Source organism: Streptomyces aureoversilis, assembly GCF_042657885.1.
Classification (GTDB): domain Bacteria; phylum Actinomycetota; class Actinomycetes; order Streptomycetales; family Streptomycetaceae; genus Streptomyces; species Streptomyces aureoversilis.
Genome location: NZ_JBHSKJ010000026.1, coordinates 55,961 through 103,526, shown reverse-complemented (window position 1 = coordinate 103,526; position 47,566 = coordinate 55,961). Strand labels below are relative to the sequence as shown.

General features: G+C 73.2%; 33 protein-coding genes. 18 read left to right on the top strand and 15 right to left on the bottom strand.

Features of this window, described 5'->3' with window-relative positions:
• Nucleotides 1-1,474: AfsR/SARP family transcriptional regulator (locus ACFPP6_RS32770; protein WP_382050029.1), on the bottom strand; the 1,474-nt coding region annotated here is incomplete at its 3' end.
• Nucleotides 1,475-1,638: 164 nt separating this feature from the next.
• On the opposite strand from ACFPP6_RS32770, the gene ACFPP6_RS32765 reads away from it, so the two are divergent.
• From ACFPP6_RS32765 to ACFPP6_RS32740, 6 genes are all read left to right on the top strand, one after another.
• Nucleotides 1,639-2,865 (top strand): amidohydrolase family protein, encoded by a 1,227-nt coding sequence (locus ACFPP6_RS32765; protein ID WP_382050027.1) that lies wholly within the window; start codon nucleotides 1,639-1,641, stop codon nucleotides 2,863-2,865.
• Nucleotides 2,852-3,853 carry a TIGR03619 family F420-dependent LLM class oxidoreductase gene (locus ACFPP6_RS32760; protein WP_382050025.1) on the top strand — a complete coding sequence of 334 codons (1,002 nt, stop codon included), beginning with the start codon at nucleotides 2,852-2,854 and terminating at the stop codon, nucleotides 3,851-3,853. Before ACFPP6_RS32765 ends, ACFPP6_RS32760 begins: the two co-directional genes overlap by 14 nt.
• Before the next feature lie 56 nt (nucleotides 3,854-3,909).
• The gene (locus ACFPP6_RS32755) at nucleotides 3,910-4,701 is read left to right on the top strand and encodes an SDR family NAD(P)-dependent oxidoreductase (RefSeq protein WP_382050023.1); all 792 of its coding nucleotides are present in this window, start codon (nucleotides 3,910-3,912) and stop codon (nucleotides 4,699-4,701) included.
• 140 nt (nucleotides 4,702-4,841) lie between these two features.
• Nucleotides 4,842-5,963, top strand: coding sequence for an LLM class flavin-dependent oxidoreductase (locus tag ACFPP6_RS32750; protein ID WP_382050021.1), 1,122 nt, complete (start codon nucleotides 4,842-4,844; stop codon nucleotides 5,961-5,963).
• Between the two features lie 139 nt (nucleotides 5,964-6,102).
• Nucleotides 6,103-7,902, top strand: coding sequence for an N-acyl-D-amino-acid deacylase family protein (locus ACFPP6_RS32745; RefSeq protein WP_382050019.1), 1,800 nt, complete (start codon nucleotides 6,103-6,105; stop codon nucleotides 7,900-7,902).
• Nucleotides 7,903-8,097: 195 nt separating this feature from the next.
• On the top strand, nucleotides 8,098-9,666 hold the full coding sequence (locus ACFPP6_RS32740) for an APC family permease (RefSeq protein ID WP_382050017.1): 1,569 nt from the start codon (nucleotides 8,098-8,100) through the stop codon (nucleotides 9,664-9,666).
• Between the two features lie 28 nt (nucleotides 9,667-9,694).
• Here the strand turns inward: ACFPP6_RS32740 and ACFPP6_RS32735 are convergent, their stop codons facing one another.
• Nucleotides 9,695-10,558: a serine hydrolase domain-containing protein gene (locus ACFPP6_RS32735; RefSeq protein WP_382050015.1), complete on the bottom strand. Its 864-nt coding sequence runs from the start codon at nucleotides 10,556-10,558 to the stop codon at nucleotides 9,695-9,697.
• A gap of 69 nt (nucleotides 10,559-10,627) precedes the next feature.
• Between ACFPP6_RS32735 and ACFPP6_RS32730 the strand changes: the two genes are divergently transcribed.
• From ACFPP6_RS32730 to ACFPP6_RS32720, 3 genes are all read left to right on the top strand, one after another.
• Nucleotides 10,628-11,200 (top strand): YceI family protein, encoded by a 573-nt coding sequence (locus ACFPP6_RS32730; RefSeq protein ID WP_382050013.1) that lies wholly within the window; start codon nucleotides 10,628-10,630, stop codon nucleotides 11,198-11,200.
• A 195-nt stretch (nucleotides 11,201-11,395) separates the two neighbouring features.
• On the top strand, nucleotides 11,396-12,295 hold the full coding sequence (locus tag ACFPP6_RS32725) for a sigma-70 family RNA polymerase sigma factor (RefSeq protein WP_382050011.1): 900 nt from the start codon (nucleotides 11,396-11,398) through the stop codon (nucleotides 12,293-12,295).
• A gap of 541 nt (nucleotides 12,296-12,836) precedes the next feature.
• A complete protein-coding gene (locus ACFPP6_RS32720) occupies nucleotides 12,837-13,604 on the top strand; it encodes an SDR family oxidoreductase (RefSeq protein WP_382050009.1) in 768 nt (255 codons plus the stop codon).
• A 16-nt stretch (nucleotides 13,605-13,620) separates the two neighbouring features.
• Here ACFPP6_RS32720 and ACFPP6_RS32715 read toward each other — a convergent pair whose 3' ends face one another.
• Together ACFPP6_RS32715 and ACFPP6_RS32710 are read right to left on the bottom strand one after the other, a co-directional pair.
• Nucleotides 13,621-13,851: a DUF397 domain-containing protein gene (locus tag ACFPP6_RS32715; RefSeq protein WP_382050007.1), complete on the bottom strand. Its 231-nt coding sequence runs from the start codon at nucleotides 13,849-13,851 to the stop codon at nucleotides 13,621-13,623.
• Nucleotides 13,841-14,710 (bottom strand): helix-turn-helix domain-containing protein, encoded by an 870-nt coding sequence (locus ACFPP6_RS32710; protein WP_382050005.1) that lies wholly within the window; start codon nucleotides 14,708-14,710, stop codon nucleotides 13,841-13,843. The genes ACFPP6_RS32715 and ACFPP6_RS32710 overlap by 11 nt, the downstream gene beginning before the upstream one ends.
• Nucleotides 14,711-14,971: 261 nt before the next feature.
• Between ACFPP6_RS32710 and ACFPP6_RS32705 the strand changes: the two genes are divergently transcribed.
• Nucleotides 14,972-15,349: a DUF6415 family natural product biosynthesis protein gene (locus ACFPP6_RS32705; RefSeq protein WP_168092707.1), complete on the top strand. Its 378-nt coding sequence runs from the start codon at nucleotides 14,972-14,974 to the stop codon at nucleotides 15,347-15,349.
• 170 nt (nucleotides 15,350-15,519) lie between these two features.
• On the opposite strand, the gene ACFPP6_RS32700 is transcribed toward ACFPP6_RS32705, so the two are convergent.
• Together ACFPP6_RS32700 and ACFPP6_RS32695 are read right to left on the bottom strand one after the other, a co-directional pair.
• Nucleotides 15,520-16,020: a DUF7927 domain-containing protein gene (locus tag ACFPP6_RS32700; RefSeq protein WP_382050003.1), complete on the bottom strand. Its 501-nt coding sequence runs from the start codon at nucleotides 16,018-16,020 to the stop codon at nucleotides 15,520-15,522.
• Nucleotides 16,021-16,628: 608 nt separating this feature from the next.
• The gene (locus ACFPP6_RS32695; RefSeq protein ID WP_382050043.1) at nucleotides 16,629-18,176 is read right to left on the bottom strand and encodes a CehA/McbA family metallohydrolase; all 1,548 of its coding nucleotides are present in this window, start codon (nucleotides 18,174-18,176) and stop codon (nucleotides 16,629-16,631) included.
• Nucleotides 18,177-18,461: 285 nt separating this feature from the next.
• Between ACFPP6_RS32695 and ACFPP6_RS32690 the strand changes: the two genes are divergently transcribed.
• The 4 genes from ACFPP6_RS32690 to ACFPP6_RS32675 all read left to right on the top strand — a co-directional run bounded on the left by ACFPP6_RS32690 (nucleotide 18,462) and on the right by ACFPP6_RS32675 (nucleotide 24,646).
• Nucleotides 18,462-19,322, top strand: coding sequence for a TIGR03619 family F420-dependent LLM class oxidoreductase (locus ACFPP6_RS32690; RefSeq protein WP_382050001.1), 861 nt, complete (start codon nucleotides 18,462-18,464; stop codon nucleotides 19,320-19,322).
• 226 nt (nucleotides 19,323-19,548) lie between these two features.
• Nucleotides 19,549-22,143: a bifunctional FO biosynthesis protein CofGH gene (locus ACFPP6_RS32685; RefSeq protein ID WP_382049999.1), complete on the top strand. Its 2,595-nt coding sequence runs from the start codon at nucleotides 19,549-19,551 to the stop codon at nucleotides 22,141-22,143.
• Nucleotides 22,144-22,290: 147 nt separating this feature from the next.
• Nucleotides 22,291-23,502 carry a DUF8017 domain-containing protein gene (locus ACFPP6_RS32680; RefSeq protein WP_382049997.1) on the top strand — a complete coding sequence of 404 codons (1,212 nt, stop codon included), beginning with the start codon at nucleotides 22,291-22,293 and terminating at the stop codon, nucleotides 23,500-23,502.
• 34 nt (nucleotides 23,503-23,536) lie between these two features.
• Complete coding sequence (locus ACFPP6_RS32675; RefSeq protein ID WP_382049995.1) at nucleotides 23,537-24,646, top strand: ADP-ribosylglycohydrolase family protein; 1,110 nt, start codon at nucleotides 23,537-23,539, stop codon at nucleotides 24,644-24,646.
• 211 nt (nucleotides 24,647-24,857) lie between these two features.
• On the opposite strand, the gene ACFPP6_RS32670 is transcribed toward ACFPP6_RS32675, so the two are convergent.
• From ACFPP6_RS32670 to ACFPP6_RS32660, 3 genes are all read right to left on the bottom strand, one after another.
• A complete protein-coding gene (locus ACFPP6_RS32670; RefSeq protein ID WP_168092701.1) occupies nucleotides 24,858-25,061 on the bottom strand; it encodes a DUF397 domain-containing protein in 204 nt (67 codons plus the stop codon).
• Between the two features lie 300 nt (nucleotides 25,062-25,361).
• Complete coding sequence (locus ACFPP6_RS32665) at nucleotides 25,362-26,225, bottom strand: helix-turn-helix domain-containing protein (RefSeq protein ID WP_382050041.1); 864 nt, start codon at nucleotides 26,223-26,225, stop codon at nucleotides 25,362-25,364.
• Nucleotides 26,226-26,634: 409 nt separating this feature from the next.
• Entirely contained in the window at nucleotides 26,635-27,414 is a 780-nt protein-coding gene (locus ACFPP6_RS32660; RefSeq protein WP_382049993.1) for a GOLPH3/VPS74 family protein, read from the bottom strand.
• A 439-nt stretch (nucleotides 27,415-27,853) separates the two neighbouring features.
• Between ACFPP6_RS32660 and ACFPP6_RS32655 the strand changes: the two genes are divergently transcribed.
• Entirely contained in the window at nucleotides 27,854-30,538 is a 2,685-nt protein-coding gene (locus ACFPP6_RS32655; protein WP_382049991.1) for a D-alanyl-D-alanine carboxypeptidase, read from the top strand.
• Between the two features lie 156 nt (nucleotides 30,539-30,694).
• Nucleotides 30,695-32,554, top strand: a complete 1,860-nt coding sequence (locus ACFPP6_RS32650) for an MFS transporter (protein WP_382049989.1) — start codon at nucleotides 30,695-30,697, stop codon at nucleotides 32,552-32,554.
• A gap of 36 nt (nucleotides 32,555-32,590) precedes the next feature.
• Here ACFPP6_RS32650 and ACFPP6_RS32645 read toward each other — a convergent pair whose 3' ends face one another.
• From ACFPP6_RS32645 to ACFPP6_RS32630, 4 genes are all read right to left on the bottom strand, one after another.
• Complete coding sequence (locus tag ACFPP6_RS32645) at nucleotides 32,591-34,846, bottom strand: ABC transporter substrate-binding protein (RefSeq protein WP_382049987.1); 2,256 nt, start codon at nucleotides 34,844-34,846, stop codon at nucleotides 32,591-32,593.
• A complete protein-coding gene (locus tag ACFPP6_RS32640) occupies nucleotides 34,843-36,507 on the bottom strand; it encodes a VWA domain-containing protein (RefSeq protein ID WP_382049985.1) in 1,665 nt (554 codons plus the stop codon). Before ACFPP6_RS32640 ends, ACFPP6_RS32645 begins: the two co-directional genes overlap by 4 nt.
• A 101-nt stretch (nucleotides 36,508-36,608) precedes the next feature.
• Entirely contained in the window at nucleotides 36,609-39,122 is a 2,514-nt protein-coding gene (locus ACFPP6_RS32635) for a tetratricopeptide repeat protein (RefSeq protein WP_382049983.1), read from the bottom strand.
• Nucleotides 39,119-41,248 carry a trypsin-like peptidase domain-containing protein gene (locus ACFPP6_RS32630; RefSeq protein ID WP_382049981.1) on the bottom strand — a complete coding sequence of 710 codons (2,130 nt, stop codon included), beginning with the start codon at nucleotides 41,246-41,248 and terminating at the stop codon, nucleotides 39,119-39,121. Before ACFPP6_RS32630 ends, ACFPP6_RS32635 begins: the two co-directional genes overlap by 4 nt.
• Before the next feature lie 336 nt (nucleotides 41,249-41,584).
• On the opposite strand from ACFPP6_RS32630, the gene ACFPP6_RS32625 reads away from it, so the two are divergent.
• Nucleotides 41,585-42,214: a hypothetical protein gene (locus tag ACFPP6_RS32625; RefSeq protein WP_382049979.1), complete on the top strand. Its 630-nt coding sequence runs from the start codon at nucleotides 41,585-41,587 to the stop codon at nucleotides 42,212-42,214.
• A 381-nt stretch (nucleotides 42,215-42,595) separates the two neighbouring features.
• Complete coding sequence (locus tag ACFPP6_RS32620; protein ID WP_382050039.1) at nucleotides 42,596-43,204, top strand: class F sortase; 609 nt, start codon at nucleotides 42,596-42,598, stop codon at nucleotides 43,202-43,204.
• A gap of 84 nt (nucleotides 43,205-43,288) precedes the next feature.
• Here ACFPP6_RS32620 and recQ read toward each other — a convergent pair whose 3' ends face one another.
• Both recQ and ACFPP6_RS32610 read right to left on the bottom strand, forming a co-directional pair.
• Nucleotides 43,289-45,235 carry a DNA helicase RecQ gene (recQ, locus tag ACFPP6_RS32615; protein WP_382049977.1) on the bottom strand — a complete coding sequence of 649 codons (1,947 nt, stop codon included), beginning with the start codon at nucleotides 45,233-45,235 and terminating at the stop codon, nucleotides 43,289-43,291.
• A 149-nt stretch (nucleotides 45,236-45,384) separates the two neighbouring features.
• On the bottom strand, nucleotides 45,385-47,502 hold the full coding sequence (locus ACFPP6_RS32610; protein ID WP_382049975.1) for a restriction endonuclease: 2,118 nt from the start codon (nucleotides 47,500-47,502) through the stop codon (nucleotides 45,385-45,387).
• Nucleotides 47,503-47,566 lie beyond the last annotated feature (64 nt).

Here is a 47,566-nt window from a genome sequence, read left to right as displayed (position 1 = left end):
TCCAGGTGCGGCGGGCGGCGAGGCGGGAGGCGGCGATGCGGATGGCCAGCGGCAGGAAGCCGCACGCCGCCACGACGTCCATCGCGGCGTCCCGCTCGGCCTCCACCCGCTCGGCGCCCACGATCCGCGTGAAGAGCACCAGCGCCTCGTCCGGGCTCATCACGTCCAGGTCGACCAGGTGGGCCCCGGCCAGGCCCACCATGCGCGTCCGGCTCGTGACGAGCGCCGCGCAGCCTTCCGTGCCGGGCAGCAGCGGGCGGACCTGGGCGGCGTCGCGGGCGTTGTCCAGCAGGGCCAGGACGCGGCGGCCGTCGAGGGTGGAGCGGAAGAGCGCGGACCGCTCCTGGACGCCCTCGGGGATGGCGGAGTCAGGGATTCCGAGTGCGCGCAGGAACGATCCGAGCACTGCCTCCGGCTCGGCGGGCAGCGGTCCCGCGCCCTGCAGGTCGACGTAGAGCTGCCCGTCGGGGAAGTGGTGGCGCGCCGCGTGTGCGACGTGCACCGCGAGCGTCGTCTTGCCGACGCCGCCGATGCCTGCCACCGCGGAGACGGCCATCACCCCGCCGGAGCACGTCGCCAGCTGGTCGCCGAGCTCGTCCACGAAGGCCGCGCGCCCGGTGAAGTCGGAGACCGTCGCGGGCAGCTGCGCGGGCCGGATGAAGGCCGGGCCGGCGCAGGGCCGGTCGTCCGGGACGAAGGGCAGGGCGAGGTCGGCGTCGGCGTTGAGGATGCGCTGCTGGAGCTCGGACAGCTCGGGGCACGGATCGACGCCCAGCTCGTCGGCGAGGAGGCGGCGCGTGTCGGCGTAGACGGCGAGGGCCTCCGCCTGGCGGCCGCTGCGGTAGAGCGCGAGCATCAGCAGCTCGCGCAGGCGCTCGCGCAGCGGGTGGGCGGCGGTCAGGGCGGTCAGCTCCGATACGGCCTCCGCGTGGCTGCCGACCTCCAGGTCCAGGTCCAGGCGGGTCTCGATGAGCGACAGCCGCCACTCCTCCAGGCGCGTGCGCTGCGTCTCCGCGTACGGCCCGGGCAGACCGGCGAGGGGCTCGCCGTCCCAGACGCCGAGGGCCTCGTTGATGAGGTCGCGGGCGCGGTGGCGGTCGCCCGAGGCGCGGGTCTTCTCGGCCTCGGCGACGAGGTGTTCGGCCCGGTCGATGTCGAGGCAGCCGAGGCCGATCCGGATCGCGTACCCCCCGGACTCGCTGACCAGGGCGTCCGCGTCGGGCCCGAACGCCTTGCGGAGCCGGGAGGCGTAGGTGCGCAGCGCGGCGAGGGCGGCGTGCGGGGGCTCCTCCCCCCACAGGGCGTCGACCAGCTCGGGCGCGGTCGCGGTGCGGCCGCCGCGCAGCAGCAGGGCGGCGAGGAGCGCCCGCTGCTGGGGCGAGCCGGTGTTCAGCAGTTCCCCGCCGCGGCGGGCCCGGACGGGCCCGAGCACGGTGAATCGGAGCTGCTGCCCGTGCCCTGTGTCGCCGGCCATGGTGACCCCCTGCTTGTCCCGCTCGGTCGCACGGCCAGTCTGCCTTGTCGGGGGGCTCTGCGTCAGCAGGGGTCCGGCCTCTCCACAAGGCCTGCCGGAGACCGCCCCACGGCCCCGCACGCACCTTACTGACGGATCGTCAGATCGTCGCTAACGTGTCAGCCATGGAGAGCATCCCCAGGATCATCTCGGTGGACGATCACACGGTCGAGCCTCCTCACGTCTGGTCGGACCGGCTACCGGCGAAGTTCCGCGACGTCGGACCGCGGATCGTCCGCGCGCCCGTCAAGGAGTTGACCTTCGTCGGCGGGAGGTTCAGTCCGGTCATGGGCGCCGCGGGGGACCCCGGCCCGGAGGCGGACTGGTGGATCTATGAGGATTTGCACCGTCCGCTCACACGGCTGGATACCGCCGTCGGATACTCCAGGGACGAGGTCAGGCTGGAGGGAATCACGTACGAACAGATGCGGCCCGGCTCCTACAGCGTCCCGGAACGCCTGGCCGATATGGACCGCAATCATGTCCAGTCCGCGCTCTGCTTCCCCACGTTCCCGCGCTTCTGCGGGCAGACCTTCACCGAGGCGTCGGACCGCGAACTCGCCCTCCTGGGCGTGCGCGCGTACAACGACTGGATGGTGGAGGAGTGGTGCGGCCCCGAGGCGCACGGCCGCCTGATCCCGCTCGCCGTCGTCCCCCTGTGGGACGCGGAACTCGCCGCCGCCGAGGTCCGCCGCAACGCCGGGCGCGGCGTGCGCGCCGTCTGCTTCTCCGAGATCCCCCCGCACCTCGGCCTCCCCTCCGTCCACACCGACGCCTGGGACCCCTTCCTGCGCGCCTGCGCCGAGACCCGCACCGTCATCGCCATGCACATCGGCTCCTCCTCGCGCATGCCGTCCACCTCGGCGGACGCGCCGGCCGCCGTCGGCTCCGTCATCACCTTCGCCAACTGCTGCTTCTCCCTGGCCGACTGGCTGATGTCCGGCGCCTTCGACCGCTTCCCGGACCTGCGCATCATGTACGCCGAGGGGCAGATCGGCTGGATCCCGTACACCCTGGAGCGCGCGGACGTCGTCTGGGAGCAGAACCGCGGCTGGGGCGGCGTCGCCGGCAAGGTCCTGCGGCCGCCCTCCGAACTCTTCGCCGAGCACGTCCACGGCTGCTTCTTCGACGACGCCTTCGGGCTGCGCAGCCTCGACGCGATCGGCGTCGGCAACGTCCTCTACGAGACCGACTACCCGCACTCCGACTCCACCTGGCCCCGCTCCAAGGAGGTGGCCGAGGAGCAGATGGGGCACCTGGCGCCGGACGTCGTGGAACGGATCGTGCGAGGCAACGCGATCGAGCTGCTGGGGCTCACGGAGGAAGGGCTGTGGGCGCATGCGGCCGGGTGAGCGGCGGGCCGCGAGGGTGTCACCCTCGGGCCTGCAGGTGCTGCCCGAAGGCCGCCTCTCGTACGGCATGCAGCTGCCCGTCACCTCCCTCAGCACCCTCTACGCCGAGCCGTGGGAGGTCGAGGCGGGCCCCGCCGAGCTGCGGGAGGTCGCCGCGGCCGCCGACCGGCTCGGCTTCGCCTACCTCGCGACCTGCGACCACGTCGCCGTCCCCGTGCGCCTGGCCGCCGCCATGGGCACCGTCTGGTACGACCCGGTGGCCACCCTCGCCCACCTCGCCGCCGTCACCGAGCGCACCCTGCTGCTCAGCCACGTCGCCGTGGCCGCGCTCCGGCACCCGCTCGCGCTCGCCAAGCAGTACGCCACCGTCGACCGGCTCGCCGGGGGCCGGCTGGTCCTCGGGGTCGGCGCCGGGCACGTGCGCGAGGAGTTCCAGGCGCTCGGCGTGGACTTCGGGCGGCGCGGCGCGATCCTCGACGAGACGGTCGACGCGCTCAAAGAGGCCCTGGGGCCTTCGGAGTTCCCGCAGTTCAGCGGCCGGCGCTTCGCCTTCCGCGGCCTCGGGCAGGCGCCCCGGCCCGCCCGTACGCCGCGCCCGCCCCTCTGGGTGGGCGGCTCCTCGCCCGCGGCGCTGCGCCGGGCGGCGCAGCGGGGCGACGGCTGGCTGTCGCAGGGCGACCGGCGCGATCAGCTGCCGCAGCGCATCGCCACCCTGCGGCGGCTGCGCGAGGAGGCCGGGCTGGGCGGGCTCGGCGGCCCCTTCGCGGTCGGGGCGATCACCGAGGCGCTCTACGTGGGCACGCCCTCCTGGGACACGGGCGCCCGCACGCTGACCGGCCGCCCGGGCACGCTCGCGGAGTCGCTGCGGGTGTACGGGGCGATGGGCGTGAACCAGATCCAGGTCCGGTTCCGCTGCCGCGACCTCGGCGAACTGCTCGACCAGATGGAGGCGTTCGCGGACGGGGTCGCGCCGCTGCTGGACGACTGAGCGCTCCGCCAGGCCTTGCAGCGGTGCGATGAATGCGACGGAGGTAAAAACACGCCATGGGCAAACTCGACGGGCGTGTCGTGCTCATCACGGGTGCGGCGCGCGGGCAAGGCGAGCAGGAGGCGAGGCTGTTCGCCGAAGAGGGCGCGAAGGTCGTCCTCGCGGACGTCCTGGACGAGCAGGGGAGCGCCGTGGCCGGGGAGTTGGGTCCTGACGTCGCTGCCTACGTCCATCTGGACGTAGGCGAGGAGGCGGACTGGGCGGGGGCCGTCGCCACCGCCAAGGAGGCCTTCGGCGGACTCGACGGGCTCGTCGGCAACGCCGGCATCCTGCGCTGCAACCAGCTGGCCGACACACCCCCGCAGGAGTTCGAGGAGGTCTGCCGCGTCAACCAGCTCGGCGCCTTCCTCGGCATGCGCGCGGTTGCGCCCGAACTGGCGGCGGCGGGCGGCGGCACCATCGTCAACACCTCCTCGTACGCCGCGCTGGCCGGCATGCCCTTCCTCGTCTCCTACGCGGCCTCGAAGGCGGCCGTCCTCGCCATGACCCGGGTGGCCGCCCTGGAGCTGGCGGCCCGGGGCATCCGGGTCAACGCCGTGTGCCCTGGCGCGATCGACACCCCCATGACGGACCCGGCGGTCCTCGACCCCTCCGCCGACCCGGGCCGGGCGGCGGCCGCGGCGGCCGCGTTCTACCGGAAGGCGGTGCCCATGGGCCGGATCGGACGCCCGGAGGAGGTGGCGAGGCTGGCCCTCTACCTGACGGCGGACGACTCCTCGTACGTGACCGGGCAGCACTTCGTCGTGGACGGCGGATGGCTGGCCGGGGTTCCGCTGCCGGTGTCTTGACGCTCCCGTGCGCCGGTGCCAGAGTCTCACCCATCTTCCCAATCTGACGTTGCGTCAGAAAGTCTCGGGTGGACGAGCGGGCTGACGGACAACGAAACGGGCTGACGGGCAACGAGCGAGCGGACGGACGGTGAACCTCCGTGGAATTCGGGATCTTCGTGCAGGGCTACGTTCCGGAGGGCCGGCGGAGGGGTGACCCGCAGGCCGAGCACCACGCACTGATGGAGGAGACCGAGTACGTCATCCAGGCCGACAAGTCCGGCTTCAAATACGCCTGGGCCTCCGAGCACCACTTCCTCGACGAGTACTCGCACCTCTCCGCCAACGACGTCTTCCTCGGCTACCTCGCCCACGCGACCGACCGCATCCACCTCGGCTCCGGCATCTTCAACCCGCTGCCGCAGGTCAACCACCCGGCCAAGGTCGCCGAGAAGGCCGCCATGCTCGACCATCTCTCCCGCGGCCGCTTCGAGTTCGGCACCGGACGCGGCGCGGGCAGCCACGAGATCCTCGGGTTCCTGCCGGGCATCACCGACATGAACCGCACGAAGGAGATCTGGGAGGAGACGATCGCCGAGTTCCCCCGGATGTGGCTGGAGGACGAGTACCCCGGCTTCCAGGGGAAGCACTGGTCGCTGCCGCCGCGCAAGGTGCTGCCCAAGCCGTACGGGCCCGCGCACCCCGCCATGTGGTACGCGGCCGGGTCGCCATCGTCGTACGAGATGGCCGCCCGCAAGGGGCTCGGCGTGCTCGGCTTCAGCGTGCAGAAGGTCGCCGACATGGAGTGGGTCGTCGACTCGTACAAGACGGCGATCGCGGCCGCCGAGCCCGTCGGCGCCTACGTCAACGACAACGTCATGGTCACGTCCACGGCCGTCTGCGCCGAGACGCACGCGAAGGCCGTGGAGATCGCGGCCTCGGGCGGGCTGCACTACCTGCAGTCGCTGCTCTTCCGCTACCACGACACCTTCCCCCGCCCCGAGGGCATCCCGCAGTGGCCCGAGCTGCTGCCGGAGTACACCGAGGAGGTCATCGAACTCCTCATCGCCGAGGAGCTGATGATCTGCGGCGACCCGGACGAGGTGTTCCGCCAGTGCAAGCGGTGGGAACAGGCGGGCGCGGACCAGCTGGCGTTCGGGCTGCCGGTCGGGGTGCCGTACGAGGACACGATGCGCACGATCCGGCTGATCGGCGAGCACGTCATCCCGAAGATCGACACGGATCCCGTGCACCGGACGGCGCGGATGCGCCGGGCGGGCTGAGGGCCCCTTCCGGGCCCTTCCTCGTGCACCGGGGCGGCGTCTTCCCGGATCCGCCGCCCCGGCCTCCGGCCGTTCGCGCGCACCTCTTTCGCGCACACCTGTGTTACGGAAACTTCTTCTGGAGAAGGTGACACCGGCCATGCTCGACCACCTGATCAGGCGCGCCACCGTCGTCGACGGCACCGGAGCCCCCTCCTACGTCGCCGACATCGGCATCCGGGACGGGCGCATCGCCCTGATCGGACGGTCCCCGGCCCGGGTGAAGGCGGGCGGCAGGCTGGGGGAGCGGGCCCGTACCGAAGAGGACGCCACCGGCCTGGTCCTCGCCCCCGGCTTCGTCGACCCGCACACCCACTACGACGCCCAGCTCTTCTGGGACCCCTACGCCACACCCTCCCTCGGCCACGGCGTCACCACCGTCGTCGGCGGCAACTGCGGTTTCAGCCTCGCGCCCCTCAACCCCGCGCGGCCCGCCGACGCCGACTACACGCGGCGCATGATGAGCAAGGTCGAGGGCATGTCGCTGAGCGCCCTGGAGCAGGGGGCGCCCTGGGACTGGTCGTCCTTCGGGGAGTACCTGGACGCCCTGGACGGGCGGATCGCCGTCAACGCCGGCTTCATGGCCGGGCACTGCGCCCTGCGCCGGTACGTCATGGGCCCCGACGCCGTGGGCGGGCAGCCCGACGCCGCGCAGCTGCGGCGCATGACCGCCCTGCTGCACGAGGCGATGGACGCGGGCGCCTGGGGCCTGTCCACCACGCAGTCGTCCACCCACTCCGACGGCGACGGCCGGCCCGTCGCCTCACGGCACGCGCTGCCCGCCGAGCTGCTCGCACTGTCGGCCGCGGTCGGCCGGCACGAGGGCACCCAGATCGAGGCCATCGTCTCCGGCTGCCTCGACCGGTTCGAGGACGCCGAGATCGACCTGCTGACGGAGATGACGGCCGCCGCCGGCCGCCCCCTCAACTGGAACGTCCTCACCATCGACGCCGCCGTCCCCGGCCGCGTGCCCCGCCAGCTCGGCGCGAGCGCACGGGCCCGCGCCGCAGGCGGCCGGATCGTCGCGCTCACCATGCCGATCCTCACGCCCATGAACATGTCCCTGGGCACCTTCTGCGCGCTCAACCTCATCCCCGGCTGGGGCGAGGTCCTGGCCCTGCCCGTGCCCCACCGCATCACGGCCCTGCGCGACACGGCCGTCCAGGCCGACATGCTGCGCCGCGCCCGCAGCCCCGAGGCCGGCGTCTTCCGCAGGCTGGCCGACTTCGGGCGGTACGTGATCGGCGATACGTACGCGAAGGAGAACGACGGCCTGACCGGGCGCGTCGTGCGCGACATCGCCGCCGAGCGAGGCCTCGACCCGTTCGCGTGCCTGGTGGAGATCTGCGCGGCCGACGAGCTGCGCACGGTCCTGTGGCCGATGCCCTCCGACAACGACCCCGCCAGCTGGGAGCTGCGCCGGGACACCTGGGAGCACCCGGACGTGCTCCTGGGCGGCTCGGACGCGGGCGCGCACCTGGACCGGATGTGCGGAGCGCCGTACACCACGCGCTTCCTCGGCGACTGCCTGCGCGGCCGCAAGCTGGTGCCGCTCGAGCGGGCCGTACAGATGCTGACGGACGAGCCGGCGCGCCTGTTCGGCCTGCGCGGGCGCGGCCGGATCGCCGAGGGGTACGCGGCCGACCTGGTCCTCTTCGACCCCGGCCGCATCGACGCCGGGCCCGCCGCGCTCGTCCACGACCTGCCGGGCGACGGGCCGCGGCTGGACTCGAGGGCGGTGGGCGTGGTGAGCGTACGGGTCAACGGGGTGGAGACGGTGCGGCACGACGTGGTGACGGGGGCGCTGCCGGGGACGGTGCTGCGGTCGGGGCGGGACACGGAGACGGTGGGGACGGCAGGGCCGGCGGGGACGGGGAAAGCCCGAACGGGAAATTTTTGAAACGGGACAAAAGGGGTGGGGGTGCGGTTCCCGCACCGAGGGGAATGACCCATGCGGCCTTAGTGTTACCGGCCGTAACGCGCAAGAGCCCTTCGTTTGCCAGGTCAACTGATGCGTAAACGCCGGATGTTCAAGGTCCGGTTTCTGGATGTCGAGGCTCCGGATGCGGAAACAGCACGCCCTACCGTCCTGCCCATGGTTCAGGTACACCCGCGGCCCGGGGCCGGAGACACGGTATCGAGCGTCACCGATGCGGGGCCGCGGCCCGGCAAGGGCAAAGGCCTCGGCGGCAACTCCGTGGGCCTGCTCGGCAGCGCCGTCATCGGGATCTCCACCGTCGCCCCCGTCTACTGCCTGACCTCCACCCTCGGCCCGACCGTCGGCCAGGTCGGGGTGCAGATGCCCGCCGTCTTCCTGGCCGGGTTCCTGCCGATGCTGCTGGTCGCCTTCGCCTACCGCGAGCTGAACAAGGCCGTGCCCGACTGCGGCACGTCCTTCACGTGGACGGTGCAGGCGTTCGGGCCGCGCGTCGGCTGGATGTGCGGCTGGGGCCTGGTGATCGCCACGATCATCGTGCTGTCGAACCTGGCGGGCGTGGCCACGTCGTTCTTCTACCTCCTGCTGGGCGAGGTCACCGGCAGCGATGCGGTGGCCGCCCTCGACGGCAACCGCCCCGTGCACGTCGCCACGTGCCTCGCCTTCATCGCCGTGGCGACGGCGATCAGCTACCGCGGCATGACCGCGACGAAGGGCGTGCAGTACGCCCTGGTCGCCCTGCAACTCGCCGTCCTGGCCGTCTTCGCGGTCATGGCCCTGGTCAAGGCCCGCTCCGGCGACCTGCCCGCATCCATCGACTTCTCCTGGACCTGGCTCGACCCCTTCGCCGTCCGGTCCTTCGCGGCCTTCACCGCCGGGCTCTCCCTGTCGATCTTCATGTTCTGGGGCTGGGACGCGTGCCTGACCGTCAACGAGGAGACGGAGGGCAGCGCGAAGACCCCCGGCCGCGCCGCGCTCCTCGCCATGGCCGTCCTCGTCGGCTCGTACCTGGTCACCGCCGTCGCCGCCCAGATGTTCGCGGGCGTCGGCGAGGAGGGCACCGGCCTCGGCAACCCCGGCACCGCCGGCAACGTCTTCGCCGCGCTCGCCGACCCGGTCATGGGCACGGCGCTGGGCGTGCTGCTGTTCGTCGCGGTCCTGGCGTCGGCGGCCGCCAGCCTCCAGACGACGTTCCTGCCCGTCGCCCGCACCGTCCTGGCCATGAGCGCCTACGAGGCCCTGCCCCCGTCCTTCGCCCGCATCCACCCGCGCTTCAGGTCACCGGGCCGCGCGACGGTCGCGGCGGGCGTCGCCACCGGCGTCTTCTACGCCGCCATGAGCTTCCTCAGCGAGAACGTCCTCATCGACACGATCTACGCGCTGGGCCTGATGATCTGCTTCTACTACTCGATCACGGCGTTCGCCTGCGCCTGGTACTTCCGCGGGGACCTGGGCCGCTCGGTGCGCGACGCGCTCTTCAAGGGCGTCTTCCCCGTCCTGGGCGGCCTGCTCCTCGCCGCCGTCTTCTGCAAGACGCTGTACGACATGCGGGACCCGTCGTACGGCAGCGGGAGCTCCGTCCTCGGCGTGGGCTCGGTCTTCGTGATCGGCGTGGGGCTGCTGCTGGTCGGCGCGGTCCTCATGGAGCTGATGCGGCGGCGCAGCCCGGCGTTCTTCCGCGGCGAGGTGCTGACGCGGTCGACGCCGGCGCTGGTGGTGGAGGAGTAGGGGCACCGGACCTGTACGGTCCGGGGGCTCAGCCGCGGCCGCCGCACCTCGTGCCCCGCAGGTGATCGATGCCCATGCGGTCCGTCGTGTCCGCGGCGCCGCCGAGGCGGTGGACGAGGATCCAGCGGCCGTCCGGGAAGGCGCCGGCGAAGACGGAGGAGTTGCGGGTGGCGCCGTTGTGCCAGACGAGTTCACCCGCCCGCCGCCAGGCCGGGGCCGGTTCGCCCAGCACGCGTTCGACCACCAGGCCGGTGAGGAAGCGGGCCGCCGCACGCGGGGTCGCCCACATGCCGCCCGCGGGGAGTATCGCGCCGGTCATCGTCCACGGCCGCAGCCGGCGGCCGAAGAGGCCGGTCGGAACCAGGCTCCGGCCGGGCGGCGGCCGGTGCGTGACCTCGCTGCGTATGCCGAGCGGATCCAGCACGTGCGCGGCCAGCAGGTCGGCGTACGGGCCGCCCGCCGCTGCCGACAACGCGGCGCCGAGCACGGCGTAACCGAGATTGGAGTACTCCTCCTTCTCCCCGGGAGGAGAGACGACGAGGGTGTCCAGGCCGGCCGCGAGGAGTTCGCGCAGCGCCTGGTCGGTGAAGGGGCGGTACGGGTCCCAGCGGGTCGCGCCGGGCAGCGGAGGGGGCAGGCGGGGCAGCCCGGACGTGTGCTCCTGCAGGTGCCGCAACGTGATGCCCGTACCCGCGGGCGTCTTCAGCCACCGCTCCACGGGATCGTCCAGGGAGACCACGCCCTGGGCCGCGAGCCGCATCAGCAGCGTTCCGGTCAGCGTCTTCGTCAGGGAGCCGATCTCGACGAAGGCGTCGGGGTCGTGGCCCCGGTCGGTGTGGGGCGCGCAGAGGCCGGTGCTGCCCAGGACGCACGCAGGCGCGGAGAATTCCATGGCGCCCTATCCTGGCGGAAGGGGCGGAGCGGACCGTTCGGGGGTGGGGGGCTCTTCCCGGGAGGTGCCATGAGCAGCACCAGATGGTTCTTCGAGCCCGGCCACACCGGCGCCGAATTCCGCGCCAGGCACATGATGGTCACCTACGTGCGCGGGCAGTTGAAGAACGTACGCGGTTCGCTGGAGGTCGATCCCGACGACCCGGAGAACGCCCGCGTGGAAGCGGTGATCGACGCGACCGGGGTGTACACGGGCCAGGAACAGCGCGACGCCCACCTCCGCAGCGCGGACTTCTTCGACTGCGAGAACCACCCGGAATGGACCTTCACCGGGACGGGCGTCCATCAGGCGAGCGCGACCGAATTCGAGGTCTCCGGAGAACTCACCATCCGGGGCGTGACCCGGCCCGTGACGTTCGACGTCACGTACCTGGGGCAGTGGGACACCCCCTGGTGGGAGGACGGCCGCGACGCCGGCCCCAGGCGCAGGGCCGGCTTCACCGCCACCACCAGGATCAACCGCCAGGATTTCGGGGTGAGCTGGAACGACGTGGTCGACCGGGGTGGTGTGGTCGTCAGTGACATGGTCGACGTCACGGTTGACGTGGAGGCGGTGATGGAGAGCGCCTCCGTCGTCGCGTAGCGCGAGGCCTACCAGGTCGTCCCGGCCGGCTCCTCGACGGTGGTGTTGAGGCGGTTGAAGAAGTCGGTCGCGGGGTTCTTCATCCGAGCGGTCATGATCAAATCCTCTGTTGTGTCATGGTGGCCGGGGCGTCCTCCCCGGCCGCGGTTGTCGTCCGTCACTTCACTGACGGTTCGGAACAGGGGGATGTGACAGGTGAGCGAAAAAGATCTTCTTGCGCGGCGGTTCGAGGAGCACCGGCCGCACCTGAGGGCGGTTGCCTACCGGATGCTCGGCTCGCTCGCCGAGGCCGATGACGCCGTGCAGGAGACGTGGTTCAAGCTGAGCCGGTCCGACGTCAGCGAGGTCGGGAACCTGGGCGGCTGGCTGACCACCGTCACCGGGCGGGTGTGCCTGGACATGCTGCGCTCGCGCGCCACGCGGCACGAGGAGCCGCTCCACGACCAGGACGGGCAGGTCGTCCGCCTCCCCGACCCGGTCATCAGCGGGGCGGACCGCATCGACCCGGAGCAGGAGATCCTCCTGGCCGACTCGGTCGGCATCGCCCTCATGGTCGTCCTGCAGACCCTCGCCCCCGCGGAACGGCTCGCCTTCGTCCTGCACGACATGTTCCACGTGCCCTTCGACGACATCGCCGGCATCATCGACCGCACCCCCGCCGCCACCCGGCAGCTCGCCAGCCGCGCCCGCCGCCGCGTCCAGGGGCAGGCCCCGGCGCCCGACACCGACCTGGCCGCCCGGCGCCGCGTCGTCGACGCCTTCCTCGCCGCCGCGCGCGGCGGCGACTTCGACGCCCTCGTCGCCGTCCTCGACCCGGACATCGTGGCCCGCTCGGACGGCGGCACGCTGCTCCCGAGCGCCCTGCGCCGCGGCGCGCCCGACGTCGCCTCCCAGGCGATCACGTTCGCCCGCTTCGCCGAGGCGGCCCTCCCGGCCCTGATCAACGGCACGCCCGGCGTGGTCGCCGTAACGGCGGACGGCCGCCCGATGTCGGTCATGGCCTTCACGATCCAGGGCGGCAGGGTCACTGCGCTGGACATCCTGACGGACCCGGAGCGGCTGGAGCGGATCGATGTGAGCGTCCTGATGAAGTAGCCGGGTCGGCGGGGTGGGGCCGGGGGTCGGGTGGTGGGTTGTCGGCCGCCGTACTCCTGCCTTCGTGGATGCGGTGCGTAAGGAGACCGGACGCTCCGGCGGCGGCTGAGGCAGTCGGCTGCCATCTCGGGCCACTTATCCGCCGGGTGGTGGCCGGGCTGGTTGTTTTCCGGGCCTGGGAAGGCAGCTACCTCCACCAGGTCGCCTGATGGGGGTAGCTGAGGCACTCGGCTGCGATCGGAGGCCACCTAATCCGCCGCTGCTCTGGCGCAGGCCGGGGCCTTGTGAAGCAAGGGGGCGTTGTTGGGGCTGCTGGGATGGTCGGCGGCTATCCCGGGTCACTTATCCGCCGGGCTACGGGCGGGGCCGGTGGATTTCCGTCCCCATCGAGCCGCCATCCCCACCTGGCCTCCGCCCCTCCCCTGCTGCCAGCCTGTTTTGACCCGAGTTGGGACACGCCTTGCGAGGGCATGTCACATCCGGGGCCTCCGCCGTGTCCTTATCCGTGACAGCACCATCGGGCACGGGAGGTACTCCAACCATGAACAAGCCGATCCTGGTGACCGGAGGCACCGGCACCCTCGGCCGTGCCGTCGTCGCGCGGCTGCTCGCCGACGGCCTGCCCGTGCGGGTGATGAGCCGCCGGCCGCGGCGGGCGGGCGACGACCGCCCGTACGAGTGGGCGGTCTGCGACCTCGCCAAGGGCACGGGCCTCGACGCCGCCCTGGCGGACGTACGGGCAGTGGTGCACTGCGCCACCAACGCCCGCAACGACGTGGCGACGACCCGGCGACTGGTCGAGGCCGCGCGGCGGTCCGGGAACCAGGACCTGCACCTCGTCTACATCTCGATCGTCGGCATCGACAAGGTGCCGCTCCCGTACTACCGCTCGAAGCGGGAGGCGGAGCGGATCGTCCGGGAGTCGGGACTGCCGTGGACCATCCTGCGGACCACGCAGTTCCACGACCTGGTGGCGACCATGACCACGGTGCAGCGCCGGCTACCGGTGGTGCTGACACTGAGCGGCGTACGGGTCCAGCCCGTCGAAGTGACCGAGGTCGCCGACCGCTTGGTGGAGCTCGTCCAGGGCGCCCCGGCCGGCCGCGTGCCCGACATGGCGGGCCCCGAGGTCCGGGACGCCCACGACTTGGCGGCCGCCACGCTCCGCGCGACGGGCCTGCGGCGACGCGTCGTGCCGCTCCGACTCCCCGGCAAGATCGCCCGTGCCCTGCGCGCGGGCGGCATCCTCGCCCCGGACCGAGCGGTCGGCAAGGTCACGTTCGAGCAGCACCTGGCCGGTCGCGGGTGAGCCCCTCGCTTTGGCCCTACGCCGGCCAGCGCCCGGACCGCACCTGATGGATGAACGCGGTCCAGGCCACGGCCGGGGTTATGAAGGCGGGGCCGTTGTGTTGTTTGGAGTCGCGGACGGCGATGTGGGTGGCTAGCGCCGCGACCGATATGCAGCCGGCGCCGGTGTTGTCACCGCTGTGCGAAGACTTGAACCAGGATGATTCGCGGGCTATGTCGAGAGCGTTGAGGTAGCTGTTACTCGTCATCGATTTCTTTCGCCAGTCTGTGGAGGAACTCGGGTGTCGTCACCGGTGCCAGGGCGCCCTCACGCATCGCGTCGAACCTCCGGGTGTAGGCCCAGACCTCGCGTGGCTTGTCGGATACCGTCATGACTTGGGGGCCGTCCTCCATGACCACGGGATCGAGCTCGGCGTCGAAGTCGAGGAGCACGAAGTTCGCTCCGGACCGGTACGTTGCAAGGTCTTGCGGGAGGATCTGAACGGTCACGTGGTCGAGTGCGGCTACCCGCTCGATCTCCTCGTACTGCTCACGCATGATGTCGGGGCCGCCGACCATGCGCCGGAGCGCCGCCTCATCGAGGATCACGCGCAGCTCAATCGGATTGTCGCCGTGCACGATCTCTTTGCGCTCCATGCGGAGGGCGACGTTCTTCTCGACGAACTCGGTTGTCCTCTCGTCAACCAGCTTCGCTGTCATGAACAGCGCCCGGGTGTAGTTCTCGGTCTGCAGGAGTCCGAAGACCAGATGCGAATTCCAAGCGCGCATGGTGACGGCATCGGACTCCAGTCCCACGTATAGCAGGGCACCTGAAGGCATGAAGTTCTGATACGGCCTGTACCAGTCGGCGCTGAGCGAGTCCCGGTGAAGTGCCAGCAGGTGCTCACGGTCGCCGCGGTCGTTGACGCCGTACAGATCGAGCAGGTCTTCCAGATCGCGGACGCGTGGGAGCTGATTGTGTCCGGACTCGACCCTATGGATCTTGGTGTGTGAGCTCTCGATGGCCTCGGCGGCATCCTTTGCGCTGTACCCCTTCCTCTCTCGGAGGCGGCGGAGCTCCTTGCCCAGCTCCCTCCGACGGAACGTCGGACCGCGTCGTGCTGCCACTTTGAGCCCTCCCGGTGCTGTACCCCGTGCTGCGCCTCTGTACCCCGAGGGCGCGCGCATGCTGGTTCACGACAAGCCCCAGTTGTCCGCGAGGGCAGGTCTGTTGGCAGTCTTCCACCCCCTGTCCACTGCTGTGCAAGCCATGCCCAGGCTTAGGCATATGCCAATTCTTCTAAGAACCTTGAGGACGCTTGTGAGTGAACACGCCGCTGCGGGACCGTAGTTCGGCCAGCCCCCACACGCTCGCAAAGGAGCCGGACCATGCCTCCATTCCCCCGCACCGCCCACACCGGTGGAGGACTCACCTACGCACTCCCGCCCGCCGGGGGAACCGTCCTCGACTCCGTGATCCGCGACGCCATCGCCATGGACCGCTGGCTCCCCGCCCCCAGTCGCGTGGCCGAACTGGCCGACCGGCTCCGCGCCTGCATCGAAGCCGTCGTGCCCGCCGTCGAGGGCGCCGTGCAGGGCAGGCCCGTGGACGATCCCGTCCGTGTGGAGGTCCTGGCCACGGCCGCGGAGGCCCGCCACCGCCTCGGGCTCGGGCCCGGAGACGGCTACGCCTCGGCGATCACCTTCGCCAGGGGGCTGGGGCTGGTGGCCAGGGATCTCCTCCGGCTTCAGGAGGGGCTGCGGTGAAGGGGGCCTGGAGACGCCTGCGCGCATGGTGGCGTCGGCCCGTACCGCCCCGGCGGCCGGGTCCGACCCCGGCGGGCGCCGGAACGGGGCCGGGGCCCGCACTTGTCCCCGTGCCCGTTCCTCATACCGGCGGCCCGCCCGCGCTCATCCCCGCGCCGGGCTGTACCTGCCTACGTCGATGAGACCGGCGTGCTGGCCGCGCAGGCCGCGTCCGTGTTGCCCGACGGGCAGTTGTTGCCCGCGGTCGTGGAGGTGATCCGGTTGTCCAGGTGGTCGTCGCCCGTCGGCGGGTCGGCCACCCGCACCGAGTAGCTGATCGTCGCCTTGGCGCCGGAGGGCAGGTCGCCCTGCCACTGGAGGGTGGGGGACGAGTACGAGGTCGTGCCCCGGTCGGCGGAGGCGGAGTTGAACGTCGCGTCGTCCACCACGTCCGACAGGTCGTCGGAGATCGCCGCGCCGTCGATCGCCGTCGTGCCGGTGTTGGTCACCGTCACGGTGTAGGTGACCGTGTCCCCGGGGTGCGCCGACGTCCGGTCGACGTTCTTGGCGATTCTGATGGACGTCGCCATGGTGTCGAACGGCGCCGTCGGCACCATCGCGGCGCCGGTGATCACCCCCACGCCCACCAGGAAGGCGACGAGGGTCAGAACTCTGGGCAGACGATCAGGCAAGACGGTCCCCTCTCCCTGCACGCATTCAGTGGGGAGATGGCTTGCACCGGGACATGAGCACTACCCATAAACCGCCCCTAGGGGTGAACGCTCGCTCAGGCTGACACTCGTTTCACGGCGGCGTATGAGGAACTCGCCGCTCGCCCACTCGCGGAAGGGCTCGCGTGCGACGCGATCCCTGGGTAGCTTAGGGATCGACACAAAGAGGCCCCCGCCACGGGCCGGTACCCGGGCGAGGGCCAACCGTAGGGACGGTGGTTTGACCGTCAGCCCTCAGTCTGTGTGAGGACTGCCGGTCACCGTCCAGCGGTCACCTTTTGGTGCACCACCTCCACAGCTCGCGAACCACGGCCGCGATTCGCTCGTGCAGAGGCTTCTTACGGTGGCGCCCCACTGGCGCCCCCCTTCATCGGGATGCGGCCAGAATCCGGTGACCGCGCCGGAGGGAGCCCGGACCGGGACACCCTGGGCGAGAGCCCCGATGTCGGGACCTCTTGAAGGGGGGCGCTCTCGAAGCGCTGAGAGGGACTCTATAACCGCGAATCCCACCAAGTCACCTGATAGCACGGAAGGTTGATCGGGACTTTCTTGTGCGACTCGCGTTCGATCTAGGTTGGCTCTCCCAGGAACACCGGATTCGTCAGCGCCACCATCGCCCCCGGCATCCCCGAGCCCCCCGCCGCCGCCCGCCGCACCTCGGCCCGTACGTACGCCGCGTGCGAGGGCGTCGTGTGCCACTCGACCGTGGCCGTTCCCGACCCCGTTCCCGCCGCAGGCAGCGGCGTCTCGTACAGGCGCCCCTGGTCCGTGATGAAGGACGCCGTGGAGCCCTCCGGTGCCCCCGAGACCTTCAGGCGGATCGTCACCGGGGTGTCCCGGTCGACCGGGAGGCGTTCGCCGATGCCGGCGTGGCGGCCGCGGCCGCCCGTCGCCGTGAAGGACAGGTTCACCGCCGACGACTCCGCGATCCAGCTGCGGCCCGCGCGGAGGCCGGCCAGGAGGGCCTCGCGGGACAGGCCGTCCGCGTGGACGACCGTCTGCGGCATGCCCACCACCTGGGGCTCGCGGTGGGCGTCGCTGTTGCCCATGGCCGGGAGCCAGCGGCGACGGCCCTCGCGTACTGCCGCGACGAGGGACGCGTCCCACGCCGCGATCGCCATCTCGTCGTCCGGCGTGTACGGGCCGTTCCACACCTCCACCGCGTCCGCGTCCTCGTAGCCGAACTTCCAGTTGCAGCCGACGCAGGTCGCGTACGGGTGGGCGGGGACGACCAGGCCGCCCGCGCGGTGGATGGTGCGGGCGAAGCGGCCGAAGGCGGCGTCGCGGGCGCGGTAGCGCCAGTCGATGAAGACGCCGGGGTCCGTGCCGAGGGCGACCACGTGGCCGTTGCGGGTGGTGACCTCCTCTCCGGTCAGGATGAGGAGTTCGCCGTCGGGGTGGGGGCCCCACAGGCCCTCCCACGCCCCGTGCGACGACGTCGTGTTGTGCTCGGTGGTCGTGATCCAGTCCAGGCCGGCCGCCCGCGCCGCGGCGGCGATCTCGGCGGGGGTGCGCTTGCCGTCGGAGTGGACGCTGTGCAGGTGGTTGTCGCCCCGGTACCAGGCGCGGCCGCGGCCCCGGGCCCGCTGTGGCGGATACACCGGGCGCGGGGTCGCCCCGGGCGGCGGCGTCCCGTACCGCAGCGTCACCGTCACCTCGTACGCCAGGCCCTGCGGCGCGACCGTGTACGGGCCGAGGACGACGTGCCAGGTGCCGGGCCGCACGGGGCCGGCCAGGTAGCCGGGCGTGGCCCGCTCGGCGCCGATCGCGAACTCCGTGCGGGCGCCCCCCGACCAGCCGCGGAAGCCCGCACCGCCCAGCTCCGTGCCGCGCTCGTCGAAGATGCCGATGTCGCACGCGTTGCCCTGGGTGCCGGCGGGCACGGACGGTCTGTCGTACGCGTACGAGACGGCGATTTCGCGCACGCCGGGCGGCACGTCCACGGGCAGGTAGACGTAGTCGGGCGCTCCGGGCGGAAGGTGTCCGGTGACCTTCCGGGTCGCGGTCCGGCCCTCGGGGCCGTCCCCTGTGCTCGCGAACGTCACGGTATCGAGGGTAAGCACCGCCGCCGCGCCCGTGACGGCCGTGAGCACCGTGCGCCGGTCCGGTCGCTCCATCCGCTTCATCGCTCTCCTCCCGTGGAAGGGGCTCTGGCTCTTCGGGGGACTGGGGGCACTGTTGTACGCCCCGGTGGCGCGCAGGGGTACAGGAAGCCCCACGATTGCGACATTCGTATGGCGGCACCGCCCCGCCGGGGGCCTATGGGGCCCGTTTGGGCTTACGGTGAGCCCCATTCCCCGCAGGACGCGCAGGACACCGCAGAACACGAAGCACGCAGAACACCAAGCACGCAGAACACCAAGCACGCAGGACCACGAAGGACGCGAAGGAGGTGCCGCCCCGTGCGGATCGCAACCACGGTCTTCCTCACCGACGAGACGATCAGCCCGGTCCGGCTCGCGAGCGAGCTGGAGCAGCGGGGCTTCGACGGGCTGTACGTGCCGCAGCACACGCACATTCCGGTCAGCCGGGAGACGCCGGCGCCCATGGGCGACCCGCTGCCGCCGGAGTACGGCCGGGCCCTGGACCCGCTGGCGGTGCTCGCCCAGGCCGCGGCGGTCACCGAGCGGATCGAGCTCGGCACGGGCGTCCTGCTGGTGGCCCAGCAGGATCCGATCGCGCTCGCCAAGCAGATCGCGACGCTCGACTTCCTCAGCGGCGGCCGCCTGACGCTGGGCATCGGGTTCGGCTGGAACGTGGAGGAGGCGGCCGACCACGGCGTCGACTGGAAGAGCCGCCGCGACCTGGTGCGCGACCGGATGGCCCTGATGCGGGCGCTGTGGGCTGGGGAACCGACCGGCTACCGCGGCGAGTTCGGTGCGGTCAGCGCCAGCTTCGCGCACCCCAAGCCGCTGCGGACGCCGCGCCGGCGCGGCCCGGACGTGCCGCCGCTGGTGGGGCCGCGCACCCTGATCGGGGGCGCCGCCGGGCCGAAGCTGTTCGCGCACATCGCGGAGTACGCGGACGGCTGGCTGCCCGTCGGCGGCAGCGGGCTCAAGGAGACGATCCCTCAGCTGCACAGGGCCTGGCAGGAGGCCGGGCGGCCGGGCGAGCCGCAGGTCATCCCGTACGCGGTGCACCCGTCGGCCGGGAAGCTCGCGTACTTCGCCGATCTGGGGCTCACCGAGGTCGTGGTGGGGCTTCCGTCGGCGGGCGAGGCGGAGATCCTGCGGGCGCTGGACGCACATGCCGAATTCTTGTGAGGCGCACGCCGCATTCCTGTGAGGCGGGCTGGTCGAATGCCTGTGAGGGGGCGGGCCGAATTCCGTTGAGGGCGGCGGGCCGGACTCCTGTGAGGAGGGCCGGCCGGCCGGCGCGCCGGACCGCCGGAGGGCGCCTCCGGCTGGCGTGACCTGGGGTGACGAGAGGCACACGAATGACGGACGGACCTCTTCCGGGCGGGCCGCACCGCGCTCGTATGCTCGGACAATGACTTCCACCCCGCCGCCCCCGCAGGGACCCGCACCGACCGCCAACGCCATGCGGCGCGCCCTCAAGCGCGCCCGGGACGGTGTGGCCCTGGACGCCACCGAGGCCGCCGTGCTCCTCCAGGCCCGCGGCGCGGACCTGGAGGACCTGTGCGCGTCCGCCGCCCGGGTGCGGGACGCGGGGCTGGAGGCCGCCGGGCGCCCCGGCGTCATCACCTACTCGAAGAGCGTCTTCATCCCCCTCACCCGCCTCTGCCGGGACAAGTGCCACTACTGCACCTTCGCCACCGTCCCCGGCAAGCTGCGCCGCGCGGGCCACGGGATGTTCATGTCCCCCGACGAGGTCCTGGCCATCGCCCGCCGCGGCGCCGAACTCGGCTGCAAGGAAGCGCTCATCACCCTGGGCGACCGCCCCGAGGACCGCTGGCCCGAGGCCCGCGAGTGGCTGGAGGCGGCGGGCTACGACGACACCATCGCCTACGTCCGCGCCATCTCCATCCGCATCCTGGAGGAGACCGGCCTGCTCCCGCACCTCAACCCGGGCGCCATGACGTGGACGGACTTCCAGCGGCTGAAGCCGGTCTCCGCCTCGATGGGCATGATGCTGGAGACCACGGCCGAGCGGCTGTGGAGCGAGCCGGGCGGCCCGCACTACGGCTCCCCGGACAAAGAACCCGCCGTCCGGCTGCGCGTCCTGGAGGACGCCGGGCGCAGCTCCGTGCCGTTCACCAGCGGCCTGCTGATCGGGATCGGCGAGACGCCCGAGGAGCGCGCCGAGTCGCTGTTCGCGCTGCGCCGCGTCTCCCGTGCGTACCACGGCATCCAGGAACTGATCATGCAGAACTTCCGCGCCAAGCCGGACACGGCGATGCGCGGCATGCCCGACGCCGAACTGGACGACCTGGTCGCCACCATCGCCGTGGCCCGGCACATCATGGGCCCCTCCGCCTGCCTGCAGGCGCCGCCCAACCTCGTGGCGGGCGAGTACGAGCGGCTCATCGGCGCCGGCATCGACGACTGGGGCGGCGTCTCGCCGGTCACCCCGGACCACGTCAACCCCGAGCGCCCCTGGCCGCAGATCGACGAGCTCGCCGAGCGCTCCGCCGCCGCCGGCTTCCGGCTGCAGGAACGACTCGCCGTCTACCCCGGGTTCGTCCGGCGCGGCGAGCCCTGGCTGGACCCGCGCGTGCTGCCCCACGTCCGCGCCCTGGCCGACCCGGAGACCGGGCTGGCGAACGAGCACGCCGACGTCAAGGGCCTGCCCTGGCAGGAGCCCGAAGACGTCTTCGTCCCCTCCGGCCGCACCGAGCTGCACCGCGCGATCGACACCGAAGGCCGCACCGCCGACCGGCGCGACGACTTCGACGAGGTGTACGGGGACTGGGAGGCGCTGCGGGAGGCCGCCGCGCCCGGCATGGCGCCCGAACGGATCGACGCCGACGTGCGCGAAGCGCTGCGGCAGGCCGCCGACGACCCCACCCGGCTGACCGACCCCCAGGCCCTCGCCCTGCTGCACGCCGACGGGCCCGCGCTCGACGCCCTGTGCCGCATCGCCGACGACCTGCGCCGGGACGTGGTCGGCGACGACGTCACCTACATCGTCACGCGGAACATCAACTTCACCAACGTCTGCTACACCGGCTGCCGCTTCTGCGCCTTCGCCCAGCGGCGCACCGACGCCGACGCGTACACCCTCTCCCTGGACCAGGTCGCCGACCGCGCTGCGCAGGCGTGGGACGTCGGCGCCGTCGAGGTCTGCATGCAGGGCGGCATCCACCCCGACCTGCCGGGCACGGCCTACTTCGACATCGCGCGGGCGGTCAAGGAGCGCGTGCCGGGCATGCACGTGCACGCCTTCTCGCCGATGGAGGTCGTCAACGGCGCGACCCGTACCGGCATGTCCGTACGGGAGTGGCTGACCGCGGCGAAGGAGGCCGGGCTCGACACCATCCCCGGCACGGCCGCCGAGATCCTCGACGACGAGGTCCGCTGGGTCCTCACCAAGGGCAAGCTGCCCGCCGCCACGTGGATCGACGTCGTGCGCACCGCCCACGAGGTCGGGATCCGGTCCTCGTCCACGATGATGTACGGGCACGTCGACCAGCCCCGGCACTGGCTCGGGCACTTCCGCCGGCTCGTCGAGATCCAGCAGGAGACGGGCGGCTTCACCGAATTCGTCACGCTGCCGTTCATCCACACCAACGCCCCCGTGTACCTGGCGGGCATCTCCCGCCCCGGCCCGACCATGCGGGACAACCGGGCGGTCACGGCCATGGCCCGGCTGCTGCTCCACCCCCACATCACCAACATCCAGACCAGCTGGGTGAAGCTCGGCGCCGAGGGGGCGGCGGAGATGCTCCGCTCCGGGGCGAACGATCTGGGCGGGACGCTGATGGAGGAGACCATCTCCCGCATGGCGGGCTCCTCGTACGGCTCGTACCGCTCGATCCGCGACCTGGTCGCCATCGCGGAGGCGGCGGGGCGGAGGGCGCGGCCGCGCACGACGTTGTACGGGGAGGTGCCGGCTGAGCGGGTTGCTGTCGCGACGGCTTCGGACGGGCATCTGCCGGAGTTGCTGCCGGTGCTGGACGACTAGCGTCGGGCGGTTCGGGGGCGGGCCGGGGTGGTGGTGCTGTTGACGTTGCGGGCGGGTGCCGTTCGGTCATCGGCGCGTGCCAGATGTTGCCGTCTTGTCGCGATGCCTCGACCGGATGGCAATCGACGGGCGTCTAGGGTGGCCCGCATGTCTTGGCCTCAGAATCCTCAGCAGCCCCACCAGCCACCGCAGCCGCATCCGTCGCAGCCTCCGCAGGGCGTACCGCAGGGTGCACCGCAGGGCGGGGCGTGGGGTGGGCCGGAGGCCACTGCCGTCGACCAGCCGGCCGTCGCCCCGCCGCCCGGCGGGGTCCACGCGGCGCCCACCGCCTTCGCGCAGCCCGCGGTGACGCCGCCCGCCCCGGCGCAGGGCGGCGGCGCCCACGCGCAGCCGACCGTCTTCGCCCAGCCCGCCGTCCAGCCCCCGGGCCCCGGCGCGGCCGGATCCGTGCCGCCTCCGCCCCCGCCGCCGGGCGGCTGGACGGCCCCCGCCCCCGCACCGGCCCCCGCACCCGCCCCGCCGGGCGGAGGCAGTGGCGGTGGCGGCGGCAACAAGACCCTGCTCGCCGTCGTCGGCAGCGTCGTGGCCCTCGCCGTCATCGGCGGCGGCGCGTTCTTCTTCCTCAAGGGCGGCGACGACAAGAAGGACGAGAAGGCCGGCGGCACGTCGCAGGCCTCCGGCGCCCCGGCCGCCGGGAACCAGCAGCAGCCCGCCCCCGAAGGCGGCGCCAACAGCGCGGCCCCCTCGGGCGGCGGCCCGCAGGCCGTGCCCGCCGGATGGCAGACGCAGACCAGCAAGGAGCACAAGCTCCAGTACGACGTGCCCGGCACGGGGGAGAAGTGGAAGGTCTTCCCCCAGGACACGATGATCGCGTACACGGACGCGTCCGGTAAGCCGCAGATCTCGATGCGCGACACCGCCAACTTCAGCGAGGGCGGCTGCTCTTCGTCCGCCAACCCCAACTCGATCGGCGAGGCCGGCAAGGGCCAGCTCGCCACCGTCGGCACGGCGGGCGGCGACGCCTCCCTGAGCATCCAGGAGAACGCCCGCAACTGGGCGGGCAACTGGGGCGTCTACGCGTACGGCGGCCTGGGCAACAAGCCCAAGATCGAGGTCAGCCAGGCCAAGCCCTGGAAGCAGAACGGCATCGAGGGATGGACCGCGACCGCCAAGGTCAAGGTCCTCAACCGCCCGAGCCCGTGCGTACCGCCCACGGCCATCGTCAAGAGCATCGTCACCAAGCTCCCCGACGGCACCTTCAGCAGCTGGATCATGTACGCCGACCAGGGCGTCTCCGGCGCACTGCCGGAGTCCCGGATCGACGAGATCATGAAGACGGTCCGCCCGCTCAAGGGCTGACAACAGGGCTGAGGCCAGGAAGGGGCGGGACACCATGACCAGCACCGCACTGTGGAGCCGGGCGCAGCAGCAGGACTTCCGCGCCCGCGTCCGCGGCTGCCTGCTCGGCGGGGCGATCGGTGACGCCCTGGGCGCGGGTATCGAGTTCCAGTCGCTGCACGCGATCAGGGACGCCCACGGACCCGCCGGCGTACGCGACTACGTCCGGGCCTACGGGCGACGCGGCGCCGTCACGGACGACACCCAGATGACGCTGTTCACCGTCGACGGCCTGATCCGCGCCGAGATCCGGCGCGACAGCGGCACCTGGCCCGCGGCCGAGGAGGTGCACCGGGCGTACCTGCGCTGGCGGGTCACCCAGCGCTACCAGGAGCCGGACCCGCGCGACCCCGCCCTGGGCCGGCTGGGCCGCCAGCCGTGGCTCCACTCGCAGCGGGCCCCCGGCAACGCCTGCCTGTCCGGGCTCGACGACGACCGGATGGGCACCCTCGCCGCGCCCAAGAACCGGGAGTCCAAGGGGTGCGGCACCGTGATGCGCTCGGCGCCGTTCGGTCTGCTGGTGGACCGGGAGGCCGCGGAGGTCTTCCGGCTGGCCGCCGAGTGCGCCGCGCAGACCCACGGCCACCCCTCGGGCGTCCTGGCGGCGGCGGCCTTCGCGGCGATCGTGCACGGCATCGTCCGCGGCGGGACGCTGGAGACGTCGGTCCGGCAGGCGCTCGACCTGCTGGCCCAGTGGGGCGGCCACGAGGAGACGACGGCCGCGCTCCGGCAGGCGCTCGACGCCGTGCGTCGGGGGGCGCCGAGCGCTGAGCGGCTGGAAGCGCTCGGCCAGGGCTGGGTGGCCGAAGAGGCCCTTGCCATGGGCGTGTACTGCGCGCTGGTCGCCGAGGACATGCGGCACGGGCTCCTGCTCGCCGTCAACCACGGCGGCGACTCCGACTCCACGGGCTCGATCTGCGGCAACCTGCTCGGCGCGCTGCACGGCGAGACCGCGCTGCCGCCGGATCTGCTGGCCGAGCTGGAGGGGCGGGCGGAGATCGCCGAACTCGCCGACGACTTCGCCCTGGAGCTCACCCAGGGGGCGCAGCTGCACGGCCCGGACGTCGCCTCGACGGTCTGGACGGAGCGCTACCCGCAGGGCTAGCGGCCGTGGCGGCCGAAGGCGGGCAACCGTTGCGCGCCGAGGGCCGGCAACCGTTGCGATTGCACAACCCGGGGTCGCGGCCGCACGGTCGCGGCCTCCGGGACCGTGCCCGGATACGGCGGAACCCCCTCGGCCGGGACGGCGGACCAGTCGAGGGGGTTCTGCGCGGAACTGCCTTGGGGTGGTGAAGCTGTCGTATCGGGCGGACTTATCAGAAGTCGTACGCGCGACGGGAAACGGTCGTCACAAACGAGGACCAGGCGGCGGGCTTGAAACCGAGAATCGGCCCCTGGGGGTCCTTGGAGTCACGGACCGCGATGGACTGGGGGAGAGGGGAAGCGACCTCCACGCAGTCGCCGTTGGCCAGCGAGTACGAGGACTTGCGCCACGTGGTGTTTCCCTGCTGGATGGCCATGATTGCTCCCATGCCTTGGTGAGTATGTGCCTTGATCAGAAACGCCGGTCGGAACGCCGGTTTCCCGAGGTGCGACCGACGTTACGCGCCAACATCACCTGATGAACGGGCCATTCACTCGACCGGATGGCATATTCGGGAACGCCCTTCCCGGTTGACCGGTGGAGGGTGTACCGTGCGGCGGCCGCCCAGGAGACGGGGCCGGTCGGGGCCCCGCGGACTTGCCGGAGTTCGCTCCGAGCCGCCCTGAGCCGCCCTGAGTCGCCCAGGGTCCGGTCGGATCCGCTCGGGCCGCTGAGCTCAGAGTTCTGCCGCCCACTCCTCCGCGACCCGGTCGATGAACTGCCGGGAGTGATCCGCGTTGAGGGCCTGCATTCGCAAATGCTCGTACATCACGCTGTAGGTCTGCACATCGTTCGGCTTCTCCAGGTAGAGGTCACTGGTGATCCCCTCCAGATAGACCGTGCTGGCATCCTGCGGGTCGTTGAACTCAAGAATGGAGAACTTTCCGTACATGCCCGGATGCGCACCCACGTCGTACGGCAGCACCTGCACCGTGATGTGCGGCTCCATGCTGAACTGCACGAGCTGGCGCATCTGTTCCGCCATGATCTCGCGGCTGCCCACGATCCGGCGCAGCGCCGACTCGTCGATGACCGCCCAAAGCCGCAGTGGATTCTCCGGATCGGTGATCCGTTCCTGCCGCCACATCCGCACCTGCACGCGCCGTTCGATATCCGCGCCCGTCGCCTCCGGCCAGGAGCCCTCGGTCACGGCGCTCGCGTAATTGGGCGTCTGCAGCAGACCCGGTACGAGAGATGCCTCGTACACGCGCAGTGAGGCCGCATCCGTCTCCAGGCCGATGTAGACGCTGTAGGGAATGTCGCCGAAGGCGTGCCACCAGCCCTGCTGGCGCGACTCCTTGGCCATCTGCATCAGCGAATCGACAATGCGGTGGTCCTCGACCCCGTACACCCCGCAGAGATCGCGCACGTCGCGCTGGCTGATGCTGCGGCGGCCGTTCTCCAGGCGGCTGATCTTCGACTGCGAGACGAGCAGCCGCTCGGCGACCTCTTCGGCGGTCATGCCCTTGAGCTCGCGGAGCTTGCGCAGCTCCTGCCCCAAGCGGCGCCGCCTAACGGTGGGATTGACACTGGACGCCACGGGACGCACCTCCGGCTCCGTCATGCTGCTGTCTCCTGACCTCGCAGCCTGCCACCACATGCCGGGGCGGCGCTGGAAAATGCCACACAGAGTCCGCCTGCGGTGAAGGGTTGCCGGGGCCGGCCGCTGCGGACCGTGCATCGTCCCGTGCATGTGCACGCGGGGTGGTGGGCCGGACCGCCGTCCCGGGCGGCCGGCCCACCACCCCGCGCGATATCGCGGCTCCCGAACCGGGCCGGGGGACTGCGCTGCGGTCGGTCGAGCTCTGGGTGTGCTGTGGGTGTTGCTGTGCGGTGGTGCGGTGGTACGGCGATGCAGTGGTGCGGTGATGCGGTGGTGGTGCGATGTGCTGTGTTGCGCCGTTCTCCGGGCGGTCAGCGGTGCGGCCGGCGGCTTCGGCGGCGTCGGCTCAGGACGCGCCTGCCCGGGCCATCACGGCGGTCCCCTGGGCCACCTGCTGCCCGGACGACGCCGTACCCCGGACCGACGTGCGCCGCCCCGTGCCGCCGGCGCCGTGGGCGCCCGCGCCGGAACCGGCCGCCGCCGGGGCCCGCCGCGGCTGCGCCGCGACGCCGTTCTGCACGTCCATCACGGCGTGCGCCACGAGCCCGCCCATGGGGTCGTGCCTGATCAGATCCCGCAGCCGGGAGCGGGAGGACCGCCCCTCGTTGCCCGGGTAGAGGTGCTTGCCGAGACCCACCGCGTGGGCCAGGGCGGCGAGCGCCGCGGTCCGCGGGTCCGGCGGGACGCCGGTGCGGATCGCGCTGTCCAGCCGGGCCCTGATCTCCCGGCTGATCGCGGTGTCCGTCGCCTGATAGCGCGTCGTCGGCAGCACCCCGCACATCTGGCCCGCCACGGCATGCACCATGCCGCACCGCTCCAGGTGCGTGAGATACGTCTGGCGCAGCCCCAGCCGGGGCCCGCCGATCCAGTGGACGGCGCGGACCGGACTGCCGCGGCGGCGCAGCAGTTCGAGCGCGGTGTCCAGCGTCGGATCTCCTGTCGGCCGCGGCATCACCACGGCGATACGATCCCCGTCTGGGGCTATCCGTCCAGCCAGAGCCAGCTCCACTAGCTGTGCCCCGGCGAGACCCAGGTCGAGCGACTGCGGCTGCGCCGTGGTTCCCGTGGCCGGGTCCAAAGCGAGCAGCAGAAGCTCCTCCGGAATTGTTCTGCGGCTCCTGCCCATCCATGCCTCCCCGCGTGGATGACTGACAGGGTGACCCCTCTCACATTGGTCTGTCGAGAGTGCGTGGTGGCTTCGGGTGGGAACCGGTAGGTATGTCGTCTCGTCTAGCACGACGGTGAGGCCGGTCGATCCCTTCAAGCGGTGCGGTTGCGCGGTGACGGGGCTGCCACACATGACACTGGTAAGCGTTTGAGAAGGTTCGGCCTGCGGGGTGCGGAGCACCCCGCGGTGGCGTATCGCGTGGGAATTCGAGGAGGCATCGGTGGCGGGCGAGTCCCCCGGCAAGTCGGAGCAGCGGAAGTCGTCGGGGGAGACGGCTGGCGGCGAGCTCGACCCGCGACTCGGGGTTTTCCGGGAAACTTCCGGAAAGCCGTCCGGGAAAGCTGACGCGCCCGGGAGCGCGGATGCCGCGGATGCCGCCGAAGGCGGCCGTGAAGAAGTGTCCCCGGCGTCCGGTGAGGCCGATGCGGATGCAAAGGCCGAGACCTCTGCGGAGGACTCGGCGGAGGCCTCGGGGAAGGCCGGGACCTCGGCCGGTGCCCGCGCGGCGGCCGGCGGCGACGCCCGCCTGAAGGCCGCTGTGGCGGCGTGGGTGGCCGGTACGGACGAGGAAGAGGCCGAAGAGGGCTCCGAGGCCTCCGACGGCCCGGAGAAGGCCTCCAAGGCCTCCAAGGCCTCCAAGGCCCCTGCCGTGGACGGGACCGGCGAGGCCGGCGCGAACGGCGCCCCGTCGGGCAAGGCTAAGGACCCCGAGCCCGTCGACCGGGCGACGGCCGTCTTCCGTACCCTCCGGCCGAAGGCCGACGCCTCGTCCGGCGACGACGGGGACGGTGACGGCAAGGCCGCGAAGGCCGCGAACGCCGCCTCCGGCGAGGGCGACGACAAGGGCGCCTCCTCCGCGGGCCGGTCCGTGAACGGCGCCCCGTCCGGCAAGGACAAGGGCAAGAGCAAGGACGAGAGCTCCGCGCCCGTCGACCAGGCCACGGCCGTCTTCGGTGCGGTCCGGCCGAAGGCCGACGCCTCCTCCTCCGAGGCCCCGGCCGCCGAGCGCTCCGCCAACGGTGCCCCCTCGGACAAGACCAAGGACAAGGACAAGGCCAAGGGCAAGGACTCCGCGCCCGCCGACCAGGCCACGGCCGTCTTCCGTACGCTCCGGCCCAAGGCCGAGGCGCCCGCCGGCGACGGCGAGGTCTCGAAGGCCCCGGCCGCCGAGCGGTCCGCGAACGGTGCCCCGTCCGCCAAGGGCGACGGCGCCTCCTCCGGCAAGGCCAAGGACTCCGCCCCCGCCGACCAGGCCACCGCCGTCTTCCGTACGGTCCGGCCCAAGGCCGACGGGGCGTCCGGTGAGGCCGCCGGTGCCGCGAAGGCCCCGGCCGCCGACAGCGAGGACCGCGGGACCGACAACCAGGCGACCGCCCTGCTCAAGGCCCCCGTCGTCGGCGAGCCCGCCCGCAAGGACGGTGCCGCCAAGGACGGCGCCGCCAAGAAGGGCGGTGCCGCCAAGAAGGGCGGTGCCGCCCAGGGCGGGGACTCCGACTCCGAGCGCACCAGCCAGTTCGTGCCGCTGAAGTCGCTCGACGAGGCTGCCGCCAAGCCGGCCACCCCCGCCAAGACCCCGGCGAAGGCCCCTGCCAAGACGCCCGCCAAGGACGCCGCCAAGGCTCCGGCGAAGGCCGCCCCGGCCAAGGACGCCGCCAAGGTCCCCGCGCCCGCGCCCGCCCCGGGCAAGCCCGCCATTCCGGTCAGCGTCACTCCGCCCGCCCCCTCCGAGCGGACGCAGCAGCAGCCGTTCCCCCCGAAGCCGGGCGGCGGCGGCCCCACGGTCCCCCCGGCGGCGGGACAGCCCGCGGCGCCGCTGGACCTGCTGGCGCAGCTGACCAACACGCCTCCGCCGCCGGAGACGCCCACCCGCACGATCCTGCGCCGGGTGAAGATCTGGACGCCGCTGGTCGTGCTGCTGGCGATCATCTTCTGCGTGGTGCAGGCGTTCCGCCCGCTGCCGGAGCCGACGCTGGTGCTCACGGCGAAGAAGACGTTCAAGTTCGACGGCGACAAGGCGCAGATGACGTGGCCGGCGACCGGCCAGGCGTACGTCGAGGTGGACGGCCTGGGCGCGCTGGGCGAGTCCGGCGAGGAGAAGCCCGTCCCGATCGCGAGCGTCACCAAGGTGATGACCGCGTACATCACCCTTCGCGATCACCCGATGAAGAAGGGTGACAAGAAGGGCGCGCTGATGACCGTCGACGCCAAGGCGGTGAGCGACTACCAGAAGGGCAAGCCCGAGGGCGAGTCCCTGGTCCGGGTGACCGAGGGCCAGAAGCTCTCGGAGTACGAGGCGCTGGAAGCGCTGATGCTGCCGTCGGCGAACAACATCGCCAAGCTGCTGGCGCGCTGGGACGCCGGTTCCGAGGAGGCGTTCGTCAAGAAGATGAACGACACCGCCAAGGAGCTGGGCATGGTGAACACGACGTTCACCGACCCGAGCGGCTTCGACGCGACGACGAAGAGCACCGCGAAGGACCTGGTCAAGCTGGGCAAGAAGGCCATGGCGGACCCGGTCTTCAAGGAGATCTCGGGGCTGACGGAGTACATCGACAGCAACGGCGAGAAGCAGAAGAACTTCAACCCGATCGTTCCGCTGTACGGCACCGGCATCAAGACCGGCACGACCACCGCGGCCGGCGGCAACCTGCTCTTCGCCGCGGAGAAGAAGATCGGCGGCACCACGCAGCTGATCATCGGAGCGGTGCTGGCGCAGCACAAGACGCCGATCATCGACTCGGTGGTGGCGGCGACCAAGGACGCGATCGAGTCCGCGAAGAAGGCGCTCGAGGCGAAGACGGTCGTGAAGAAGGGCGACGTCGTGGGCGCCGTGGACGACGGCCTCGGCGGCCGCACCCCGGTCGTGGCGACCAAGGACGTCACGGCGGTCGGCTGGGCGGGCCTGTCCGTCGGCCTGGCGCTCAACGACGGCGGCCACAAGCTGCCGCACGCGGCGAAGTCCGGTGCCGAGGTCGGCATGCTGACCGTGGGCAGCGGCCCGGGCCAGGTCCGGGTGCCGGTGGCGCTGAAGGCGCCGCTGGCCGAGCCGGGCTTCGGGGCGAAGCTCACGCGCCTCGGCTGAGGTGCGCGGGGGCGGCGGTCGCCGTCCTTGCCGGGCCCTCGCGGCGTGCTAGCGTCGCGAGGGTTTGAGCACGGCCGCGCGCCGTGCCGCTACCCGCGGAACCCGGGCAGCGCGAAGATGGGGGAAGACCTCCGGGGGAAGACGGGGAGAACAGCAGTGACCACCGTGGACCCGGCACGGGCCGGCAAGCCCGACGAGCCGGGTGAGCAGGACGGGCGGGTTTCCGTCTTCCCAGGGGCCCAGGAGCCTTCCGGCGGCGCGGGCCTGCGCGGGCGGCTGAGGCGCGCGGGCCGCGCGGCGGCCGGCCGCCCCGTCCTGACCACCCTGTGCGTGGCGGCGGCGCTGCACGTGCTCTGGGTGTACGTGTTCGCGAACAGCGGCGGCGACCTGGCCGCCCAGGACGCGTGGGCCGAGTTCGTGGGCCAGCACCCGGACTCGGCGTACAACCTCGCCTGGTACGGCGGCATGCACCCCGTCTCGTACAGCGTGATCTCGCCGTACCTGATGGCCAGCATCGGCGTCCGCACCACGATGATGATCGCGGGCACGCTCTCGGCGGGCCTGATCGCCCTGCTGCTCGTGCGCAGCAGGGTCGTGCGCCGGCCGCTCGTGCCGGCCTTGTACGGCACCTTCGCGCTGACCTGCAACGCGATATCCGGACGGGTCACCTTCGGGCTCGGCACGATGTTCGGCCTGGCGGCCGTCGCCGTGATCTTCGCGTGGCCGATGCGCTGGCGCTCGGAGGGCAAGTACCGCTGGGGCCGGGCGGGGCTGGCCGCGCTGGCGGCCGCGCTGGCGACGGCGTCGAGCCCGGTGGCCGGCCTGTTCGTGGGCTTCGTGGCGGCCGCCCTGTGGCTGGGCAAGCGCCGCCCGGCGGCGTACGCGCTGGGCGTCTCCCCGGCCGTGGTGGTGGGTCTGTCGGCGTGGCTGTTCCCGTTCTCGGGCCACCAGCCGATGGCCTTCGCCTCGGCGATCCTGCCGCTGCTGAGCGGCCTCTTCGGGGTGCTGTTCGTCCCCAAGGAGTGGCGCACGGTCCGGATGGCCTCGGCGCTCTACGTCCTGGCCGTCCTGCTGGTCTGGCTCATCCCCTCCCAGATCGGCACGAACGTCTCCCGGCTCGGCATGATCTTCGGCGGGACGGTGCTGGTCGCGGCCCTGCCGGAGCTGAAGGTGCCGCGGCCGGCGGAGCTGCTCAAGAGCGGCCTGCGCTGGACGGCGCTCATCCTGGCCCTGGTCACGTGCACGTCGTGGCAGCTGGCCAACGCCATCGGCGACATCATCCACACCACGCCCGCCGCGTCCTGGGCGCGCGAGCTCGCGCCCCTGGTGAACCGGCTGCAGCAGACCGACACGGCGCGGGGCCGGGTCGAGGTCGTGCCCGCCCGCAGCCACCGCGAGTCCTCGGCCCTCACCCCGTACGTGAACCTCGCCCGCGGCTGGAACCGGCAGGCCGACCGCGAGCGCAACCCGCTCTTCTACGAGCCCGGCCTGCTCACCTCCTCCAGCTACCGCGCCTGGCTCGACCGCTGGGCCGTGCACTACGTGGTGCTGCCCACCGACGAGCCGGACCCCGCGGCCGTCGAGGAGGCCAAGCTCGTCGCCAAGGGCCAGTCCTACCTGCGCCAGGTGTGGTCCGACGACAACTGGCGGCTGTACGAGGTCGAGGCGCCGACGCCCCTCGCCGACCCCCCGGCGGTCGTGGAGCGCACGGACGCGGAGGGCCTCACGATCCGTGTGGACAAGCCGGGCCCGGTCCTCATCCGCATCCCGCACTCCCCGTGGCTGGGCCTGGTCGACGAGAACGGCAAGGACGTCAAGCCCCCGAAGGCGGGGCCGCGCGGCGAGCCGCCGGTCAACGTCAACGGCTGCCTGTCCAAGGAGGTCCAGGAGGCCCGCGAGGACCGGCCGGAGGACAGCTGGACGGTGCTGAACGCGCCGAAGCCGGGCACGTACCACATCGTGGCGCGCTACAAGCTGCCGCGCGGCACGGGCTGCCCGGACAACCTGGCGAAGTAGCGCCTCCGGGCACGCCGCACTCCGGGCACCTCCGGGTCACTCGCAGACGCGTGGCGGTGACCCGGCGGCCCGTGGCGGGGCTTTGAGGTCCTTCTGCACGCTGTCGAGGTAGTCCAGTACCTTCTGCTGCCTCCTCGGGCCGGGATCGCTGAGGTAGTCCAGGACGCCGTGCTGGAAGGCGAAGCGCATCCGGAGCGGCATGACGTCCGAGGCGTCCAGGCACTTGGGCCGCTGCCGGTCCCGGAGGGCCTTGCCGATGGCGTCGTTGACGCGCTCGGAGGGGCCGGGCTGCGGTGCGTTCGCGGTGACGAAGAAGGGCCGGCCGGGATTGCCCGGGTCCGCCGCGGCCTTGCCCGCCGCCCCCTGCTGCCCGCCCCCGCCCGGTCCGGGCGGTGCCTCGGCCCAGGCCCGCTGGCCCTGCGGGGAGGCCAGGAAGCGCATCAGGTCCCGGGCCGCCGCGCTCTTCCCGAAGAGGGTCGCGAAGTCCGCCGAGACCTCGGAGGAGGCGGGGCTGCGGGCGATGCCGGGGAGGACGTCCCGCGTGGGCGCGAAGGCCGCGCGGCGGGTGTAGTCGGAGTCGCGGATGAACGAGCCCTGGTGCTGCAGCGCGCACGGCGAGGAGAAGATGCTCTTCGCGAAGTCCTGGCTCAGGGCGGCCGTGGCCGGTCCCCGGTCGAAGAGCCCGCCGAACGTCCGCCAGGCCTCGGCCACCGCCCCGCGCGACCACTCCAGCTCGCCCCGGGCCCACTGCTCGTAGACCTCCTTGCCGCTCTGCTGCAGCAGGATGTCCTCGATCCAGTCGGTGCCCGGCCAGCCGGACGTGGCGTCGCCGCCCATGCCCGCGCACCACTGGCCGCCGCGGGCCGCGAGCGCGCGCAGGTCCTGCCGGCGGGCGGGGTCGTACCAGACGACGCTCTTCAGGTCGGCCTTGACCGCGATGGCGTAGACCTTGCCGCCGATCGCGGGGGCCCACAGCGGGCCGTACCCGTCCAGGGTGTTCCCCAGGACCGGGGCGAGCTCCCGCGGCGGGGTCTCCGAGCCGACGTACTCGCGCACTTCGCCGAGGCTCGGCAGGATCGCGACGTCCGGCGCGTTGCCCGCGTTCAGCCGGGAGAGCAGCACCTCGCGCAGGGCCGTGGTGCCCTGGTAGTCGACGTCGACGTGGTACTTCGCGGAGTACGCGTCGAGCACCTGGCGGAAGCGCGCCTCCTCGGTGTCCGTCCACGGGGCGAGGACGGTGATGCGCCCGTGGTGCTCGCTGCGCGCGTCGCCCGTGCCGACGGTGGAGAACAGCACCAGCCACAGGACGAGGACGACGGTCGCGGCTTCGAAGGAACGTATCCGCCGGCCGAGGCTCTGCGGCACCCGGGCGAAGCGGTACTCCTCGATGCGGGGCTGGAGGCCGAGGACGGTCAGGGCGGCGATGAGGACGCCCGCCAGGGGGATCCAGGCGGGGACGGCGGTCAGCCAGGAGGTGTCCTGCATGTGGCCGCGCACCGTATCCGGGACGCTGCCGGATACGTCCCCGCCGCGCGCCGCGCCGTAGGCCCGGCCCAGGTCGTCCTGGAGGTGCAGGGCGGCGGTCAGGAGCAGCGGCACGAGCCCCGCCAGCAGCAGGGTGGCCCCCGCGAGGGGGCCGTTGAAGCGGCGGCGGAAGCGGCGCCGGAGGAAGAGCTGCGTGTCGACGAGCAGCCAGGCCAGCGCGCACCACAGCAGGACCGCCGCGCCCCAGGCGAGCTTCAGCAGCCAGCCGGTCGACGTCTGCGACTTCAGCACCGCCGCCTGCCGGTCCTGGACGTCCGTGAGCCGGGCGATGATGCCGCTCTTCTTGCGGTTCAGCGTGCTGTCGGCGTAGTGCAGGTAGGCGTCGCGCAGCTTCTCGTCGGCCTGGCTGCGGGCGGCCTGCCCGACGAGGTAGTCGTACGAGGAGAGCTGGCCGGCCGCGGTGGCCAGGGCGCTCTGGCCGGCGGAGCCCGCGACGGTGGTGGCGGAGGCCTTCTCCAGGCTCCTGAAGGCGGCGTTGACCTTCGCGCGGTAGTCCTCGCCGGTGCCCTCCGTGGCGGCGGCCGGGCCGCGCAGGGCGGCCTTCGCGGCCTTCAGCGAGTCCTGCAGGGCCTTCTCCGTCGCGGCGACGTGGCCCATCGCCGGCACGGTGCGGTCCGGCACCTGGGCGGCGTCCCGGCTCACCCCGTAGTACGCCGCCAGGAGGGCGCCGCAGGCCAGCACGGTCGCCACCAGCAGGACGGCCGTACGGCGTATCAGCCAGGGCCTGGTGTCCGCGGGGGTGGTCATGCGGCCGGCTCCGGCGGCTCGTGCTCCGGCCGTTCGTGCTCCGCTCGCCGCTGCCGCTCCGGCGGCGCGGGCCGGTCCGTGAGGCGGTACCGGCACTGGGAGCAGACCTGTGCCGTGCCGGGGGAGACGCGCCCGCAGCGCGGGCACTGTACGTCTGCCCGGGCGGATGCGCCGGTCCCGCCGGACGTGCCGGAGGCGCGGGCGGCCGGTGCCGCGACCTGGGCCGCACCGGGCGCGCGCCGCTGCCCGTGGACGGGAGGCGGCGGGGCGGGCGGTCCGGGCGGCGCGGCCCAGGACGCCTGCGCCTGTGTGCTGTGGTCGGAGCCCACCCAGGCCGCGTGGAGGTCGCCGGCGGCGATGACGTCGCGCAGCCGGACCCGCCCTTCCCGGGCGTCGTCGACGTGCACCAGCCGCCGCAGCCGGCGCAGCATCTTCTCGTCGCCGAGGTCGTCGGCGAGCCGCACCGCCCGGCCCCACTCCTCCTCCGCGGTCGCGCGGCCGCCGCGCTCGTAGGCCTCGCAGCCGGCGTTGACCGCACGGCCCAGGTCGGCGTGGCCCGCGAAGTGGGCGACGCGCGGGTGGACGCGCGTGGACAGGGCGGCGTCGTCGGTCCAGTGGACGAGCAGGGGGACGGGCCGGGGCACGGAGACGACGGCCTCGGCGGGGTGGTCGCCGACGGCGTCGGCCACCAGCGACAGGGAGGCCAGCTGCATGTCCTCGCCCATCGGGTCGCCGGCGGGGTCGGCCGTGACGCACAGGTGGTAGTCGCGGGACTCGTCGCCCCAGGCCCCGGTCGGGAAGTCCCAGCTGCGCTCCCCGGACTGCACGGCTTCCGCGGTCAGGTCGAGCTCGGTGGGGAAGACCTGCTTGAAGAAGCGGAGCTCGCTGCCGACGCGCAGCCGGACGCGGATCCGTATGCCGGGCAGCGCTTTCGTCATGGCGCTGGTCATCATCGTGCGGAACTCCTCCTCCAGATCGGAGTCGCGCTCGACGGCGTCCGCCTTGCCGTGCAGCCGGGCGGCGATCGCCCGCAGTTCGGCGGCGGCCCACTGGTCGCCGATGCCGCGCGCGTCGCAGGTGAACTTCCCGGCGCAGTCGGCGAGGACGCGCTCCAGCTCGTCGGGCCGGTCGTGCTCGTTCCTGCCGTCGGTCAGCAGGAGGGCGTGCCGGATGGGGTGGTCCTGTCCCGGGGCGGTGAGCAGGTCGCGGGCGCAGGCGAGCCAGGAGGCGATGGCCGTGCCGCCCGCGGCGACGAGGTCGTGGGCGGTGCGGGCGGCGTCGGCGCGGGTGTCGGGGCCGGCGACGGCCATCCGGCCGGTGGCCGGGTAGACGACGCGGGCCTTGTCGGTGCCCTCGACGAGGGCGAAACGGGTGCCGTCGCGCAGGGCGCCGATGGCGGCGGCCGCGGCCTTGCGGGCCGCCGAGATCTTCGTGCTGGGCCAGCTCATCGACCCGGAGCAGTCGATGACGACGACCTCGGCGGAGGAGGCGTGCGTGGTGAGCCCGCCCAGCCCGTGGCCCTCGACGGTGAGGACGGCGTGGGCCGGTACGGTGCCGGAGCCGGCCGGCAGGTGCTTGTTCTGCCCCAGCTGGGCGGTGAGGGCGGGCAGGGCCGCCGTCGGTGCGCGGTCCTGCGGGCCCGCGCCGTCGTCTCGGTTCATCGCGCATCCCGGTTCATCGCGTCGGTCCCTTGCCTCGGTCCATTCGTTCCCCCGTGCCGCACGTGCCAGACGTGCCGGACGTGCCGGCCCTTGCGGCCGTGTCAGAAGCGGGTCTTGGGGCGGACGCGGTTCGCCAGGTCGACCAGGGCGGCCAGGCCCCCGGGCGTGGGCGCCTGCCGGGCCAGCCGGCGCAGCTTCGCCTCCAGCCGGGAGCGGAGGGCGAACTCCTCGTCGTCCGCGCCGAAGAGTGCGGTGCCCCCGCCCGGCCCGCCGGCCGTCGCCCCTGCCCGTACCCGCTCCAGGGCCACTTCGAGCGTCTCCGCCTCCAGCCGGTCGCGGGCCGGGCCGCCGGGGTGGCCCTCGTCCAGGTAGAGCCGGGGCAGGAGGTCCAGGGCCGCGGCCAGGTCCGCGCGGCCCGGCAGCCCGCGGGCGGGATCGGTGTGCAGGCGGCCGGAGAGCACGCGCACGCAGGCGATGCGGCCCGCGTCGTAGTGGCGGGAGACCTCCGGCAGGCCGCCGAGCAGCCCGACCGCGCCGGTGCGGTCGCCGGCGGCCAGCCGCAGCCGGGCGAGCCCGAAGGCGGCGCTGCCCTGGGAGCGGTTGCGCTGCCACACGGCCTGGTAGTAGCGCTCCGCGGCCTCCGCGTCGCCGCGCTGCTCGGCGCAGTAGCCGAGGGCCAGCTTGGGGGCGTACTCGCCGGGCAGGTCGTGGTAGACGCGGTCGAACCGGGCCTGGGCGGCGGCCGGTTCGTGCCGGGCGAGGTGCAGCAGGCCTTCGTGCCAGGCGATCCGCCAGTCGTGGGGGACCAGGTGTCCCAGGAGCTGCTTCGCCGTCGTCAGGCGCTCCTCCGCGGCGCCGAGTTCGCCCAGTTCGAGGTGGGCGCGCAGCTGCCGCAGGCGGATCTCCACGGACTCGTGCCCGGAGGTGGACAGCTGCTGGATCAGGCGCCGGGGCCCGCTGCTGGTGGGCTGGCCGAGCAGGGCCGCGGCCGGGTCGGCGGGGTCGGGGTAGGGCACGGGCAGGTGGCGCGGGACGCGGTCGGCCGCGGGCAGGCCCGGGTCGAGGAGCGGGCGCCGCTCACCGGTCAGCCAGCGCTCCAGGGGAGGCACGCGCCCGAGAGAATCGTCGAGGAGAGTGGCGGCGGGGGCGAACAGGGTGGACGGCTCGGGGTGCTCGGTGCCGGTGCGCAGGGAGCGGATCTCGCGCAGGACGCCGCGCAGTTGCTCGGCCATCTCGCGGGCGGAGGCGAAGCGGTCGAGCGGGTCCTCCGCGGTGGCGCGGGAGACGGCCCGCCGGTAGGACTCGGCGCCCAGGCCCTCGGGCTGCCGGCCGGAGTCGTCGGAGAGGGCGCGCAGGGTCATGCCGAGGCTGAAGAGGTCCGACTGGACGGACAGGCCGCGGGCGCCGAGCCGGACGACCTCGGGGGCGGTGAAGCCGCGGGCGCCGAGGACGACGCCGCTCTCGTCGCCCAGCTCGCGGGTGGCGCCGAGGTCGATGAGCTTGATCCGGTCCGCGTAGTGCATGACGTTGTTGGGCTTGAGGTCGCAGTAGACGTAGTTCTTGCGGTGCAGGCTCTCCAGGGCGTCGAGGATGCGGCAGCCGTACGAGAGGACGTACTCGAAGATGCGGTCCTCGCCGAAGGGGCCCTCGCGGCGGGTGATGCGGTCGCGCACCTGGGAGAGGAGCATGCCGCGGACGAACTCCATGACGATGTAACGGGTGTGGCCGTCACTGTCCCTGTCTCCGTCCCCGTCCTCATCTTCGTTCCCGGTCCCGACCCCGCTTCCGTTTCCGCCTCCGTTTCCGCCCCCGCCCCCGCTTCCGCTCCTGTCCGCCGCGTCGGCGGCTCCGGGCTCCGGGTGGGTGACGAAGTTGATGATGCGGACGATGTCGGGGTGGTCGGAGCGGATGAGGTTGCGCCGCTCCTCGCCCATGTTGTGCAGCGCGATGGGGTCACGGGTGTTGATGAGGCCCTTGAGGGCCACGGGATTGCCTTCCAGGCGGATGTCGTGCGCGAGGTAGACCCAGCCGAGGCCGCCGTTGGCCACGCAGCCCACCACGCGGTACTGCTCGCCGACCAGATCGCCGGGGGCCAGGCGCGGGGTGAAGTCGTAGGGGTGGCCGCACCGTTCGCAGAAGCCCGTGGGCAGGGCCGGCTGCCCGGCGTACGGACGGCCGACGATCGCGGTGCACCCGTCGTGCCCGCAGGTCTTGCCGCCGGCCGGGACCCGGGGGTCCGCGACGACCAGGGCCTCGGGGGAGGGGGTGGCGATGTAGGGCAGGTCGAGCAGGCCGTCCTCGGCGGGGCCCACGGTGAACAGCCGGTCGGTCTCGGCCCGCCTGCGGGTGCCGGCCGTGGGCGGGCTGTCCGGCACGGGCGGGACCTCGCGCCGGGCGCGGTGGCCGCGCGTGGAGCAGAAGCCGGTGGCTTCGATACGGCCGTCGCAGCCCGGCCAGGGGCAGCGGTCCGGGGGCGGAGGAGGCGCGGGGGGCTGCGCGGGCGGCTCCCCCGGGGGGCTGCCGGGCGGCTTCCCGGGATTGCCGGGCGGTTCGCCGGTGGGACTGCCGGGCCGGTCGCCGGGCGGATTGCCGGGCGGTTTGCCAGGGGTGGTCATCCGGGGTCGCCCCCTCGCGGACGGTGGGTGTGGTGCCGTACGGCCTCGGCGAAGCGCTCCACGGCCCGCTCGGCCTCGGCGAGCTCGCAGGGCGCCTGGTAGAGGAGGTTGTGGGCGGTGCGGTAGAGGGGAGCGGCGGCCCGCTCCTCCTCCAGGCTGCGGGCGGCGAGGAGTGCGAAGAAGGCCTCCAGCCGGCCGCGCAGTTCGTTGCGCCGGGCGATCCGGGCCTCGGCCAGGCCGATCGCCTCCTCTATCCGCAGCAGCCCGGACTCCACGGCCCGCTCGAAGGCGGCGAGGTCGGCCAGGAAGCGCTCGCCGCCGCGCTCCGGGTGGCGGCGCAGCGCGGTGAGGTCCAGCCGGAGGGCGGCCGCGCGCTGCGGCACGGGGCGCACCGGGGCGATGAGGGCGGTCTTCTCGAAGGCGGTGCGCTCGCGGCGCGCGATGTGGTCGATGCCCTCGCGCACCCGGTCGAGGCGTGCGGCGATGTCGTCCTTGGCGGGGTCAGCCATCCTCAGCGCCAGCTCCAGGCTCTGCGATTCGGGGTTGCGGAAGACGAGGAGCAGCCGGGCGCCCCGGGTGGCGAGGAGCCCGGTGAACTCGACCAGTGCCAGGGGGTCGGCCGCGTAGTCGACGCCTTCCGCGACGATCGTCAGCGGCACGCTCCGCGCCGCGCCCAGGCGGCCGACCGGCGACTCCTCGTCGTCGGCGGCGCGCAGCCCGAGCCGGTCGGCGATGCGCTCGGCGACCCTGGCGACGGTCTCCCCGGAGACGTCCAGGGCGAGGTCGACGCTGCCGAGGGGCGGCAGGACGTCGTCCTCCGTCTCGTACGCGGACGGGGGGCGGCGCGAGGCGCCGTTGGCGTGCGGCCGGGGGCCGGGGCGGGGATCGGGCGGGGTGCCGGGCGGCGGGGCGTTGCGGGGCGCGGGGGGTCGCAGGCCGGCGGGCCGGTGCCCGGCGGGCTTGCTTCCCGCGGACTCGCTTCCGGCGGGCCGGGGGGCGGGTGCGGCCGGTGGCGCGGCCTGGTGCGGCGGCTGTGTCGGTTGCGTCGGCTGTGCCGGCTGTTCGCACAGCTGCTTCCGGTCCTGGTGGAACGTGCCGGGGCCGCCGGGTAACGCACCGGGCCCGTCGGACCTGTTGCCGGACCCGTCGGGCCCGCCGGACCTGGTGTGCCCGGTGCGGCCGGTGGGCCCGTCGGCCGGAGCCGGGCCGTCCGCGGGGAGTTCGCGGTCGGCCAGGGCGACCGCCCTGCTGAGCGTCGCCGAGCGGACCGCCTCGCCCTTCTTGATGACGATCGCCTCCACCCGCCGCGTGCCCTCCGCGGCGGCGAACCAGCGGGCGAGCCAGCGGGCGAAGTCACGGTCCCGGGCCGCGCTCCGCGGCACCGAGGGCAGGCCGTTGCCGCGCTCGCCGCTCACGTAGCGGGCGATGGCCGGCAGGTGCCGGACGACGGTCTCGATGGGGATCATGTACGACAGGTGCAGCCGCTGGTCCGCGGGCGCGGCCGAGGAGCGGTCGTCGTAGCGGCTGACGACCATGCCGAGGACGCGGTGGGTCTCCGCGTCCGTCACGGCGGCCCCGCTGAAGCCGGGGCGCACCGTCTCCTCGGGCGTCACGGGGAACATCTGCACCCACTCGCCGCGCGGCCCCGACGGCCCGGCGAGGGTGGCCCGGAACCAGACGCCGTCCTTGAGCTCCCTGGTGCTGGGGAAGCCGCACATCCACACGGTCCGGCCGCGCGAGGGCGCGACGCGGTGCAGCGGGGCGGCGTGGCGGGCGTCCTGCGGCTCGTCCAGGGTGAGGAGGGCGACGTCGCCCCGGGAGTCCTCCAGCTCGGGCACCCAGCAGCCGTCGGCCACGCGGGCCGCCACGGGGCGGGCGCCGGGCACCCCGACCAGCTCGACCAACACGCTGCCGGTGGGGCCGGTGGGGCCGGCAGGGCTGGTGGGGTCGGCGGGGAAGGTGGGGTCACGGGGGCCGGAGGGAATGACGTGGGCGCAGGTGAGGACCGCATCGGCGGCCAGCAGGATGCCGGCACCCAGGACGTCCCCGCCGGACGTGGAAATGCGGACCCGCCAAGTCTCGCCGCGCATCTCGCTGTTGACGGGGACCTCGGTCTCCTCCCCCATGGGCGCAGAGCATACGCGCGCCCCCGGCGGAAGTGCCCCCTCCGACTGTGGGGTCACCGTTCCGTGTGATTCGCGGCGGGTGCCGTGCGCCCCCGGGGTTCACCCGTTTGCCACGCCCGGGAGCCACTCCTCCGGTTACTGTGTGGTTACCGTCGGTGACCTGCCCTTACGTCCGCCGACCGGGGCCGGGAGCCCGTTCCGGGCCGGTGGTTCTGATGTGACGTCAGGGTGCGGGAGGGGCCGGATCCCGGTTCGCTCGGCTCTGAGGAGCGCGGACCCCCCACTCCTTTCGGTGGCACATCGAAGTGCCGCGGCCGCGCTCACGGAGGAACAAGCATGCGTAACTCACGAGTGCTCACCGGGACCGCCCTGTCCATAGCCGCCCTCGGGCTGGCGAGCGCTCCCGCGCTCGCCGCGGACTTCGGCAAGCTGGAAGTCGGCCCGAACCCCGCGAAGCCCGGCACCGAGGTCACGGTGAACACCACCGCCTGCGGCGCCAACGGCTCGGGCACGGGCGACGCCAGCGCCGTCGGCGGCCCGGCCTCGTTCCAGCTCAAGCCCGGCACGCAGAAGGATTCCGTCGTCGGCACCTTCAAGGTCCCGAACAGTGCGAAGGCCGGCACGTACGGCGTCGGCGTCAAGTGCCACAGCGGCAAGGAAGCCACGGGCGACCTGGTCGTCTCCACCGGCTCGGGCACGCGCGCGGGTACGGGCTCGGGTTCAGGGTCGGGGTCGGATTCGAGCGCGAGCCCCGGTACGGGCAGCGGTTCCGGTTCCGGTACGGGTTCCGGATCCTCCACGACCCCCGCCAAGCCCCCGAAGGGCGGCATGAAGACCGGTGTCGGCTCCACGAGCGACGACTCCGGCATGACCGAGCTCATGGCGGGTGCGGCCGTGCTGGCCACCGCGGCGGTGGGCGGCACCTGGTACCTGCGGCGCCGTGGCAGCAACGGCAACCGGGTCTGACGCGCCCCCGGCCGGCTCCGTTCCCTGGTCCCCGAACGCGCGCGCGTCCGGGGACCAGGGGCGCGGTGGAGGAGAACGATGTCCCAGTCGCAGAACGCAGGCGAACGGGCCGTCCGCAGGGCGCACGGTTCCCGCAAGCCGCGGAACTCGCGGCAGATGCGCCGGAATCCGAACAGACGGGCCGCGGCGGCCGCGGCGTCCCTGGCGGCCCCGCTCTCCGCCGGGTCGGCCGGGTCCGCCAGGTCCGCCAGGCCCTCCGCGGCCCTCCCGCCCGGCCTTCGCCGCCCCCCGCGGTCCTCGCTGCGGGCGCGCGAGTCCCGGCGCGAGTCCCGGCGTGAGTCGCGGCGAGAGTCGCGGCGCAAGGCCGTCGCCGCCGCGTGCATCGCCGTCGCCCTGTGCTTCGGGAGCTGGCTGATCCAGCGCGGTGCCGACATCCAGGACCCGCCCCCGGTGCCCTCCGCGGCCGAGGCGTTCCCGGCCGCCGGGCCGCCCGTGGGGCCGGTGCGCGGCGAGCGCGCGGTGCCGCCGCTGCCGGCCGCCGTGCCCACGCGGGTCAGGATCCCGGCGATCGACGTGGACGCGCCGCTGCAGCCGCTGGGCCTGCTGCAGGACGGCAGCCTCTCCAGCCCGCGGGACGACGAGAGCAACCTCGCCGGCTGGTACGCGGACGGGGCGGCGCCCGGAGCGACCGGCACCGCCGTCGTCGCCGGCCACGTCGACACCGTCACCGGGCCGGCCGTCTTCTACAACCTCGGCGCCCTGAAGAAGGGGTACCGGGTGGAGGTGGCGCGCGCGGACGGCCGGACGGCGCTGTTCACCATCGACGCGATCGAGGTGTACAGCCGGACGGACTTCCCGTCGCAGAAGGTGTACGGGCCGTCGAAGCGCGCCGAGCTGCGGGTGATCACCTGTGGCGGGGGGTTCTCCGAGGAGAGCCACGCCTACCTGGGCAACGTGGTCGTCTACGCCCACCTCACCGGGGTGCGGTGAGGGCACGCGGCCGCGGCTGCTCACGGCCGCGGCCCCCGGCGCGCCCCGGCCCGCTCACAGCACTCCTGCTCACAGCTCTCCCGCCTACAGCTCTCCTGTCCCTTCTCCTGTCCCTTCCCGCATCTCCGCGAGCAGCTCCAGGATCCGCTCGCCGTGCTTCGCCAGCTTGCTCTCGCCCACGCCGCTCACCCCGGACAGCGCTTCGAGGGAGGCGGGTGCGGCCGTCGCGATCTCCCGCAGCGTCGCGTCGTGGAAGATCACGTAGGCGGGGACGCCCTGCTCCTTCGCCGTGGCCGCGCGCCAGGCCCGCAGCGCCTCGAAGACCGGGACCGCCTCGGCGGGCAGGTCGGCCGGTGCGGCCCGCTTGCCGGAGCCCGAACCGGAGCCCGAGCCGGAACCGCCCGACTTCGACGAGGCCCGCGCCGGCCGCTCCGGCTCGCTGCGCAGCCGCACCTCGCGCCGGCCGCCGAGCACCTCGCCGCTGGCCTCCGTGAGGACGAGCGTGCCGTAGTCGCCCTCGACGGCGAGCAGCCCCTGCGCCAGCAGCTGCCGCACCACGCCCCGCCACTGCGCGACGCTCAGCTCGGTGCCGATGCCGAAGACGGTGAGGCCGTCGTGGTCGTGCTGGATGACTTTCGCGGTCTTCTTGCCGAGCAGGATGTCGATGATCTGGCCCGCGCCGAACTTCTGCCGCCGCTCGCGCGCCAGCCGGTAGACCGCGGAGAGGAACTTCTGGGCGGCGACGGTGCCGTCCCAGGTCTCGGCCGGCGAGAGGCAGGTGTCGCAGTTGCCGCAGGGGCCGCTCGCCTGCCCGAAGTACGCCAGCAGCCGCACCCGGCGGCACTCGACGGTCTCGCACAGGGCCAGCATCGCGTCGAGGTGGGCGGCCAGCCGGCGGCGGTGGGCCTCGTCCCCCTCGGAGCCGTCGATCATCTTGCGCTGCTGGACGACGTCCTGCAGGCCGTAGGCGAGCCAGGCCGTGGACGGCAGGCCGTCGCGCCCGGCGCGGCCCGTCTCCTGGTAGTACCCCTCGACGGACTTGGGCAGGTCGAGGTGGGCGACGAAGCGGACGTCGGGCTTGTCGATGCCCATGCCGAAGGCGATCGTGGCCACCACGACGACGCCGTCCTCGCGCAGGAACCGCGCCTGGTTGGCGGCGCGGGTGCCCGCGTCGAGCCCCGCGTGGTACGGCAGGGCGTCGATGCCGTGCTGCGCCAGGAAGTGCGCCGTGTCCTCCACGCTCTTGCGGGAGAGGCAGTAGACGACGCCCGCGTCCCCGGCGTGCTCGGTGCGCAGGAGCTCCAGCAGCTGCTTCTTCGGGTCGTTCTTCGGCGCGATGCGGTACTGGATGTTGGGCCGGTCGAAGCTCGCGACGAAGTGCCGGGCGTCCTGCAGCTTCAGCCGGGACGCGATCTCGGTGTGGGTGGCCTCGGTGGCCGTCGCGGTCAGGGCGATGCGCGGCACGTCCGGCCAGCGCTCGTGCAGGGCGGACAGGGCCAGGTAGTCCGGCCGGAAGTCGTGGCCCCACTGGGCCACGCAGTGCGCCTCGTCGATGGCGAAGAGGGAGATCTTGCCGCGGTCGAGCAGCCGCAGCGAGCTCTCCACGCGCAGCCGCTCGGGCGCGAGGTAGAGCAGGTCGAGCTCGCCGGCGAGGAACTCGGCCTCGACCATCCGCCGCTCGTCCGCGTCCTGCGTGGAATTGAGGAAGCCCGCGCGCACGCCGAGGGCGCGCAGCGCGTCCACCTGGTCCTGCATGAGGGCGATGAGAGGGGAGACGACGACGCCGGTGCCGGGCCGGACCAGGGCCGGGATCTGGTAGCACAGCGACTTTCCGCCGCCGGTGGGCATCAGGACGAGCGCGTCGCCGCCGGCGACGACGTGCTCGATGATCGCCTCCTGATCGCCCCGGAACGCGTCGTAACCGAAGACGCGCCGCAGGCAGCCCAGGGCCTCACTGCCCGCAGCGTCGGGTGTGGGGGAGGGGGAAGGGAAGGGGTCAGCGGGGCGGGCGGTCTCGGTGAGGTCGGCCATGCGGAAAGTCTAGGGCGGGCCGCCGACACGAACGGGGGCCTGTGGATAACCCAGGGGGCAGGGGGCAGGGGGCAGGGGGCAGGGGGGACGGGGCCGAGGGCCGCGATCCACGCGACCCGGCTTCGCGACCCCGTTCCGTACGCCCCGGCCTACGCGACCTCGATCCCGTAGTCCCCCAGCAGCTCCTCCAGCCCGCCCTCGTACCCCTGCCCGCCCAGGACGAAGTCCCAGTCGCCGTTCGCACGCCGCCGGAAGGAGCCGAGGACGAGCGCGGTCTCGCCCGCCCGGCCGTCGGAGACCTCCAGCTGCCCCAGCTCGGCACCGGCGCCGTCCGCCAGCCGGATCCGGGCGTCGGTGAACCCCGCCAGGTCGGCGTCCGGATTGACGGCCGGGTCGACGGCCGCGACGAGGACGAGCCGGTCGGCGTCCGCCGGGAGCGCCTCGAAGGCGACGCGGACGGCGGCCTTGTCCCCGCGGGGCGGCGGCACGGCGCGCACGGCCCCGTCGGGGGTCGCGGGGTTGTTGAAGAAGACGAAGTGCTCGTCGCTGAGCACGCGGGTGCCCCGGCAGACGAGGGCGCAGACGTCGAGGGCGACGGCGCCGGACCAGGACATGCCGAGGACGTTGTGGTCACCGGGAGGGCCGGGCTCTCCGTGATCTCCCGGCGCGCTGTCGTCCGGCGCGGCCGCCGGGGCGGCGGGCTGCCGGCCGCCGCCCTGCGGCCCGCTGCCGCCGCCGAGCCGTCCCCGCAGCCCGTGCCGTTGCAGCAGCCCCACCAGCTCCTCGCCCGGGACGAGCGTCAGGGGCTTGCCGTTGGCGAAGGCGTACGAGCCGGGGCCGAAGCCGGACGTGGTGACCAGCACGCCCTTGTTGGCGCCGGCGCCCTGCACCGTGCCGTACAGGTCCCGGACGGCCGTCGGCGGGACCGTCTTGCGGTACCGCTTCACCTGCACGATGATCCGGCCGCCGCTGATCGGGTCCGGGTCCAGGGCCTCGACGTCCACGCCGCCGTCGTTGGACCGGGTCGTCATCACGGCCTGCATGCCGCGGGCGCGGAAGAGCTGGGCGACGAGCGCCTCGAACGCGACCGGGTCCATCTCGTAGAGGTCGGGGTCGTCGCCGCCCCCGTGGGAGACGACGCCGCGCCCGACGTCGGCGGGCATCCGGCCCGGGCGCACGGCGGCGAGCTGGTCGGGCCGGGCGGACAGCTGCCCGCCGAGCCCGTCGGTGAGGCAGTCCACCGCGCTGACCTGCTCCAGGTGCAGCCCGGCGAAGACGGAGCGGGAGACGGTGGCCGAGGCCAGGACGATCTCCGCACGGCGGCCCGTGGCCGGGTCGTGGTCGTCGACGAAGCCGTTGACGACGACGGACTCCAGCGCCCCGGACCCGTCCGCCGCGAACAGGTCGCGCAGCACCAGCAGGACGCACTGGGCCAGCACGTCCCGGTAGACGGCCCGGCGCTGCGCCGCGGGGCGCGCCGTCTCCTTCTCCTGGTCGGCGGTCGGCATGTACCGCACGGCCTTCGCCTCCGGCACGATGTCGTACGCCGGAAGCTCCCACATCAGCACCAGCTGCCGGGCGGCCGGGTCGTAGGCGGCCGACACCTGGTGCGGGAACTCGTCGGGCCACGCGGAGGAGGCGTAGAGGGCTGCGGAGAAGTAGTCGACGACGGCGTCGGTGTCACCGGCGCGCAGCGCCGCGACCATCTCCTCCACGCCCGCGTTGTGCTCCCGGATCTCGGCGAGCTGCCCGGCGGCCCACTGCTCGTACTGCCGCCGGTACGCCGCCAGCTGCTGCAGGCGCGTGGCCTCGGCGGCCTGTGCGGCCCGCAGGTCGTGGTCGTACTGCTCGCGGCCGTGGCCCGCGCCGAAGCCCCAGCCGCCCTGGGCCTGATAGAGGGCCGGGTCCGGCATGGGGACCGGCTGTGCGAGGTGCCCCGGGTTGAACGGCTCCACGGTCTCGGGGCGGCGCAGCGCGGCGGTGGAGAACGCCGGCACCTGACAGCCCGTCACCAGGAGTCCCGTCAGCTCCGCGACGCGCGCTTCGATCTCCTCCGTGCGCCGCCGGGCCTCGGCCTCGCGCCGCTGCCGGTAGGCGGCCCGCTGTTCCCGGTCGGCCCGCGCGGCTTCACGCGCCGCCGCCCGCTCCCGCCGCTCCTGCTCCCTCTGGAACTGCACCTGTTCGCGGTGCTCGGCCTCCCGCAGGCGCTGCTGCTGGCGCTGCGTTTCGGCCCAGATCCCTATCAGCCCACTGGAGCGACGACTCATGCGGATACATGCCCTCCCCCCGGGACACCCGGCGTCCCGGAACCACGTGCACTGGCCCCGACAA

What these genes read in the sequence shown, in the direction of transcription:
- recQ (WP_382049977.1), bottom strand. Translation starts at nt 45,235, where the DNA reads ATGGCCGACCTCACCGAGACCGCCCGCCCCGCTGACCCCTTCCCTTCC.
- ACFPP6_RS32730 (WP_382050013.1), top strand. Translation starts at nt 10,628, where the DNA reads ATGAGCAGCACCAGATGGTTCTTCGAGCCCGGCCACACCGGCGCCGAA.
- ACFPP6_RS32745 (WP_382050019.1), top strand. Translation starts at nt 6,103, where the DNA reads ATGCTCGACCACCTGATCAGGCGCGCCACCGTCGTCGACGGCACCGGA.
- ACFPP6_RS32610 (WP_382049975.1), bottom strand. Translation starts at nt 47,502, where the DNA reads ATGAGTCGTCGCTCCAGTGGGCTGATAGGGATCTGGGCCGAAACGCAG.
- ACFPP6_RS32660 (WP_382049993.1), bottom strand. Translation starts at nt 27,414, where the DNA reads ATGGGCAGGAGCCGCAGAACAATTCCGGAGGAGCTTCTGCTGCTCGCT.
- ACFPP6_RS32735 (WP_382050015.1), bottom strand. Translation starts at nt 10,558, where the DNA reads ATGGAATTCTCCGCGCCTGCGTGCGTCCTGGGCAGCACCGGCCTCTGC.
- ACFPP6_RS32675 (WP_382049995.1), top strand. Translation starts at nt 23,537, where the DNA reads ATGACCAGCACCGCACTGTGGAGCCGGGCGCAGCAGCAGGACTTCCGC.
- ACFPP6_RS32695 (WP_382050043.1), bottom strand. Translation starts at nt 18,176, where the DNA reads ATGGAGCGACCGGACCGGCGCACGGTGCTCACGGCCGTCACGGGCGCG.
- ACFPP6_RS32670 (WP_168092701.1), bottom strand. Translation starts at nt 25,061, where the DNA reads ATGGCCATCCAGCAGGGAAACACCACGTGGCGCAAGTCCTCGTACTCG.
- ACFPP6_RS32765 (WP_382050027.1), top strand. Translation starts at nt 1,639, where the DNA reads ATGGAGAGCATCCCCAGGATCATCTCGGTGGACGATCACACGGTCGAG.
- ACFPP6_RS32680 (WP_382049997.1), top strand. Translation starts at nt 22,291, where the DNA reads ATGTCTTGGCCTCAGAATCCTCAGCAGCCCCACCAGCCACCGCAGCCG.
- ACFPP6_RS32755 (WP_382050023.1), top strand. Translation starts at nt 3,910, where the DNA reads ATGGGCAAACTCGACGGGCGTGTCGTGCTCATCACGGGTGCGGCGCGC.
- ACFPP6_RS32630 (WP_382049981.1), bottom strand. Translation starts at nt 41,248, where the DNA reads ATGGGGGAGGAGACCGAGGTCCCCGTCAACAGCGAGATGCGCGGCGAG.
- ACFPP6_RS32635 (WP_382049983.1), bottom strand. Translation starts at nt 39,122, where the DNA reads ATGACCACCCCTGGCAAACCGCCCGGCAATCCGCCCGGCGACCGGCCC.
- ACFPP6_RS32705 (WP_168092707.1), top strand. Translation starts at nt 14,972, where the DNA reads ATGCCTCCATTCCCCCGCACCGCCCACACCGGTGGAGGACTCACCTAC.
- ACFPP6_RS32640 (WP_382049985.1), bottom strand. Translation starts at nt 36,507, where the DNA reads ATGAACCGAGACGACGGCGCGGGCCCGCAGGACCGCGCACCGACGGCG.
- ACFPP6_RS32625 (WP_382049979.1), top strand. Translation starts at nt 41,585, where the DNA reads ATGCGTAACTCACGAGTGCTCACCGGGACCGCCCTGTCCATAGCCGCC.
- ACFPP6_RS32760 (WP_382050025.1), top strand. Translation starts at nt 2,852, where the DNA reads ATGCGGCCGGGTGAGCGGCGGGCCGCGAGGGTGTCACCCTCGGGCCTG.
- ACFPP6_RS32715 (WP_382050007.1), bottom strand. Translation starts at nt 13,851, where the DNA reads ATGACGAGTAACAGCTACCTCAACGCTCTCGACATAGCCCGCGAATCA.
- ACFPP6_RS32645 (WP_382049987.1), bottom strand. Translation starts at nt 34,846, where the DNA reads ATGACCACCCCCGCGGACACCAGGCCCTGGCTGATACGCCGTACGGCC.
- ACFPP6_RS32685 (WP_382049999.1), top strand. Translation starts at nt 19,549, where the DNA reads ATGACTTCCACCCCGCCGCCCCCGCAGGGACCCGCACCGACCGCCAAC.
- ACFPP6_RS32720 (WP_382050009.1), top strand. Translation starts at nt 12,837, where the DNA reads ATGAACAAGCCGATCCTGGTGACCGGAGGCACCGGCACCCTCGGCCGT.
- ACFPP6_RS32740 (WP_382050017.1), top strand. Translation starts at nt 8,098, where the DNA reads ATGGTTCAGGTACACCCGCGGCCCGGGGCCGGAGACACGGTATCGAGC.